The following is a 57,671-nucleotide window of genomic DNA, read 5'->3' as shown; positions in this document are numbered from 1 at the left end:
TGTTCCAGCAGGGCAAGTGCGGCATGTGGATTGACGCCACAGTGGCGGCATCTTTCGTGACCAACCCGAATGACTCCACCGTGGCCGACAGCGTTGGCTTCGCGCTTGCGCCTGACAACGGACTGGGCAAGCGTTCCAACTGGCTCTGGGCCTGGGCACTGGCGATCCCGGCAGGTACGGCCAAGGAAGCGGCCGCCAAGCAGTTCATCGAATGGGCGACCTCGAAGGATTACATCGAGCTTGTTGCCGAAAAGGAAGGCTGGGCCAATGTACCGCCCGGCGCACGGACGTCTCTGTATGAGAATCCGAACTACCAGGCTGTTCCCTTCGCCAAGATGACCCTCGAGTCCATCCTGTCGGCGGACCCGAACAACTCCACCGTCGAGCCGAGCCCCTATGTCGGGATCCAGTTCGCGGCCATTCCGGAGTTTGCCGGTATCGCGACCGAAGTCAGCCAGGAGTTCTCGGCAGTCTATGCAGGTCAGCAGACTGTCGAGGAGGCGCTTGAAAAGGCGCAAGCGATCACCAACGACGCCATGGAAGCAGCGGGCTACCGCTAAGTCTTCCTCCCGGGACCGGGAGGCGGCGCATGCCGTCGCCTCCCGGTTCTCATACACTCGTACACGGTTCCGCTAAAGTCGGTATGAAACAGGCCAATCCCCCTGGCATCAGGGGACCGGCCTCAGAGGATTTGTGTCATGGCGACCCAACATTCCCGATCCGCAGCCCGGTTCATGATGGCGCCGGCGGTCATTCTCCTTCTTGGATGGATGCTCGTCCCGCTTGTAATGACCCTCTGGTTTTCGTTCCGCCGATTCCTGCCCAACCGCCCCGATATCGTGCCCGGCTGGGTCGGTTTCGACAATTATGTGCGGTTCGTCACCTCGAGCGCTTTCTGGCCAAGTGTCCAGACCACGCTGATAATCGTTGGCGGCGCTCTGTTGATCACCATCGTGCTCGGTGTGCTTCTGGCGTTGCTTCTTGACCAGCCGATGTGGGGCCAGGGCGTTGTGCGTATCCTTGTGATCGCACCTTTCTTTGTCATGCCGACCGTTTCTGCGCTGGTCTGGAAGAACATCTTCATGGATCCTGTCAATGGCCTGTTTGCCCACCTCTGGCGAGCGTTTGGCGCGGAACCCGTGGTCTGGCTCAGCGATGCGCCCCTGTTCTCCATCATCCTGATCGTATCCTGGCAATGGCTGCCCTTTGCCACGCTGATCCTGCTGACGGCGATCCAGTCGCTCGACAGCGAGCAGTTGGAAGCATCGGAGATGGATGGCGCGCCGCCGCTGTCGCGTTTCTTCTACATCATTCTGCCGCACCTGAGCCGTGCCATAACGATCGTTATTCTGATCCAGACCATCTTCCTGCTGTCGGTCTTTGCCGAAATCTTCGTCACCACAGGCGGAGCCTTCGGGACACGCACGCTGACCTATCTGATTTTCCAACGGGTGCTGGAAAGCCAGAATGTCGGGCTCGGCAGTGCGGGCGGTGTCTACGCAATCATTCTCGCCAACATCATTGCCATCTTCCTGATGCGCATTGTCGGCAAGAACCTGGACGCGTGAGGAGATAGCGCCATGTCCCGAGCCGTTACCACCCGCCGCAAGACGATCAACACAGTGCTCGCCTGGAGCATTGGCTTCCTGATCTTCTTCCCGATCCTCTGGACGATCCTCACCAGTTTCAAGACCGAGGCGCAGGCGATCAATGATCCGCCGCTGTTTCTGTTCTTTGACTGGACGCTCGAAAATTATGCCGTCGTTCAGGAGCGCTCGGACTATATGCGTTTCCTGTGGAACTCAGTGATCATCGCAGGCGGATCAACGCTCATTGGCGTGATGATTGCGATCCCCGCGGCATGGTCGATGGCATTCGTGCCGTCGAAGCGGACCAAGGATATCCTGCTCTGGATGCTCTCGACCAAGATGCTTCCGGCAGTTGGCGTTCTCTACCCGATCTACCTGATTTTCATCGAGCTGGGGCTGCTTGATACGCGCATCGGGCTGGTGGTGGTGATCATGCTGATCAACCTTCCGATCATCGTCTGGATGCTCTACACCTACTTCAAGGAAATCCCCGGCGAAATCCTTGAAGCCGCCCGGATGGATGGCGCGTCGCTGCGCGAGGAAATCATCTATGTGCTGACCCCCATGGCGGTGCCGGGTATTGCCTCCACCATTCTGCTGAACTTCATTCTGGCCTGGAACGAGGCGTTCTGGACGCTCAATCTGACCGCCGCGCAAGCGGCGCCGCTGACCGCGTTCATTGCCAGCTACTCAAGCCCGGAAGGCCTCTTCTACGCCAAGCTCAGCGCGGCATCGACAATGGCGATCGCGCCGATTCTCATTCTGGGCTGGTTCAGCCAGAAGCAACTCGTCCGGGGCCTGACCTTCGGCGCCGTGAAATAGGGAACCAATTCAATGGGACGCATTGTACTCGACAAGGTGACCAAGCGCTTCGGCTCGGTTGAGGTCATTCCACCACTGGATCTGACCATCGAAGATGGAGAGTTCACGGTCTTTGTGGGACCCTCTGGCTGCGGAAAATCAACCCTGCTGCGGCTGATTGCCGGGTTGGAGGATCTCAGCTCCGGCAAGATCGAAATTGACGGCTCGGATGTCTCTGCTGTTCCGCCGGCGAAACGGGGCCTGGCGATGGTGTTCCAGTCCTATGCGCTCTATCCGCATATGTCGGTTCGCAAGAACATCGCCTTTCCGCTGCGCATGGCCAAGCTTGACCAGGCGGAGATTGATCGGCGCGTTTCCAACGCAGCACAGGTTCTCAATCTCACCGATTATCTGGATCGGCGGCCCGGCCAATTGTCGGGCGGCCAGCGCCAGCGGGTTGCGATCGGCCGCGCCATCGTGCGCGAACCATCAGCGTTCCTGTTTGATGAACCGCTCTCCAACCTTGACGCGGCGCTGCGTGTGGGAATGCGGCTCGAAATCTCCGAACTGCACAAGCGGCTCGAGACCACGATGATCTATGTGACCCATGATCAGGTCGAGGCAATGACAATGGCTGACAAGATCGTCGTCCTGCGGGCTGGCAACATCGAACAGGTGGGCAGCCCGCTTGACCTCTACAACCAGCCCCGCAACCGCTTCGTCGCCGGGTTCATCGGCTCACCCAGGATGAATTTTCTCGAGGGGGCCGTGGCGGCAAAACATGGGGCCCATGCGATCGGCTTCCGTCCAGAACACCTCGGACTCTCTCTCACCGAAGGCGAGTGGAAAGGCAAGGTGGGCGTGGCCGAACACCTTGGCTCCGACACATTCCTGCATGTGCATCCAGAGAATGGCGGCGAGACCATTACGGTTCGTGTCGACGGTGAATTCAGCGCCCGTCACGGTGATATTGTCTACCTGACACCGATAGCTGACAAGATCCACCGCTTTGCAGCAGACGGGTTGCGGATCCAATGATGCGGCTGGCTGATAAATCCGCCATGATCACGGGTGCCGCCCGCGGCATCGGACGGGCTTTTGCGGAAGCCTATATTCGCCAGGGTGCCCGCGTGGCGATTGCCGACATCGACCTCGCCAATGCCCGGGCGGCGGCGGCAGAACTGGGTGACGCCGCCATTGCGGTTCACATGGACGTGTCTCAACAAGAAAGCATCGACCGCGGCGTTGGCGATACAGTTGCAGCCTTCGGCGGCATCGACATACTCGTCAACAATGCGGCGATTTTCACCGCCGCGCCGATTGTCGAGATCGATCGGGCCGATTACCAGAGGACCTTCGACATCAACGTCTCCGGCACGCTGTTCACGCTTCAGGCGGTTGCGCGTCACATGGTTGAACGCGGCAACGGCGGCAAGATCATCAACATGGCCAGTCAAGCCGGTCGCCGGGGCGAACCGCTCGTCGCGGTCTATTGTGCAAGCAAGGCCGCGATCATCAGCCTGACCCAGTCAGCCGCTTTGAACCTCATCGCCCATGGCATCAACGTCAACGCGATATCGCCGGGCGTCGTTGATGGCGAGCATTGGGACGGTGTCGATGCCTTCTTTGCAAAATATGAGAACAAGGCCTCAGGCCAGAAGAAGAGGGAAGTCGGCGAGGCTGTTCCATACGGACGGATGGGCACCGCCGAGGATCTTTGCGGTATGGCCGTTTTTCTCGCGAGCGCCGATGCAGATTACATCGTCGGCCAGACCTACAATGTCGATGGCGGACAATGGCTGAGCTGATGGACACGCATGGAAGGGGGCAAAGCCCCCTGAAGCTCGCCAACGCGACACTGGCCAATCTGCCCGACCCGGTTCAACGTCCGCTTTACGATCGTTCGGCATTGTCGCCGGGCATCGTGCATGTGGGCCTGGGAAATTTCCATCGCGCCCACCAGGCATGGTACCTCCACCGTCTGATGCAGCAGGGGCATGCGCTGGACTGGGCAATCATAGGTGCAGGGGTACGCGCCTATGATGACGTCATGCGCGAGCGCCTTCTAGCCCAGGACTGCCTGACAACGCTCATCGAACTCGATCCCGGCGGCACCTCGGCGGAGGTGGTTGGTTCGATGATTGACTATCTGCCGATCGAGGACGGAAACGGACCGTTGATCGCCGCGATGGCGAAGCCGCGAATTCGCATAGTTGCCCTTACCATAACGGAAGGGGGCTATTTCATCGATCCCGGAACTGGCACCTTCGACAGCTCTCATCCCGACATTCGCCATGATGCAGACCATCCCGCGGCACCTCGCACAGCTTTCGGTGCGATCATCGCGGCGCTGAAACTGAGGCGCGACAATGGACACGGCCCATTCACGGTACAGAGCTGCGACAATCTTCAGGGCAACGGCACCATAACCAGACGAACCGTCCTGGGTCTCGCACGGCTTTCCGACCCCGGCCTTGCCGACTGGATCGACAGTCACTGCTCATTCCCGAATTCCATGGTTGATTGCATTGTACCCGCCACGGGCCCGAAAGAAATCAGCCTTGCCCGTCAACTTGGCATCGCTGACGCCGCTCCGGTAACTCATGAAAATTACCGGCAGTGGGTGATGGAAGATGAATTCTGCGCCGGCCGGCCGGATTGGGACCGTGTCGGCGCGATCTTCACCGCCGACGTGCACGATTTCGAGACAATGAAGATACGCATCCTCAATGCCGGGCATCAGGTGCTCGCCAATGCGGGCGAACTTCTCTCTGTCGAAACGATTGCGGATTGCATGGCGCATCCGGTCCTGTCGGCTTTCTTCACAAAGGTGCAGCGCCAGGAGATCGCACCCTATGTCCGGCCGGTTCCGGGCATGGATCCGGCCGGCTATGTCGAGCTGATCGAAAGACGCTTTTCCAATCCTGAAATCCATGACACCACGCGGCGCGTTGCCTTCGACGGCTCATCGCGACATAGCGGCTTTGTGCTGCCCATTCTGCGCGACGCTCTGGAGGCGGGCGGACCCATTGAAGGCCTCAGCCTCGTGGAGGCCTTGTGGGCCCGCATGTGCGCGGGAACACGGGACGACGGCTCCACCATCGAGCCGAACGATCCGCAATGGGAGAGGCTTGCAAAGGCAGCCCTGGAAGCACGCGGCAATCCGCAATCCTGGCTGGCCCAGCGGGAAATCTACGGAGATACGGCATCCGACCCGCGCTTCATGCAATCCTTTGCCGACTGGTTGAATTCGCTTTGGCGGAACGGAACCGATGCTACCCTTCAAGCCTACATCGGCTCTACCGCACCCAACCGCGACTGACGGACAAGGCCGCTCGAAGAAGGCTTGCCGGCAGCCTCACGCGCAATTCCGAAACAAATACGGGAACCGCTTGACCTTACAGTCGCTGGAAGCCCTAGAGTCCCATGAAGTCAGGAAGGATTGACATCATGGACCATCATCACAGCTGCAATCATGCGCATCCGGAAGAACACGGCGGGTCGCCGGCGGTCGACTCGGCAGCACTGTTCGAGGCTGCGACAGAGCCGGTAGACGGCAAGGTGAAGGATCCGGTTTGCGGAATGGATGTCGCGCTCGACAAGGGCAAACCGCAGCTTGAGTACAAGGGAAACACGTTTCATTTCTGCTCCACCGGCTGTCACGACAAGTTCGAGCGTGATCCCTATTTCTACCTTTCCGGCAACAAGGCCCGAAAGAAGGCTTCGGCTCCCAAGTCTGCGATGTACACCTGTCCGATGGACCCGGAGGTCGTGCAGGAAGGTCCGGGCACCTGCCCGATCTGCGGCATGGCCCTTGAACCCATGGATGGTATCGCCGAAGGCCCCAATCAGGAACTGGTCGATTTCACCCGCAGGCTTTGGGTCAGTGCGGGCGCGGCCATCCCGCTGCTGATCCTGACAATGGGGCCCATGCTGGGCCTTCCCATTCGCGAGTGGATCGGGGAAACAATCTCGCTCTATCTCGAGTTTGCCATGGCAACCCCTGTTGTCCTCTGGGCCGCGCACCCCTTCTTCCACCGCGGCTGGACGTCGATCAGGACCTGGAACCTGAACATGTGGACACTGATCATGATCGGTGTCGGTGCCGCTTACATCTACTCCACGGTCGCGACCTTCCTGCCCGGACTGTTTCCGTCAGGATTGCAGATGCCAGGCGGCCATATGCCGGTCTATTTCGAGGCAGCCGTGGTGATCATCGCGCTGGTCTTTGTCGGACAGGTGCTGGAACTCAGGGCGCGCGAACGCACCGGCGACGCCATCAGAACGCTGCTGGATCTTGCACCCAAGACAGCCCGCCGCATCACGCCGGACGGTGACGAGTATGACGCACCGCTCGAAAACATCGTCGGCGGCGACCGGCTCAGGGTACGTCCGGGCGAAGCCATACCAGTCGATGCCGTCGTCCTTGAAGGCCACACATCCGTTGATGAAAGCATGCTCACGGGCGAACCGCTTGCCGTCGAGAAAGCCGAAGGCGACCGAGTGACGGGAGGTACCCTGAACAGGAACGGATCGCTGATCATCGAAGCCGAGAAAGTTGGCGACGAAACCATGCTGGCGCGCATCGTGGCCATGGTGTCGTCCGCCCAACGCTCCCGCGCGCCCATCCAGGGACTGGCGGACCGCGTGGCTTCCTATTTCGTGCCCGCGGTGGTCATCACTGCCGTGCTCGCCTTCGCAATCTGGATGGCGGTCGGACCGCAACCCGCCTTCGTGTTCGCCATCGTGTCGGCTGTGTCGGTCTTGATCATCGCCTGCCCCTGCGCACTTGGATTGGCCACGCCGATGTCGATCATGACCGCCACCGGGCGCGGCGCGCAGGCCGGGGTCCTGATCAAGGACGCCGAGGCGCTGGAACGCATGGCTGGAGTGGACGTGCTCGTCGTCGACAAGACTGGCACCCTGACCGAAGGCAAGCCCAGCCTGACAGATGTGGTCACCATCGGAGAAACCGCCGAGACCGAAATGCTGGCACTTGTCCGCGGTCTTGAATCCGGATCGGAGCACCCCCTGGCTGAAGCCATCGTTGAAGGTATCGCCGCACGCGACATCGAGGCCGCCCCCGTTGCGGAGTTCGAAGCGGTGACAGGCAAGGGCGTGTCGGGCCGTTCCGGCGATATCAGACTCGCGCTCGGCAATGCCGCGATGATGCAATCCTCAGGTGTCGACTGCAGGGAAGCAGACGCGCGCGCCGATTCACTGCGCTCCGAGGGCAAGACAGCAATGTATGTCGCCATCGATGGAAAACTGGCTGGTCTGATAGCGGTTGCCGATCCGATCAAGCCAACAACCCGTGAAGCCATCAAGGCGCTGCATGAGGCCGGTCTCAAGATCATCATGGCAACCGGCGACAACGAGACCACGGCCCGTGCCGTGGCTGATCAACTCGGTATCGACGAGGTTCGCGCAGGCGTGCTGCCCGAGGACAAGAAGGCGCTGGTGGATGAACTGCACAAGGCCGGTCACAAGGTCGCCATGGCGGGAGACGGCATCAACGATGCGCCCGCACTCGCTGCCGCCGAAGTTGGAATCGCCATGGGAACCGGAGCTGATGTGGCCGTCGAAAGCGCCGGCATCACCCTCCTCAAAGGCGACCTCGGCGGCATCCTGCGTGCCCGCAAGCTCTCCGAAGCGACACTCCGCAACATCAAGCAGAACCTTTTCTTCGCCTTCGCCTACAACAGCCTTGGTGTGCCGGTTGCCGCCGGGCTGCTCTACCCGCTCACCGGCACCTTGTTGTCGCCGATGATTGCGGCGGCGGCCATGAGCCTTTCATCTGTCTCGGTGATTTCGAATGCGCTGCGGCTCCGATCGGTTAGTCTCGATACTTGACCTTCCAGCAGGTGGAAGCATTAGCTGTCTGTCAGGTTTGAACGAAGACGAGACAAGGGAGGTCAATGAATGAACATCGGTGAAGCGGCAGACATGACCGGCCTGCCCGCCAAGACAATCCGTTACTACGAGGATATCGGCCTCATCAGGCCTGCCCGTGCCGCCAATGGCTATCGCGATTATGACGACAAGGATGTCCACCGCCTGGCGTTCATCCAGCGCTCGCGCAGCCTTGGCTTCACCATCGATGAATGCCGTTCCCTTCTGTCGCTCTACGAAGACAAGGAGCGCGCCAGTTCGGATGTGAAGGCGTTGGCAATGGACAAGATTCGCGAGATCGACCGCAAGCTTCTGGAGCTCAAATCGCTGCGCGGCACTCTCAAGACGCTGGCAGATAACTGTCATGGCGACGACCGGCCCGATTGTCCGATCATCAACGAAATTGCAGGAGGAACACAGGCATGAAAGGGCGCTACATTCTGTTTGGCGCCGTCCTGCTGGCGGCCGCGGTGTTAGTCTACCGCAGCTTCGGCACACAGGATCAGCCTCCGACCGGTGCAGCCATGGCCAGTGTGATCGTGCCTGAATTGTCCGAACCGGCGCAGGCCGGAGAAGCCTATTTCAACCGGTCGTGCGCCACCTGTCACGGCAAGGACGCGGCCGGGCAGGACGGCATCGCCCCGCCTCTGGTCCACAAGATCTACGAACCCAACCATCACGGCGACGCATCCTTCCATCTGGCGGCGAGGAACGGCGTGCGTGCGCACCACTGGTCATTCGGTAACATGCCGGCGCTCGAAGACGTGACCGACACGGAAATCGAGAAGATCATTGTCTATGTGCGGGAACTCCAGCGCGCCAATGGGATCTTCTGACTTCACCTCGCGCCCGGAACCAGTCATTGCCTGAAAAGCCATCAGCTTTCCCGCACTGTGAGCAGTTGGATGGGCGCCGTAGATTGACGACCGCTAGAATGCAGCCCGGTAGATCGCGAGGGCATCGGCTTCGCTCACCGGGCGCGGGTTGTTCACCAGCAAACGTGTCTGGTTCATCGCGTCACTTGCAAGCTTGGGCAGCCAGTCCTCGGTGATCTTCATGTCGCGCAAGGTCTGTGGCAGACCGCAATCGGACGAGAGATCCACGAGCCTGTCACAGAAGGCCGCCACCCGCTCCTGACCCTGCAGCGAGACCAGATCTGGAAACAGGTGCGGCGCCAGGTCGACATAAGCCTGGTGGGCCGTGACCGCATTGAACCGCAACACATGCGGCAGCACCAGCGCGTTGGAGAGACCATGCGGAATGTGGAAATGCCCGCCCAGCGGATAGGCCAGCGCATGCACGGCCGCCACCGGCGAATTGGCGAAAGCCTGCCCCGCCAGCATCGAACCGAGCAGCATGTCGGCGCGCGCTTCAGCGTCGGTTCCGTTGCGCACCGCCTTGAGCAGCGACGGCCCCATCAGCGCAAGCGCCTGGGTGGCAAGCGTCCGCGACAGCGGATTGTTGTTGGCGCTGGCCGATGCATAGGCCTCGATCGCATGCACCATCGCATCGATCCCCGTTGCGGCGGTCACATGCGCGGGCAGCCCATAGGTCAACTCCGGATCAAGCAGCGCGATGTCGGGCAGCAGCACCGGCGAGACGACCCCCATTTTCTCCGAGCTTCCAGTGGTCACGATCGATATCGGGGTGACCTCGGAACCGGTTCCCGACGTCGTCGGCACAAGAATGAGCGGAAGCCGCGGCCCCTTCGCGTTGCCCACACCGTAGACCGCTTTCAGTTCCTCCTTGCCGACGGCCAGGAGCGCCACCAGCTTGGCGACATCCAGCGATGATCCGCCGCCAAGACCGATCACACCCTCGACGCCGGCGGAACGGGCTGTGTCCGCCGCAGCCAGGATCACGGCCTCCGGCGGGTCGGCCTGCACGTCTGAAAACAGCGTCACCTCCACGCCTGCGGACTTGATGTGCCCTATCGCCTGGTCGACAATACCGGTCGCCATCATCCCGGCATCGGTGACGAGAAAGATGCGTGACCCCATGCTGGCCTGCGCCAGTTCTCCGATCCGGGCCAACGCGCCGGCCCCGAACTGGATGCTCTTGGTGGTATTGAAGACAAACGGTGACATCGGCAAATTTCCTCCGGCAAACAAGGCGACTGACGAGTGGGTACGCGAGGAAGGGGACAATTGTCCACCTTCCCTCCCGGTCAGCCTATGTCGGACGCTTCGCGACCACGTGTGATCTGCGAAATCGTCACGGCGAGGATCAACGCTCCACCGTTGAAAACGTTGGTCACCCACAGCGGAATCCCGAGCATGGAAAGCCCCGTGATGCCGGTTGCGAGAAAATAGACCGCAACGATCGTTCCCCAAGGGTTGAAGCGCCCGGGCTGGATCGTGGTCGCACCGAGAAACGCCGCTGCAAAGGCAGGCAGGAGATAGTTGAGACCCGAATAGGGATCTGCCGACCCTAGCACGCCTGCATAGAGAATGCCTGCGGCGGACGCCAGGACGGCCGACATGCACAAAGCGCCGACACGAACCTTGTTGACCGAGATCCCGTTGAGTCTCGCCACCTCCCTGCCCCGCCCGACAAAAAGCAATTTTCGTCCAAGTGGCATGAAGTCGAAGATGTACCACATCACCAATGCTGCCGCCAAAGCGTAGTAGAAGGCATAGGGGATGCCGAACAGCCTGTAACCGACGGCGGCCATGATCAGGCTGTTGTCGATCCCGCCGATGGTGGAGGAATTGGTGATCAACTGGACGACACCGCTCATCAGCGATGTCGAGCCAAGCGTCACCACAAGCGACGGCACCCGGAAATAGATGATGAACAGCGAGTGGAACAACCCGATACCCAAGCCCATCAGCAGGACGATGACCAGAACCCAGCCGATCGGCATTTGCTGCCACACATTGAGCACGCCGATGGTGGAAGCCGAAAGGGTCAGGGTCGCTCCAACCGACAGATCATAGTCGCCCGCAGTCAGCGGAATGATGATCGCCAGCGCCAGCAATGCTGCGGGCGCGTATGAGGCGAACATGATCGAGAAATTGCCCCAGTTGAGAAAGTTGTTGGGGATGAGAAAGGTAAACAGCGCGATGGTCAACGCCCACACCAGAAGCAGCGCAACCCGTTCGAACTGCCGGGCATAATTGGTCGGGGTCTTGGTCATGTCGGCGGTTTTCACTATGTCGGTCATCAAGCAACTCGCGGCGTGGGATTCGATTGGGAAGCGGGACCGGCTGAGACGTAGCAGGCTTCGGATATGCCTTCCTTGGTCAGCCTTTCACCGGTGATTTCATCGCAGATCCGGCCTCTTGCGAAGACCAGAACGCGGTCGCAGATTTCAGCCAGCTGTTCCGCCTCGGAACTGGCGCAGATGATCGACATGCCTTCCGTTGCGGCTTTGCGCAGCGCTGCAAAGATCTGCTGGCGGGTTCCGACATCCACGCCTTGCGTCGGCTCATCAAGCAGAAGCAGGAGCGGTGACCGGTTCATCCAGCGTGCAATCAGCACCTTTTGCGCATTGCCGCCCGACAGCGCCGAAAGCTTCAGTGCCGGGTCGTTGGGGCGAACCTCGTAAGCCTTGCCGAGTTCCCGCGCCTCGCGCACCATGGCGCCGTTACGCATCAAGCCGCCTCTGAAGAACCGACCGATGTCGGGCAGGAACATGTTGTCGACGATGGAAAGACTGTCGACCCCGCTTTCACCATGCCGGTCTCCCGGCAACAGCGCAAAACCGCGCTCGATTGCCGCCGCCGGTGTCAGTGTCGACTGGTCAAAGGTGGGGCCGTCCTCGATAGTGATCCGTCCTGACGCGCCGCTGCGCGCGCCGAATGCAAGATAGGGCACTTCCTCGTAGCCCGACCCTATCAACCCGGTCAGTCCGAGAATTTCACCCTTTCCGACATGCAGATCTGACGGCTGCAGCATCTTGTCGGAAAGACCTTCAAATCGCGCATAGACCGGGAAGCTGTTGGTGCCGGACTTTCTGCCCTGCCCGCGCGAGATACTCTGACCGACAATCATCTCGACGATCTTCTCGTGTGTCGCGTCAGCCCGCGCCAGTTCGCCTGACTGTTCTCCGTCGCGCAGCACCGTGATCCGGTCGGTGATTTCCATGACTTCGTCGATATCGTGCGAAATGAAAATCACGCTCGACCCCAGACGCGTGATCGAACGCACCAGCTCGAACAGCTGGGCAACACCGCTCGCCGGCAGGAACGGGGTGGGCTCGTCAAGCAGGACCAGACCCGGCCTACCGGTGATTGCACGAGCCGCCTCGATCTCCTCGAATGCCCGCACGATGGCCAGCAGCGCCCGTTGCACAGGGGTCAGCCTGTCAACCCGCTCCTCCGGATCGATATTGAGTCCGAAGCGTTTCAATGCCTGTTGGGCCGCGGCTGTTTCTGCCCGCCAATTGATGAATGCCTTGCCGTTCCTGGTAAGCTCGACCAGCCTGAGGTTTTCGAGCACGGTCAGCGAAGGCACCAGCCCCAGGTTCTGGTGGACAAAGGCCATGCCGAGACGGCGGCCCTCCCCGGCCTTGAGTGGCAGGGAAACCCGCTCGCCGTTGAATGTAAGCGTTCCGCCGTCATCCGGCGCGTGGAAACCGGCAAGGATCTTCACCAGCGTCGATTTGCCAGACCCATTCTTGCCAAGCAATCCGTGAACTTCGCCGGGCATGACGTCGAAGGAGACATTGTGCAACGCTTTCGCGCCACCGAAAGACTTGGAGAGATTGGCAACAGACAGAACCGGGAGCGGGTTGCGCGCTCCCGGCCTGGTTGCCGGATCGGGTACAGTGTGATCCGGCGACAGAACCATTATTCGATGCCCCAGAGCTTGTGGAAACCTGCCTTGTAGGCATCACCATAGCCGGTATCGAACTGGGCCGGGGTACCGGCCTCTGCGACATTGGTCTTGTCAAAGATGTAGAACGGCACATTGAGCGCTTTCGGGCTCTCGAGTCCGCAAGCATCGCGCAGATGGCCATCGACGGTTGCATAGGCAATCCAGTCCAGGCTTTCACCGATATTCATGTCGGCAAGTCCCTGAGCAATGTAGTCAAGCACGAACGGAGTGCCATTGAAGGTACCCACCTTCACTTCGCCCGTCTTGCCGGCAAGCCGCAGGGCCGGAATGACGAACTGCGACATCGAATCGTAGATCGGGATCACGACGTTGATTTCCGGATTGGCCTGAACCGCGGACTGCACGGCAGTCTGGATCTTCGTGCCCCACTCGGTCACGCCGACGTTGATTTCCTGGATGATCTTGCAGTCCGGGCAATTGGCCGCGAGTTGCTTCTTGAAGTTCGCAACCAGAGGAATGGTTGGCGGAACCTCGTTGGAAACAACGATGGCGATGTTCGCCTTGCCTTCGGTCGCGACAGCGGCCCAGTCCGCCAGGATGGTGCCGACTTCACCGAAGCCGATAGTCAAAGAGCTCGAAACCACCGGATTCTGCTCGAAGCTCGGATCGTAGAAGTGCGAGGTCATCACTTTCACGCCCGCTTCCTTCGCGGCCCTGAGTTGCGGCTCGATGGTGCCGGGATCAATGCCCGAAATCAGGTCAATGATGTCGTACTTCTCCCGGGTGGCGAGCTCGACACCCTGAACCCACTGGCTCGGCTGACCCTGGTTTTCCCATTCACGCACTTCGAGGCCAACCAGCGCACCCGCGACCTTCATCCGGTCGATGATGCCCTTGAGGAACGGATTGCCGCTGCTGTTGGGGATCGACAGCATCTTCTTCCCGGCCGCACAGGCCTTGGCATCAAACGGCTCGCCCGGAGCGACGAATTCCGGCTTGGCCTTGTACTTCTCGATGTTTGCTGTTGCACGGGCCAGGCCTTCGGAAGCCTCGTCTGCGAAAGAGGCCCCTGTCATGCAGACGGTGGCGGCTATGGCTGTCAGTGATGCGAGTAGGACGCGCTTTGTCATTCTTGAACTCCCTGTCCTGTCGTGTGCAGCTCCGGCCCCTCAGCAGGAATTGCACGTGATGAATACGCATGCATTGTTCTCTCAAGTGCCCTACCGAGTCAATCGCCCGCACTGCGAAATCTTGAAAACGGGCAGGATCTCAAATCCGTCGAAGACAGGAGAACGAATGCACAGCGTCACCAAATTGGTTGAATCCCTCCCCGCCGGAGGCTATCGGTCTGACTGGGGCTTCAGTTGAATACGCAATCGAAGCGGGCGAAATGGAAAGAAGTCGGTCATGGCACGTCACAGCAACCGTTCCACCTCATTCGATGTTGCCGCATTGGCGGGCGTTTCACAGTCGGCTGTCTCCCGTGCTTTCACGCCCGGCTCGAGCATTGCCGAGGAAACCAGACAGAAGGTTTACGAGGCCGCCCGAAAGCTAAACTACGTCCCCAATTCGATTGCCAGCAGCCTTACGACCAAACGCACAAACATTGTTGCGCTGATCATCGGCAACATGGCCAACCCCTTCTATTCCCACGTTTTACACGCTTTCAGCCAGAAACTGCAGGAACAAGGCCGGCAGGTTCTGATCTTCACGGTAGACCCGGGTGCGGAAAGCGACGAAGCCATCCTTCACGTGCTGAAATATCAGGTTGATGGCGTGATCCTGACCGCGGCACAGCTCTCGACCCGCATGACAAGCATGTGCCATGACCGGGGCATCCCGATCGTGCTGTTCAACCGCTACATTCCGGGCAGCGACGCCTCGGGCGTGCGCTGTGACAACGCCGCCGGCGGTCGTTTGATTGCCGAGGCTTTCCTTGCTGCCGGGGCCAAAAACTTCGCCATGATCACCGGCGACCCCAAGGGAAGCACCAGCCAGGACCGTGTAAGAGGATTTGTCGAACGCTTGCAGGAAGAAGGTGTGAGGCGCAGCGACATAACCGAGGTCGGGGGACAATCGTCCTATGAAGGCGCATTCAACGCTGCGCTCGGTATCTTTCGTGACAAGGACCGTTCCCGGCCCGAGGCACTCTTCGCCATCAATGACATCATGGCCATGGGCGCCATAGACGCGCTGCGTTACCGCCTTGGTCTGCGCATTCCTGAAGACTTGATGGTGGCAGGCTTCGACGACATTCCCGAAGGACGTCGCGCTCCGTATCAGTTGACCACGGTACGCCAGCCAATCAACCAGATGATCGACGCCACCCTGTCAATTCTTAACCTTGACGACCCCTCATCCGGCATCGAACCCGGCATCGACCAGCCGATCAGCGGACGGCTGATCTGGCGCAACACCATTCCGGTTCCGGCCGGTCACCGCTGGGAGACGGGCAAGGAGGAAGCCGCCAGGGCCGACACTGGCTCCTCCAAATGAATCGACCCTGACCAATCCTGCCGGTTACATCCGGGAAGCGCTTGGGAAAAGGGGCTCGAAGGCCCCTTTTCCTGTCAGGAAGCCTGCCGGTCAGGCGGGGAGTAGCCGAAGTCGAACGCAGGTGGTTCTCCACGCTTCTCCTTCGCTTTTTTACGCAACGTCGCGGAGGCGGCTTCGTCAGGCAGGTTCTGCGCAGTCAGCACCACGCCATAGGCATTCTCCGCCTGATCCCGCGAGACCAGCCCATAGCGCACGTCGCGCGCGACGGTCGCGGCATCGCGGTCGAGCGGATCACCCCAGCCGCCCGATCCTGCTGTCTTGAAGACGACGCGGTCACCGGGTTCGACCTTGAGATTGTCGATCTTGGACGGAATCCGCTCCGGGGTCTCTTCCCCCGCCTTGATCACCCATTTGCTCGATGTACCGCCATGCAGGCCGCCATTGATGCCCCAGGGCGGAACCACTTCGCGGTCGTCATGAATCGAGACCTTGCCGGCGGCGAGCATGCGGTAGACCTTCTCGATCCCGGCGCCGCCGCGATGCAGTCCGGGTCCGCCGGAATCCTGGATCGGCATATAGCGCTCGACCAGAACCGGGTAGTAGTTTTCGATGTATTCGATCGGCGTTGCCGAAAACAGCGGCCACCAGGCATGGCCGTCGAATCCGTCGCCCTTAGGGCGTCCCGGCACGCCGCCGAACAACAGCTCCATAAGCTGGAAATACTTGTCGTCCTTGTCCGTACCCGAGAAGATGAAATGCGGGCTGGTACCGTAACCTGCTGCCATCGACAGCTGCGGCACGAACTTGCCGAGCGCGCCGGCCTGGCAATCGAAGAACCGCGTATGCGTATTGAGCCGGTTCGACAGCGCCGCAGGGAACCTCGGATTGAGCAGGCTTCCCTCCGGCAGCACGATCTCGAACAGGTCGTAGAAGCCCTCGTTGAACAGCACCGAAGGGTCGAATGACATGATCATGTAGACCCCGAAGAACAGCTTGCAGAGGCCCTCGTGGATATGGAAGTTGATCGGACCCTCCGCCTGGTCATCGGTCCCGGTCCAGTCAAAGACAGCTATGTCGCCGCGCCGCGAGATGGTCAGTGTCATCTTGAACGGGCCATTGCCCAGGCCGTCATCATCGACATAGTCAGTGAAGCTTACAGGCTCTTCCGGGATGTATTTCCGGATCACCTGGCGCATGGCTTCGCGGGTCCGGTCGAGCAGCATGTCGCACGCGGTCATGTAGGTCTCGCGGCCGAAGCGGTCGCAGAGTTCGCGCACGCGGGTCGCCGCTGTCTTGCAGCCGGCAATCAGCGCCATCAGGTCGGCCCGGTTCATGTCGGGCGTCCGCGAATTGTTGAGCATGATGTCGAGCACGCCCTGATTGAGCACACCCTTGTCGTAGATCTTGACCGGGGGAACCCGAAGCCCCTCCTCCCAGATCGTGCGGGCGTCGGCCGGCATTGAGCCCGGCACCGACCCGCCGACATCGACCATGTGGCCGAAGATCGAGGAGAAGCCGACCAGAACCTTCTCGTGGAAGATCGGCAGCATCACGCACCAGTCATTGTTGTGCGAGATCGAGCCCTTGGAAGCGTAGGGGTCATTCCAGACGAAGATATCGCCTTCATTGACGTTGCCGCCGAACTTCTCGACCACCGACGGAATGTAGGATCCGAACTGCCCGACGACCATCTGGCCGCGTTCGTTGCAGATCATCGGAAACTCGTCATGCTGTTCGCGGATCACCGGCGACAGCGAGATCCGGACGACGACGCCGTCCATCTCGAAACGGGCGTTCTTGAGTGCATTCTCGATGATATCGAGGGTGATTGGATCGACCTTGGTTGCCATCTTGATCACTTTCCCTTCGAAATTGGCCAGATGAGCACGTTGCCGTGCTCGTCGATTTCAGCGTAGTGGGCGGGCAGAAGCACAGTGGTGGTGTCGTATTGCCGAATGATGGCCGGCCCCTCGACACGGGAACCAACACCGAGCTTGTTGCGGTCATAATGGGGCGTGTCATGCCAGGCGCCGTCGAAATAGGCCGGTCGGGTTTCCATCACCGCGGCGGAAATCTCTCCGCCTTCGCCACCCGGCGCCTTTTCATTCACCGGAGGCGTTGCGCCGCGGGCCACCACCCGCAAGGCGACCAGTTCCACCGGAACCGTGAAGCGCACGCCGTAAAGGCGTTCATGCAATGCGTGGTAGTCAGCCAGGATCGGCTCCATTCCGCCTTTCTGGCGCACATGATGGGCACTCACATCCACCGAGACTTCGAAACCCTGCTGCTCGTAGCGCAGATCCAGCGTGTAGAGGATCGAGGCATCGTCCGCCGAGACCTCCTGCTCCTTGAGCCAGGTCTTGGCCTTGCCTTCAAGCTCCTCGAAGCGAGTCCATACTTCGGCCGGGTCAAGTCCAACCGTGGAGCGGATATAGGTCTGGACGAACTCGTTCTTGAAATCCGCTTCGAGAAAGCCGAGCGCCGAAAGCACGCCCGGATTGGGCGGCACCATTACCGGATAGCATCCGAGCAGCTCCGCGATGGCGTTGGCATGCAGAGGACCCGCACCTCCAAAGGCAACAATGCCGAACTCGCGCGGATCGAGCCCGCGCTGCACGGTGATCACCCGCAACGCACCGAGCATGACTTCATTGGCGATGTCGATGATGCCCTTGGCTGCATCTTCCGGCGACAGACCGAGCGTCTCACCGATGCCGGCGACTGCCTTGCGGGCACCTTCGACATCGAGCGACATGTCGCCACCCAGAAGCACCGGCGGGAGATAGCCGAGAACCACGTTGGCGTCACTGACGGCTGGTTCCGTCCCGCCGCGCCCATAAGACACCGGCCCAGGGTTGGCTCCGGCACTGCGCGGACCGACACGCAGCGAACCGGTGAGTTCCGATACGTCGGCAATGGAGCCACCGCCCGCGCCGACGCTGCGCACATCCAGTGTCGGCACCTTGGCCGGGAACATGCCGACTTCGGTGGAACGCGAGATCGTCGCTTCGCCGTCGATAATCACCGACACATCGGTTGATGTGCCGCCCATGTCGAAGGCCAGAAGCTTGGAAATGCCTGAGCGCCGCGACAGCATCACCGTGCTGGTCACGCCACCGGCCGGCCCTGAAAGCACTGTGTGCACCGGCCGTTCCGACGCCGCAGCCGCACTCATCAATCCGCCGTCCGAACGCACGATATGCAGCCGCGCGCTGACGCCTTCCTGCTTGAGCCGGTCTTCGATCCGCGACAGGTAACGCTTCATGATCGGCCGCACATAGTCGTTCATCACCGTGGTGATGGCCCGGTCATATTCGCGGAATTCGGGCAGGATGTCGGAGGAGAGCGACACCGGAATATCCGGGAAGCGTTCCGCCACGATGGCTCCCAGCGCTCTCTCATGCTCGGCATTGGCGTAGGAATGCATCAGGGAAATCGTCAGCGCCTCTATCCCGGAGCTGCAGAGATCGTCGATCAACGCGGTTGCCTTGTCGATATCGAGTTCGCGGACGACTTCGCCGCGCGCATTCATCCGTTCGGGAATGCCGCGCGTATCGGCAAGTGACGCCAGCGGATCAGGCTTCTCCATGTTGATCCAGCCGAACAGCGGACCGGGCGTCCAGGCTTTGGCCAGGTGCAGCGTGTACTCGAATCCTTCGGTCACGAGCAGGCCAACCCGCGCACCCTTGCCTTCAAGCACAGCATTGGTCGCGACTGTCGTGCCATGCAGGATCAACTCGATGTCGGACGGCGAAATCCCGGCCTTCTCACAGATCAACTTGACGCCTGCGGCGACGCCGATGGACTGGTCTTCGGGAGTTGAAGGCGTTTTGGCCTCAAAGGTCCGCTGCGTCTTTTCATCATGCAGCAGAAGATCGGTGAACGTGCCACCAACGTCGACGCCTAGTCTCATATCAATTCCTCTATGCGCTTTGTGATCCCCGTGTCGCACACACTCCAAAAGGTTATTGCATGCGTATTCATTTCAACATAGATTGCCTTTCCGTTCATTCGCAACAGGAAAATGCGGTGGACGCAGACATTTTTTCTCACCGATCCGGGTCGTCCGCATCATCGCCACAATGCCTCGGGACTTGAAAAACGCCAATGACAGTGAAAACCCTCTACGAGAAAGTCTGGCAGAGCCACGTCGTCAAGGATTACGACGACGGAACGTCGCTGCTCTACATCGATCGCCATCTGGTGCAGGAGATCTCCAGCCCTCAGGCTTTCTCCGGATTAACCGCACAAAACCGCCAATTGGTGCGTCCCGCGGCCCATATTGCGGTGGCGGACCACGCCGTTCCAACGCGGAACAGGAACATGCCGCTGGCCGAAGGCCTGGCATCCCGCCTGGTCGGAAGGCTGATCGAGAACTGCGAGCAATTCGGTATCGACTACATATCCATGACCGATGACCGGCACGGCATTGTCCATGTCATCGGCCCGGAACTCGGCTTCACGCTGCCCGGCGCCACGCTTGTCTGCGGTGACAGCCACACCTCCACTCACGGCGCTTTCGGCACCATCTCCTTCGGCATCGGCGCGAGTGAATGTGAATGCGTATTCGCGACACAGACCCTCAGACAGCGCAAGCAGAAGACCATGCGCGTCACGCTCAATGGCGCTCTGCAACCCGGCGTCTCTGTCAAGGACATCATCCTGGCGCTGATCGCCAGGATCGGCACCAACGGCGGCGTCGGCTACGCCATCGAGTATACGGGACCAGCCATGGCGACGCTGTCCATGGAAGCCCGCATGACCTTGTGCAACATGTCGATCGAGGCTGGCAGCCGCGTCGGCATGGTTGCGCCCGACGAGACGACCTTCGCCTACCTGGAGGGACGTCCGCTTTCACCTGAAGGCGAAGCCTGGGACGCGGCGGTCGCCCACTGGCGAGATCTTGGGAGCGACCCGGACGCGGTGTTCGATGCCGAGGTGGAACTCGATGTATCCGGCCTTGCGCCCCACGTATCCTGGGGGACCAATCCCGGCGAGACCAGCCCCGTCTCCGACCGGGTCCCCGATCCGGCCACCGAAACCGATTCGGCAAAGCGCGCCAAGATCGAGCGCAGCCTCGCCTATATGGATCTCAAACCGGGCATGCCGCTCGAAGATATCGCCATCGACCACGTCTTCATCGGCTCCTGCACCAATGGCCGGCTGGAGGACATGCGGTCCGCAGCGGAAGTGATAAAAGGCCGGAGGATTGCCCCGACGGTCACGGCGATTGCTGTTCCCGGATCAGCCGGCGTGCGTCTGCAGGCCGAAGCCGAAGGCCTCGATCGGGTCTTTACCGACGCCGGTTTCGAATGGCGCGGCTCAGGCTGCTCGATGTGTGTTGCGGTCAATGATGATCGCCTCAAGCCCGGGGAACGCTGCGCATCCACTTCCAACCGCAATTTCGAGGGCCGCCAGGGCCAGGGCGGACGCACCCACCTGATGAGCCCGGCAATGGCAGCCGCGGCGGCGATTGCCGGCCACCTCATTGATGTGCGCAAATTGGGATCGAGCAACTGATGCAGAAATTCACCAAGATCACCAGCGTGGCCGCTGCGCTGCGCGAGGCCCATGTCGATACCGATGTCATTTTTCCCGCCCGCTTCCTGCTGCTGCTCGACAAGGCCGGCCTCGGCAAGCATCTGTTCCACGAGCGCCGGCAGGGTCCGGATGGCATCAAGACAGATTTCGTGCTCAACAGCCCGCCTTTCGACAAAGCCGAAATCCTGGTCGCGGGCGCCAATTTCGGATCGGGATCCAGCCGTGAACAGGCGGTCTGGGCACTGACGGATTTTGGCATCCGCTGCGTTATCGCGCCGAGCTTCGGCGAGATCTTCCAGTCCAACTGCTTCAAGAACGGCGCCCTGCCGCTTGTCATTCAGGGCGAAACCCATGAACGGATCATGCGGGCGGCCGAAGGCGGAAATCCTTTGACGGTCGATCTCGAAGCCCAAACCGTTGAGTTGCCGGACGGTGAAACGATCGGTTTCGAAATTGATCCCTACCGGCGTCACACACTTATGCTCGGCCTCGATGAAATAGGCAGCATCCTTGCCGATGACGCGGACGACATTGCAACCTTCGAGGCGCGCCATCGCTCGAGCCAGCCATGGCTGTTTCTCGATGACGGGCGGCTCGAGCGCCTGTTTGCCGACACACGCTCAAGCTGAGCGACCCATTCCACTCTTCACAGTGTGAAGTCCCGGGTTCGCCTCTCACAAAACAGGACACGACAATGAACAAACCGAGCCTGAAGACTGCCCTTGAAAACGGACAGTTCGTGCTGGCGCCCGGCATTCATGACATGATCACCGCAGTCGTCAGCAACAAGATCGGTTTCGATTTCGTCTATGCTTCCGGCTACTGGATGGGAGCATCCGCGCTAGGCCTGCCGGACGCCGGGATTGCCAGCTACACCCAGATGCTGGACCGCGTGGCCACGCTTTGCCGCGTATCGAACGCCGGCGTCATTGCCGATGCCGACACCGGTTATGGCGGCTTGTTGAACGTGCATCATACCGTACGTGGCTACGAGGAAGCCGGGGTTGTGGCAGTCCAGATCGAAGATCAGGAATTTCCGAAAAAATGCGGTCACACGCCATTCAAGCGCGTCGTGCCGGCAATTGACATGATCGAGAAGATCAAGGTCGCAACCGAAGCCCGTCGCAATCCCGAAACGCTGATCATTGCACGCACTGACGCCCGGCAGATTGAAGGCTTCGAGGGAGCCCTAAAACGTGGCCTTGCCTATGGCGAGGCGGGAGCCGATGTCGTTTTTCTGGAAGCGCTGGAAAGCGAGGAGGAAATGCGAGAGGCCTGCCGTAGCGTATCCAGGCCGATGATGGCCAACATGGCCGACGGTGGCAAAACGCCGATACGCTCGCGGGCGGAGATGCAGGACATCGGCTACAGCATGGCGATTTTCCCGGCCGCCACCGGCCTTGCCGCGGCAGCTGCGGCCGAAGCCGTCCTCAATCTCTTGAAGCATGAGGGCACCTCGCTTTCACCGGATGTGCCGCTGTTTGATTTTACCGAGTTCAACTCGTTGATAGGCTTCGATGAGGTCTGGGATTTTGAACGGCGCTGGGCGCGCGAGCCAAAGGACGAGCCACGATGAAAACCGCAGCTTGCATTGGCGCCGGAACAGTCGGGCGGGCATGGGCCGTCGTCTTCGCCCGTGCAGGCCACGAGGTCAGGCTTTACGATGTACTGGAGGGCGAGGCTGCAGGTCGCGCCTTGTCCGCCGCGAGGCAAACACTGACGCTCTTTGCCGACAACGGCATGCTCGATGAAGCGGTCGAGACAGTGCTCGATCGGATCACTCCAGTCGGTTCGATTGCGGAAGCTGTCAAGGATGCGGTCTATGTGCAGGAGAGCGTGCGCGAAGATGCCGACACCAAGCGGCAGGTCTTCACCGAGGTGGCCACTCATGCCCCAGCCGACGCCATCCTCGCCTCCTCCACCTCCGCCATTCCCGGCTCCGAGTTTCTGGGCCATATCGCCAACCCGGAACGGGCGCTGGTGGTTCACCCGGTCAATCCGCCGTCGCTGATCCCGCTGGTTGAACTCTGCGGCACCGGCAGCACCAGCCGCGAGACGATCGAACGTACCCGGCTGCTGATGACCGAGGCCGGGATGCGGCCGATCGTGCTCAACAAGGAGATCGACGGCTTCATCCTCAACCGCCTGCAGTTCACTCTGGTGGCGGAAGCCCTTCACCTGGTCGGCGAGGGCTTCTGCACGCCGGAAGACATCGATGCGGTTCTCACCGATGGCCTGGCCCTGCGATGGGCCTCCCTGGGGCCCTTCGAAGTCGCTCACCTCAATGCACCGGATGGCTTGCAGGGCTTTGTCGACCGGCTCGGCCCGATGATGAAACATCTCGGCAATTCAGCCCGCACGGACTACGACTGGACGCAGCAACAGATTGCCGAAGCCCACTCACGGCTGGAGAGCCGTATCCCCGCTGAAATGATCGCCGAGCGTCAGGCCTGGCGTGACAGCCGCATTCTCGCGCTTCGACGGATGAAGCAGGATACAGCCGATCCGTTGGCCTGAACCCACCCGTTTTTGAATGGAGATTTGACGATGAGATACCTCAAGCAAGGCAAGCAGGCCGAAGCAATCGCCGATGAGGACAACAGGGTCAGGGCAACGGTGGAAAGCGCGCTTGCGGACATCGCCAGCCGCGGCCAGGCAGCCGTGCGAGAGATGTCGGTCAAGTTCGATGGCCTCGATCGCGATGACTACCGGTTGAGCGACAGCGAGATCCAGGAGTGCCTGGGCCAACTTTCGCAGCGCAACATCGATGACATCAAGTTTGCCCAGGAACAGGTGCGCAATTTTGCCGAACATCAGCGTGCCGCCCTTCGCGACATCGAGGTCGAAACCCTCCCCGGTGTTGTGCTCGGCCACAAGAACATTCCGATGAATTCGGTCGGCTGCTACGTACCGGGCGGCAAGTACCCGCTGCTGGCATCCGCCCATATGTCTGTTGTCACGGCCAAGGTCGCCGGCGTACCCCGGATCGTCACCTGCGCACCACCCTTCAACGGCAAGCCTGCACCGGCGATCGTGGCCGCCCAGCACCTTGCCGGAGCCGACGAAATCCATTGCCTCGGTGGCATTCAGGCCGTTGGCGCCATGGCGCTGGGAACCGAACAGGTTGCGCCGGTGGATATGCTGGTCGGCCCTGGCAACGCCTTCGTGGCGGAGGCCAAGCGCCAACTCTACGGACGTGTCGGCATCGATCTCTTTGCAGGACCGACGGAAACTCTGGTGATAGCCGACGAGACGGTGGACGGTGAGATCTGTGCTACCGATCTTCTTGGCCAGGCCGAGCATGGTCCGAACTCGCCGGCAATGCTTCTGACCACTTCGGAAAAGCTGGCCCGGGACACGATGGCGGAAGTCGAACGGCTGCTCGGCATTCTTCCGACGGCGGATATCGCCCGTCGGGCATGGGACGAATACGGCGCCGTCATCGTCTGCGAGGACGATGCGGAAATGGTCAGGATCGCCGACGAGATCGCCTCCGAACATGTCCAGGTGATGACCAGGGATCCGGATTACTTCCTCGACAACATGACCAATTATGGCGCGCTCTTCCTTGGCGCCAGAACCAACGTGGCTTTCGGCGACAAGGTCATCGGCACCAATCACACGCTTCCGACCAAGAAGACGGCGCGCTACACTGGCGGCCTCTGGGTCGGGAAATTCCTCAAGACGGTTACCTATCAGCGCGTTCTGACCGATGAGGCATCGGCGATGATCGGCGAATACTGCTCACGGCTTTGCATGCTCGAAGGGTTTGCCGGCCATGCAGAGCAGGCCAATATCCGCGTCCGCCGCTACGGCGGCAAGAACGTTCCCTATGCAACTGCCGCGGAGTGAACCGTGGATACTCTGGCCGGACTGTTCAGACTTGACGGAAAACGGGCGCTGGTCACAGGGGCCGGACGCGGCATAGGCCTTCTCGCCGCCCGCGCGCTGGCTGCCTATGGTGCGCATGTCACGCTTGTGGCGCGCAGCAGAGGCGAAATCGAGAACGCTGCCCAGACCATCATCGAGGACGGTGGGCAGGCCGAGCCCCTCGTTCTCGACGTCATGGACGTGGAGGCAGTACGGCGGGCAGTCGGTGACGCGCCCGCTTTTGACATTCTCGTCAACAACGCAGGCACCAACAGCCCCGGGCCCTTTGTCGAGGTGGAACCAGAGAGGTTCGACCGCGTCAACGATCTCAACGTCAAGGCCGCGTTTTTCGTCGCACAGGCCGTTGTCCGCCGTCTCATCGCCTTGGAGCGTCGAGGCTCGATCATCAACATCTCTTCCCAGATGGGGCACGTCGGCGCAGCAAACCGGACCATCTACTGCACCACCAAGTTTGCGCTTGAGGGCATGACCAGATCGATGGCCGTTGAGCTGGCTCCACTTGGCATCCGGGTCAACGCAATCGCACCGACCTTCATCGAGACACCAATGACGGCTCCTTTTCTGGAAGACGAGAATTTCAGGTCATCGGTGCTCTCCAAGATCAAGCTCAGGCGGCTGGGGAAGGTCGAAGATCTGGCCGGTGCATTGATCCTGCTTGCAAGCGATGCCTCCGGCCTCATGACCGGCTCTTCCATTCTCGTCGATGGTGGCTGGACCGCCGAATAGGTCAGACTGTGTCGGACGACTAGGCTTTCACCGGATCAGGCTTCGGGCTCAGGACCAGCGACAGCACCAGCAACACCGCCCCCAATGCGCTGACTGCATATTCCAGCGTGTGTCCGCCAAACTCGGCCAGGGGCATGATCACCAGCAGTCCCACCACGGCCCAGAGCAGCCGCACGAGAGGGTTCAGCGGACGCAGCGCATGCCCGACCAGCCCGCCGGTCACCAGCACCAGCGCCATCAGCGAACTGGCGAACACGTAGCTGATATGGAACCAGGACCCGACAAGCAGCAGTCCCGGCTTGTAGATGAACAGGAACGGCAGGAAATAGGCGATCCAGCCAAACCGGAAGGCTTCAAGCTCGGTGGCACTCTTGGTAGCCCCGGACAGGCTTGCTGCAGCAAAACTCGCCAGCGCGATCGGCGGCGTGATCATCGACAAAATGCCGTAGTAAAGCACGAACATGTGCGCGGCGATGGGCTCGATACCGAGTTCCACCAGGGACGGTGCGGCTAGGGAGGCGAGCAAAAGGTAAACCCCGGTGGTGGGTAGCCCCAGCCCGAGAACAATGCTGATCGCGGCGGTCAGCAGCAAGAGCCCAAACATGCTGCGGCCACCGAAATCAAGCAGGTAGAGCGACAGCGCAAAACCGAAGCCCGTGGTCGAAAGCAAGCCGATGATCATCCCGGCAACAGCGGTGATCAGCAGCACATCGCAGGTGTTTCGACCTGTATCGATCACCGCCGTGAGGACCTGGCGTGGCGTCATGCCCTGCGTGCTTCGACGGGTGAGACCGAGAACAAGCCCGCCAGCCACCAGGGCCGCGATCGCCCAGACTGCCGCCACTTCGGCCCGCATGTTCCAGTAGAAGATGCAGCTCAGCAGCACGGTAAAGGCGACGATGGCCAACCAGCCATCCTTGACCACCGTCGCAAAGGTGTTGCGCTGAATATCCTTGAGCGAAGCGATGTTATCCCTGCGCGAGATGAAATCGATCTGACAATACAGCGAGATGTAATAGAGTACTGCCGGCAGCAGGGCGGCCAGCGCAACGGTCTTGTAGGGGACCTGCAGGATTTCGGCCATCAGGAAGGCTGCCGCTCCCATCACCGGCGGCATCAGCTGACCTCCGGTGGACGAAACCGCCTCGATACCGCCTGCCTGGGCGCCACGGAATCCGGCACGCTTCATCAGGGGAATGGTCATGATGCCCGTCGACATGACGTTCGAGACGGCGCTGCCGGAAACCGTGCCGAACAGCGCAGATGCGGTCACCGCCACCTTGGCAGAGTTTCCCGGTCCGTTGCCTGCGACACGCATGGCAAGCTGGGTAAAGAAATCGCCGCCGCCGCTGGCCATCAGGAGACCACCGAACAGAACGAAGATCACCACGACAAAGGCTGCAATCTGCAGAGCCTGCCCCCAGACCGCGGAGGAGTCCGCACCGATGAACCGCAAAACGTCCGCTGCAGCCATCGGCCGCCCCTGCAGTGCGCCCGGCACCCAGTCGCCGAAAACGGCATAGAGGAAAAGGATCGCAAAGATGAAGACGAGCGTCCAGCCGACCACACGACGCAAGGCTTCCAGTGTCAGCAGCGTGACGCCAATACCGATCAGCAGCGTCTCGGTGGGGAAGCGATGGGTAGCCTCAGAAAGCACCGGAAAGCGGATATAGACATAAACGCTCAACATCGCGGCAATGCAGGCAAGCACGGTATTGAGAAGCCGCCAAGCCGCGGAATCCGAAGCGCTCGAGCGGCAAAACACCACGACCAGCGCCGCACCGAGCATCAGCACCACCACTTGCTCGGGATAGATCAACAGGCCAAGCCGCTGTGGCACTGCCATGACCCACAACACGGCCACCACCGGCACGAACAATGAAAAGGCCGCAGAGACAGCCCTCATCGCCTTGGTCTGCACGTCTGCCATTCCAGTCTCCAATTACCCGGCACCCCTTGCGCCTCGCCTCCGTCCTCACTGTCTTTCAGTACAGACGGCAGGCGCGGGCCTCAGCAGCAGCAGCGGGACTGGTGGACACCCCGCTGCTGCATGCCTGGTTCTAGTTGCCGTTCCAGATACCGACGCTCTTGTAGAACTCGATGGCTCCCGGGTGAAACTCGAGCGAGATGTTGTTCGCAAGCCGTGCGGGATCGAATTCGCTCCAGATCGGGCCGGACGCCATGAGACCTTCCTTGCCCTCGTAGAGTGCCTTGGCCACCTTGGCGACGGTCTCGTCGGCCACATCGACATTGGCAAAGAGCGTGTAGTCATAGGACATGATCACGGTATCGTCGGTGATACCCGCAGACTCCGGCAGGTCCGTTCCCTTCTTCAGCGAGACGCCAGGCAGGCTCTTCTCGAGAATCTTCTCATCGCCATCCTTGAAATCGAGAAACCGGGCACCGCCCGTCGAGGCATCGATATCCAGCGCTGACTGCGAACCCGCGGTCGCGATACTGACATCCGTGGTACCGTCCTTGATCCCCTGGAACATGGCCGGGAAATTGGCGATCGGTACGCTGGTGACATCGTCATAAGTCAGCCCGGCTGTTTCCAGTGCGGCCTTCATGATGATATCGCCGAGAGAACCTTCGGGGAATCGTGGAAGCCGCTTGCCCTTCATGTCCGCCATGGTTGCCATTCCGGATTCGTTGGTGACCATCAGCCCTGCATTGAAGGGAATGAGCGTCCCCACCATCCGCAGGTTGGGATGAGGCTGTCCTTCGGACATGCCGGTGCCCGAAATGGCATTGGAGGTCTGGGGAAAGTTGGCAATGCCGAACTCAACACGGCCGGTATCCACCAGAGGCAGGTATTGCGCGGTATTTGCCATGATTTGCGGCCTGACCATGAGATCGGAATTTTCCGAAATGGTTTTTGCCAGAGCATTGGCAATCTGGTTGGTAGCGCCGCCCTTCGTCGTTGCCAGGCCGACCGTCTGCGCAGCGGCCACGCCACAAAGCATCCCGGTCAAAGCGACCGCCATCATCAAACGTTTCAACATTTCAAGTTTCCCTTGTCTGGTCCAGGCAGACTGCCTCTCTTGCTGTCCGCACGAAAGGCCTGCGCACTATAAAAATGCGCAGGCTGATTGATTCACTCACACTTGTCGGCAGGTGCGGAATCGAACTTGGTCCATTCACCGTTCTTGATCTCGATGATGTAGCCCGGAAGCTCCGCGTCGTGGCCGTTGAAACAGATGTCATTGCCAAGGATTCCGGAGAACCGGACGCCTTCCATTCCGGCTACGATCGCTTCACGCTCTTCTTCGAGCTTTGCAGGATCACCTGTCGTGCCAACTTTTTCCATGACCTGCTTGAGCAGGAAGAGCGTATCATAGGCTTGGGCGTCGGAATGGTGTGCGCCTGCCTTCTTGATACCGCGCTTTGCGGTTTCGGCGACGAACTTCTCGTTGAAGGCCTCCGAAGCCGGGCTGAAGCCTCTCCAGAACCCGGCGACAACCATGGTTCCTTCTCCCTCGGGGCCGAACAGTTCGACCACGTTGGGGTCGGCAAAGATCTGCGAACCGATGATGCGGCCCTCATAGCCTTGCCGGCGCAATTCACCGATGACCTTGGAGGCCGATTCCGGCAGAGCGGCAATGGCGACCAGATCCGGATTGGAAGCCAGGATCTGCGCCGCCTGGGCCGACATGTCGAAGCTCTTGTACTGAACCGGGATCGGATCACCGTGCGTGATGCCGTTTTCCTTCAGCAGCGCCGGATACAGCTTGGTTCCGGCAGCGTTGGAAACGACTTCTTCCGAGATGTAGACGATCTCCGCAGTATCCGACTTGATGCCGTTGGCCTTAAGCGATTTGAGAAGTCGTCCGAACTGCTTGAACTCGTCCTCGGTCAGGCGCCAGCCATACTTTCGGCCATCGGTGAGGCCGGGGGCAGACGCGGAGGTCGGCATCATCAGCACTTTCAAGCGCTCGGCGTCATTCAGAGCCACCGCGGATTCGCCTGACGAGAACGGCCCGACGATCGCCAGCACCTCGTCGTCTTGTGCCAGCTTGCGCGCACCGACGGAGGCCTGTTTCGGATCAGAGCCGGTATCGAAACGGATAAGCTCGATCGGCTTGCCATTGATACCGCCGGCAGCATTGATTTCGTCCACGGCGATGTCGACCGCCGTAAGCGTCGGCTCGCCGACGCTCTTGAGAAAGCCGGCCGTGACAACGATGTTGCCGATCTTGATGGTATCGGCCGCCCAGGCAGTGCTCGCGAGAAGCGCCAGCGCCCCCGCTGCCAGGATTGATTTGACGTTCATGAAAAGTCTCCCTTTGTTAAAAGTTCCATTACTGTTTCAGTACCGTCCGGCGTCACGCCTGTGCTCCCGTGGTAGTGAGCGCCGAAGTCTCGTTTCCGCCGCCGAGATAGGCCTCGGTGAGAGCGGTGTTGGTCGACAGCGCCGCAGCACTGTCCTCGATGACCACCCTGCCCAGTTCGAGGACATACCCCCGGGTGGCAACGTCGAGTGCCATCGTCGTGTTCTGCTCGACCAGCAGAATGCTGATACCGCTCTTGTTGAGCTCGACGATCAGGTCGAACAGTCGTGACACGAACAGCGGCGACAACCCGAGCGATGGTTCATCGAGCATGATCAGGCGTGGCCTGCCGACCAGCGCCCGACCGATGGCAAGCATCTGCTGCTCACCGCCCGACAACACGCTGGCTTTCATGTCCCTGCGTTCCGCGAGATTGGGAAACCGGTCGTAGACAGCCTCGAGATCGCGGGCGACGTCTCCGTCCGAGCGCAGATAGACGCCCATCTGCAGGTTTTCGTGCACGGTCATGGAGACGAAGATCTGGCGGCCTTCGGGCACCAGCATCATGCCCGAAGCGACCCGCGCGGCTGGACTGGCGGCCGACAGCTCCTTTCCATCAAGACTGATGGTACCGGATGCCGGACGAACAGCGCCCTGCAATGCCCGCAACAGTGAAGTCTTGCCGGCGCCATTGGCGCCCAGAACGGTGACGATTTCGCCCTCGGCAACATTCAGATCGACACCCTTGACCGCATGTGTACGGCCGTAGCGGACATCCAGTCCCTTCACGTCAAGCAACATCGGTCGTCTCCTTGCCTGCGTGCCGGGTCCCGAGATAGGCTTCAAGCACATCCGGATCCTTCTGAACCTCGGCAGTGGGGCCGTCGTAGATCTTCTCTCCGAAATTGAGCACCACCGCATGGTCGCAGAGACTGCGGACAAGGCTCATGTCATGCTCGACAACAAGCAGCGTGACCCCGGTTGCCGCAATCTGCATGAGGAAATCCTTGAGATTGGCGGTCTCGGTGTTGTTCAGCCCGGCCGCCGGCTCATCGAGCATGAGAAGCTTCGGCTTGGCCACGAGGGCGCGCACCACCTCGATCTTCTTGCGGATGCCGTAGGGCAAAGTCGCCACCACTTCGCCGGGATAGGTGTCGAGCCCCATCTGTTCGAGCAGCTCCTCGGCTTCCCGGCGCCATCTTGATCGTCTCAGGGGCGACAGCATGTTGCCGAGGTTACCGGCGCGCGCCTGCTGGCCGAGCATCACATTTTCGAGGACCGACAGGTGCGGCATCAGCCGGATGTTCTGAAACGAGCGAGCGATCCCCAATCCGATACGCTCGCGCGAGGGTATGGCCGAGATCTCCTGGCCCTCCAGCCGTATTTCACCGGCCGATGGCTGGTAAACGCCGGATATCAGATTGAAGATTGTCGTTTTCCCGGCCCCGTTCGGACCGATCAGCGCCATCCTTGCTCCCGCCGGCACATCGAAGCTGACATCGGTGATAACAGCCAATCCACCGAAATTTTTCGACACATTGGTGAGTGACATCAAGGCGGTCATGCCGGCGCCCCCTTGCCTGCCCTGGACCGGTGGAAACCGAAACGTTCGATCATGGTGCGGGTAATCAGCCCTTCCGGACGGAAAACCATCATGGCAATCGTCAACGCTCCGAGAATGACAAACCGCCAGGAATCGTCCGGCGCCGGTACCGCGCCCTCAACCCCGGCCAGCGAATAGATCCCACTTTTAAGCGCCGGCAGGACCGTCCGGAGCGCTTCGGGCAGCATGGTGAAGAACGTGGCGCCCGCCAACGGGCCCCATGCGGTCTGGGTCCCGCCAAGCAGCACGTAAAGCAGCACATAAATCGAGACCAGCGCGTTGAAGCTCTGGATCTCGACGAAATTGAACGAATGCGCGTACAGCCCACCGGCAAGTCCGGCCAATGCGCCGCCGATGGCAAAGGCGGCAACCTGAATACTGCGGACATTCACGCCCATCAGGTCGGTGACAACCTCGTCATCATGCGCCGCGCGCATGGTCAGGCCAAAACGGGTCGACATCAGGTAGAAGACGAACAGCGTGACCACGACAGCCGCGGTCACCGGGACATGCCAGTCAATGAATGCCGGAACCGACAGTCCCATTGCCCCGCCGAATGTATCGGAATTGAGAATGAGCCCGCCGACGACCTCTGCAAAGGCAAATGTTGCCAGAACCAGGTAGACCCCGCGGGTTCTCAACAGCGGAAATGCGATCACGAAGCCTGTTATTCCGGCAATCGCCATTCCGACGCCGATTGTCACCGGCACCGGCAGCCCGAAGGAGGCCGACAGAAAGGCCGCACCATAGGCGCCGATTGCTTGAAAGCCCGCACCGCCCAGGTTGAGTTGGCCTGTCGCGACCGGAAGAAAGATGCCGTAGGCGAAGATGATGTTGATCGCCAGGATCGTAAGTATGCCTGCCCAGTAACCGCTCATCTTCAGAGCTTCCCCTTTCCGATGGAATTATGGCCAAACAGGCCTTGCGGGCGCACGAACAGCGTCAGCAGCAGCAGCCCCCAGACAGCAACCTGAACCGTGTCGGCGCCAAAGAAGTGAATTGTCAGCATCTCGATCAATCCGACGATGAGACCGCCGAGAACCGCGCCCCAGATCGAGCCGAGGCCGCCGACAACCATGCCGGCAATGGCCTTGGTGCCGATATCTTCGCCCATCTGCGGTGAAACCTCGCCGTAATTAACCGCAAAAAGCGCACCGGCGAGCCCGCACAGCAGCCCGGTGAGCATGAAGACGATGGGGACCACACGCTTGGTATCGACTCCGAGAATATTGGCCGCATCCGGGTTTTCCGCGATGGCGCGCAAGCCACGCCCGATCCGGCTGTGCTTGAGAAGCCAAGTCAACCCGATCACGATCAGGATCACGAGAAACAGGCTGACCACTTGCGGGATCCGAACGAAAATGCCGCCTATGTTCATGGTCAAGTCAGCGCCGGGCCCGGGGAAGCGTTGCGCGTCGGTGCCGTAGCCGATCCGGACGAGGTTCTCGAGCACCAGCAGGAAGCCCAGTGACGAAACCAGCGGAATGGCATGCTCGGTTGAATCACCATACCGGGTCTTCAGGTACCGGAAGGTAAACCGCTCGACGATCAGCGACGCCACGATTGACACCACGATCCCGACAGCCAGCGCCATAGGCCAGGGCAACGGACCCGACATTTCGAAGGGAAGACCCCAATAGGCAAGCGCCCATCCGATCATTCCAGCCAACATGAACAGGGTGGGGATGGTGAAATTCAGAAAATTCAGCACGCCGATGGTCAACGTGAAGGCCACGGCCACCGTGACATAGACGCTTCCGAGCATGACCCCGTTCAGCAATTGCTGCAATAACAACATGAGCTTTTCTCTCGTTTTTGTATACAAACGGGATCAAGGCACTCGGTCTCCCGAACCAAACCAACAGCCCATCGAATGACGGCCTGTCGCCTTGAGCCCACCGGATTCAGATGATGAGAAAAGCGGGATCACACCCCAATTCAAAAAGCTTAAACACGCCAGTTCCCTCTTTTTTTGCGCCTTTGGCGCTTGCTTATTATCGATTTTGCGCAATCCCTGCGCATCCGCTCGCAATCATCGAATCCCGCACTGCACCATGCGGAACAGAAATACCTCGCGGCGGATAATCATGGCATTTCGCTTTTTCTGCTTTAAATGTCGTGACATGTTGTACACAATGATTTAGCACTTGAGCCTTGTCAAGCGGAACATTGACGGAGAAAAACTGACAATGAAGGCGGAAAAAGACCGTGTATTGATCGTTGGAGCGGGCCCGGTGGGCCTTGTCTCGGCATGTTGTCTGTCTCAAGCCGGAATTCCGGTTACAGTTGTAGAGACAAGTCGGGAGCTGCCTCGCGATCTTCGCGCCTCCACCTTCCATCCGCCCACGCTCGACATGCTCGACCGCTTCGACGTCAGCCGCAAACTGGTCGAGAGGGGTCTGGTCTGCCCGACATGGCAGTTTCGGGACCGGGCTGAAGGGGTGATCGCCACATTCGACCTTGGGCTGCTCGCAGGAGAGACCAATCACCCCTATCGCCTGCAATGCGAACAGTGGAAGCTGTCAGAGGAACTGCGTGACCTGATCGAGGCTGACAGCCAGATAGAGCTGATCTACGGCGCGAGCGCGAAAGGTGTTCGGCAGGATGACGACAGTGTCACGCTGACCGTCGAGCATGCCGATGCAAGCCGGCAGGATTTGTCAGGCTCCTTTCTGATTGCCTGCGATGGGGCCCACAGCGCCATCCGCAAGACGCTGGGGATCTCCTTTGACGGTCTGACCATCCCGGAAATTTTCCTGTCAATGTCGACCACGTTCGACTTTGTTGAAGCCATCCCGGATCTGGCGCCCATCGCCTATCTGACAGACCCCAGCGAATGGGCCGTGCTGCTGCGCACGCCTTCGCTCTGGCGCGTCTTGCTGCCGACCGATCCGAACCAGACCGAAGAGCAGATCAAGGCGCCCGAAGCCATGGAACGCCGGCTGCAGGCGCTTTGCCCCAAATCCGGACCTTACGACCTCGTCCACTCCACCGCCTACCGCGTGCACCAGCGCGTTGCCTCCGACTATGTTGCAGGACGAGTCTTCCTGGCGGGTGATTCCGCACATCTGAACAACCCGCTCGGCGGCATGGGCATGAATGGCGGCATTCATGATGCCGTCAATCTCTGTGACAAGCTTGTAGATGTCTGGAATGGAAGAGAGCCGATCGAGATTACCGCCCGTTACAACCGCCAACGCCGCAAGGTGGCGATCGAGACAGTGCAGGAACAGTCGCTGCGCAACCGCAAGATGATGGCGGAAAACGATCCGGCCGCAAGGGCTGCCTACCACGACGAACTGCGCCGCATCGTCGATGACCCCGTCGCCCACAAGGATTACCTGATGCGCTCCTCGATGATCCAGTCGCTCCGCGATCTGGAGGAGGTCGCCTGAGGCGCGCCGCAAACACTCTCTTGTTTTGGAAAGGACATTCAAGAATGGTCGACAGTCTCGGTTACCGGCGCAAATTTGGCGTCATCGCACCGTCCACAAACACCTCCGTGCAGCCGGAATTCGACTCCATGCGACCGGTCGGCGTGACCAATCATTTTTCGCGCATCACCATTCCGGATGATCCGGTCAAGAGTGACGACGATTTCCTGGCGCTCATCGACAACATTCGGGCCGCGATCATGGACTCCATCGATTCGGTGATGACCTGCAGTCCCGAACATCTGGTCATGGGCATGTCGGCCGAGACCTTCTGGGACGGGCTTGACGGCTCCGCCCAGTTGCAGAAACGTGTCGAGGACCGCGCCGGCGTCAAGGTGACCATGGGTTCCGACGCCTGCCAGGCGGCGCTGGCGAAGTACGGCGACATCAAGCGCATCGGCGTGGTCACGCCCTATATGCCGGTGGGCGACAAGCAGGTGATCAAGTTCTTCACTGACTGCGGCTACGAGGTGGTGCATCTCAAGGGGCTCAAATGCCCGAGCCCGATGCAGATCGCACATGTCAGCGAGAAGGAACTGCGCGACAGCATCAACGAGGTCAACGACGACAGCGTCGAGGCAATCGTCCAGGTCGGAACCAATCTGGCCATGGCTCGGGTAGCCGGGATTGCCGAGTTTTGGCTCGACAAGCCGGTCATTGCCATCAACACAGCGACCTACTGGTACGCACTGCGCCAGAACGGCATTGACGACAAGGTCCATGGCTGGGGCTCGCTCCTGTCGCATCACTGAAACCTGCAGGGGGGATTTCATGCACTACGATTTTGTGCCGATCAGCGAACGCAAGCCTCTGAAGTGGCCGAACGGCAAACGGCTGGCCATCATTCTGACCACCAATTTCGAGTACTGGGATCCGGTGCGTGACACGCCGAAGCCCTATTACCCGGGTGGACCCAGCATCGTCGGTGGCGACCTGCCGGGCAATGTCTACGACAATGCCAACTACACCTGGCGCGAATACGGGCAGCGCGTCGGCGTCTGGCGCATGTTCGACATCTTCGACGCCGAGGGCGTGCCTTCGAGTTGCACCATCAATGCCAAGATGGCGCTCGAGCGGCCGCAGGTTGTGCAGGCGGCTCTGGACCGGAACTGGGAAATCGTCGCGCACAACTACGTCCAGAGCGAACTCCTCACCGACAACATGTTCGACGAAGACGCCGAGCGTGAAGTCATACGCGCCACGCTGAAGGTCTATGAGGAGTTCTGCGGCTACAAGGCCAAGGGATGGCTGTCCAGCTCGCTGCGCTCCACCCTCAACACCATCGACATCCTGGCGGAAGAAGGCCTTTTCTTCATCTGCGACCTGCTCAACGATGACCAGCCCTACATGGTCAAGACGCGCAGCGGCAAGCCCATGGTCTCGGTCTCCTACACCTCGGAGGTCAACGACTTCAGCTTCCTCAGGCAGGGTCTCGGGGCCGAAGGCGGGCTGCAGATGTTCAAGGAGCAGTTCGACTGGCTCTATGCGGAAAGCGAAACCACCGGCAAGTTCATGAATGTCGGCCTGCACCCCCACGTTATCGGCCAGCCTTACCGGATTCGCGCATTGCGCGATTTTATCCGCTACGCCAAGCAATTTGACGATGTATGGTTTGCCACGCGTGAGGAAATTGCCGCCTGGTACATGCAGAACCATGCGAGCCATATCGAGGTTGACTGACGATGACGGACTTTGCCGGTGAGGACATCCCGAACAGCATGGAGCAGGTCACACTGCTGACTGACGATCTGGACACCCAACGTCCCGCAGAAAAAGCCTACAAGGGTATCCGCCACGCGATACTCAGTGGCAAGCTGAAGCCGGGTGACCACCTTCCCGAGGAGATGCTGGCGTCAATGACCGGCACCAGCAGGACTCCGGTGCGCGAAGCCTTGCGCCGCCTGGTCAGTGAAGGTCTCGCGACCGTCAACAACCGCCATCGCTTTGTCACCGACTTCTCGCCCGAGGAAGTGTCGATCATCTTCGACATTCGTGCCCAGCACGAGAGCTACGCGGCCTCCATCGCGGCGCAGAAGATCACCGCCGCGGAACTCGGCCGGTTGCAACATCTCATTGACGCGATGGCGGAACTCGAGACGGATCCGGGCGGCAGCGGCGTGGTCGAGCGCTTTCTGGCGCTTAACACCGAGTTCCATTCCGTCATCGTTGATGCCGCCCGCTCGGCACAGCTCAAACGGCTGACCGCTCCGGCCGCCGCATTGCCGCTCATCCTGGTCAAGCAGTTCGTCATGGACCAGCGTGTCGATGTCGTGCGGTCCAACTGGCAGCACCGGGATATCCTTGCGGCCCTGACCGCCCGCAACAGCGAATGGGCGGCAGCAACCCTGTCCGGCCATATCCTCTCCACCAAACCCAGGCTGCGCGACGCGTCTCGCGCGCCGAAATGACCGTTTCGAGGATCACCCAATGTCGAGCCTTCGCGAAGAACTGAACCAACAACCCAAACGCTTGAGTGGTTATGTGTCGGGCGGGTTTACCAGCCCCGCCGGCGCGGAAGAGATAGCCGTCATCGATCCGACAACGGAAATCAGGGTCGCAACCCTGCTCGAATCCTCCGCAGATGAAGTCGACGCGGCTGTCGAGGCCGCAAGACACGCCTTTGACAAGGGACCATGGGGAGCAGCCACCGTCGCTGAACGTCAGGCAGCCCTTACCAGGATCCATGACGCAATCCTCGCCAATGCCGACGAACTCGCCATGCTCGAGACCATCAACACGGGCATACCGCTTTCCCAGACGCGCAACATGCATATCCCGCGCGCGGCCTATAATTTCCGCTTCTTTGGCGAGTACATCAACCAGTCCGGCGGCGAGGTGTTCACACAGGAGCCGGGACTGATGAGCCTGGTTACTTACGAGCCAATCGGGGTCTGCGCACTGATAGGTCCCTGGAACATGCCACTGGGGCTGACGGCCATGAAGATCGCCGGGGCTCTGGCCTTCGGCAACACATGCGTGGTCAAGCCCTCCGAATTGACGCCGCTGACCGTTACCCGGCTGTTCGAGATCATTGAAGGCGTGCTGCCCGAAGGGGTCATGAACCTCGTCAACGGCCGCGGTCACGTGACCGGCACCTCGCTGGTCTCCCATCCCGGAATCGACATGGTCTCCTTCACCGGCGGCACCGTCACCGGTGCCGCAATCCTCGGATCGCTGGCCAAGGGCATCAAGGGCTCCGCCATGGAACTCGGCGGCAAGTCGGCCAATATTGTTTTCGCGGATGCCGATTTTGACAAGGCGGTAGATGCCGCCCTGCTCAGCTCATTCATGAACAATGGCCAGATGTGTCTCGCCGGCAGCCGCATCTTCATTGACCGCAAGATCTCGGATCGGTTCATCGACAGCTTCACGCGCCGCATCAAGGCGCTGAAGATCGATGATCCGGCGGCCGATGGAACCGAGATCGGCCCGATGATCAACCAGGCCCAGCGCGAGCGGATGGAACGCTATGCGGGAAGCGGCCTCGGCGAAGGCGCAACTTTGCTTGCGGGCGGTCACCGCTGCGCCAGCCTCAACACCGGTTACTTTTTCGAACCGACCGCGATGCTGGCTCCCACCAACGAACTGGCCATCTGCCAGGAAGAGATCTTCGGCCCCTTCGCCGCTTTGCAGATATTTGACGAGGAAGACGAGGTGGTCGCCAGGGCCAATGACAGCGAATTCGGTCTCGTCGGCTATGTCTGGACCGAAGACCTCAACCGCTCGATGCGCGTCGCATCGGCTTTGCGGACCGGAACGGTTCTCGTCAACACGCCGATCGTGCGCGATCTGCGAACCGGTTTTGGCGGCTACAAGCAATCCGGCCTTGGACGCGAGGGCGCCAAGGGCTCACAGGCAATGTTCACCGAGATGAAAACCACCATCATCGCCCGCGAGCCGCGCAAGATGCCGCGCATGGGCATGGCAGGAGAATGAGTGCCTTGTCCGCGGCCTATCCCTCGATTACCGGACGAACTGTCATGGTCACCGGCGGCTCCCGCGGCCTGGGGCGGGAAATGGTTCTGGCTCTGGCCGGCGTGGGCGCCGCGGTCGCGGTGGTCGGTTCACGCCCCGGGGGAGCACTTGACGACACGGTGGCAGAAGCCAACCGTCTGGGCGCTGGACGGGCCGTCGCCATTGCAGCCGATGTGGCCGACTACGCCCAATGCGAGGCTGCAGCCACTGCTGCACTCGACGCCATTGGCCCCATCGATGTGCTCATCAACAATGCTGGCCTTGGAATGCGGCGTGTCAGCGAAACTTTCAACACAAAGCCCACCCGCTTCTGGGAAACCGAACCTGAGGCCTGGAAGGAGATCATCGACACCAATGTCAACGGCGTCTTCAACATGGCCCGCGTCCTGGTACCGGGCATGGTTTCACGCGGCTTCGGCAAGGTGATCAACATCTCCACCAGCGACCAGACCATGGTCCGTCAGGGCTACTCGCCCTACGGGCCGAGCAAGGCTGCGGTTGAGGCCATGTCCCGCGTCTGGGCGCAGGATCTCGCCGGCACCGGCGTCGATGTCAACGTCTACCTTCCCGGCGGGGCCGCAGACACCGATCTGCTTCCACCCAGCCCCGACAAGAAAGGTGCCGACGGCAATCTTCTGCCGGCAGACATCATGCGCCGCGCAATCCTGTGGCTGGTGGACGACCAGTCCAACGGCATGACCGGCGGACGCTACATCGCACGTCTGTGGGACGAAAGCCTGGCACCGAGCGAGGCAGCCGGTGCCAGCCGCGTGCCGTCCGTGCCCAAGCCCGCGATCATGTGAACGGCCCCTGCCATGATGAACTTCGGCACTGCCACCATCGAAACCATCTCGGACCTTGACCCGTTCGCGTTGCCGATCGACCTTCTGTTTCCTGATCGCGCGGTCGAAAGCCTTGAGCCGCACCGCCAGGCGCTTGCGCCTCATCATGTTGACTTCGATAACGGGCAGATCCTGCTCGGAGTGCACAGCCATCTGCTCCGCATCGGCGGCCGGACAATTCTGATCGACACCTGCATCGGCGAACACAAACCAAGACCGCGGCGGCCTGACTGGCATCAGCGGGCCTCGACCCGCTATCTCGAGCGTCTGGCAAGGGCCGGGCTTCGTCCCGAAGACATCGATATCGTGATGTGCACACATCTGCACACCGACCATGTCGGCTGGAACACCAAGCTGGTCGATGGCCGCTGGGTGCCGACTTTCCCCAATGCCCGCTACCTGATCGGCCGTACCGAGTTCGCCCATTGGCAAGCCGAGGAAGAGGCCTCACCCGGCGTTCACAATCACGGATGCTTCAGCGACAGCGTCATGCCGGTCATCGAGGCGGGCCTGGCTGAATTAGTCAATGACGGCTTCGAAATCGCCACCGGACTGTCCCTCATGGCGCTGCCCGGCCACACGCCCGGCCAACTTGGACTGTGCATGTGCCATGGATCGCGAAAGGCCTTCTTCTGCGCCGACGCTGTTCACAGCCCGGTCCAGGTTTTCCATCCCGATTGGGTCAGCCGCTTCTGCAGTGATCCGGCAACGGCAATCACCACCAGGCAAGATCTGTTCGACCGGGTGGCCGGAACCGGCGATCTGCTCATCCCGGCGCATCTTCGCCATTTCTCCGCCATGCGCATCGAGGCAATGAACGCTGGCTATGTTCCTGGCTTCGTTCAGTGATGGCGATGGCTCTCGGCACTTCAGTCCGCCGGTTGCTCCCGGCTGCGATGGATGCGCATGACATAGGTCATCTGGTCCGCCGGATGCCAGTTGAACGAGGCTATCAGCACACCGCCCTCGCTGACATAGCGCCGCAGCAGCTGCATCGACCAGGAACCTGGCTTCAGACCCAGCTGGCGGCTGAAATCCTGAGGCATCGGAAGCGCCCGGATTTCCTGAACAACCTCCTGGATCGAACCTTCGGCATGGCGCTCAAGAAGTTCGAAAAACGGGCCCTGATGCCCCGGAAACTGTTCGACCACATGTTCGAAGCGCTTGGGAACGTAGCTTTGCACATAGCAGATCGGCTTGCCGCCCGCCTCGGTCCAGCGCACGCCGTTGATCAGGATCCATTCCTCGCCGGCGAGCCCGCCAACCATCTCGGCAAGCTCCTGTTCGAGCACGACCGTCTCGACACCCAACACCACGTAATAGGTCTCGATCGCCACCTGGAACAGTTCGTCGAGCGAGCTGAACGACTGGAAGAATGTCGAACGGGTGGTGTCGGATATCACCCTGGTGCCCACACCCTGCCGCCGCTCGACATAGCCGCGTTCCCGCAGGTAGCGCAACGCCTCGCGGATCGTTGTGCGGCTGCTGTTGAACTCCTGGGACAGCTCCTGCTCCGACGGCATAAGGCTGCCGATCGGGTAAATCCCGTCAATCAGCCGCTGCTCAAGGCTCTTCTGGATCTGCGCATAGCGCGGCAGGCCCTCGTTCAACAGACTGTCCTCTCTTGCCGCCATAAGGGTCGTCCCGGTTTCTCTGTCATGCAAAGCAGTCGCTCGACTGACCAGTTACAACAATTAGGGCCGGCGGGACACCGCTCCAAAAGCATGAAGGTGGGGACAGAAGCGCGATTACGTCATATTGTATGGACAATTAAGCCGATTGAAGTGCTATTGGTACACACAAGAGGATCCATCCATGCTTGAACGGCACAAGTCGGCCTACAGTTCCAGGGCAAAGCTCGGCCTGATCACACCGCCGACCAACACGGTCAACGAGGCTGAGTGGTCGCAAATGATGCCGCCAGGCGTGACCTTCCACACCCATCGCATGCCGCTTCATCCCGACACCACGAGTGCGGAAGGCAAGGCAGGTCTGATGCGCGATCTCGAAAGCGTCTTCGGCATGCTCAAACCCGCCCGGGTTGATGCCGTCGCTTATGCCTGTACCGCTGGATCGATGATCAATCCGGTGGAGTCACTGCCTGAAACACTGACAGACAACATGGGCGTCACCGCAGTTACGACATCCGCGGCCATCATCCATGCCTTGAAGGTCTTGGGCGCGGTTCGGCTTTCGGTCGCCACGCCTTATCACGACAGGCTCAACGAGCATGAAACCGCGTTCCTGGAGGAAAACGGCTTTACGGTCCAAAGGCTCATCGGCCTCGGCATCGGCGCCGGCGGACCGTCAGAATATGTCCGAATTGCCGAAACCCCGCTTGAGAAGGTGGCGGACCATGTTCGCGCAGCCTTCGTGCCGGGCAGCGATGCAATCCTGATCACCTGCACCGACTTCCCCACCCTGCCGCTGATAGCGCAGCTCGAACGCGAGTTCGGGGTCCCTGTTGTCACCTCAAACCAGGCGACCTTCTGGGCCATGCTCAGGGCTGCCGGAGTTGACGATCGTTTCACGGAATTTGGCAAACTGCTTGCCGAATTCTGATCACATCAAAACAAAAGACCACTTCACAAGGAAGGAAAACTCATGGCAGACCCCCGCCTCCGTCAGGCTATCGAGGCCAAGGACTTCATCCTCGCCCCCGGCGTCTTCGATCTGATCTCTGCGCTGATTGCAGACCGCGCGGGCTTCAAGGCCCTCTATGTGACCGGCTACGGCACCGTCGCCTCATATCTGGGCCTTCCCGATGCCGGGATCGCCACCTACCGGGACATGATCGAGCGCATCGGCCAGATCGTCAAGATGACCAACACTCCCGTCATAGCCGACGCGGATACAGGCTATGGCGGCCTGCTCAATGTCCAGCATACCATTCGCGGCTATGAAGCCGCCGGCGTCACCGCGATACAGATCGAAGACCAAGAGTTTCCGAAGAAGTGCGGCCACACGCCAAATCGCCGCGTCATCCCGATCGAGGATATGGTGCGCAAGATCCGCGTCGCCAGCGACAGCCGTTCAAGCCGCGACTTCCTGATCATCGCGCGTACGGATTCGCGCACCGGACTGGGCCTTGATGAAGCCATTCGGCGCGGAGAGGCCTACCGCAAAGCCGGCGCTGACGTTGTTTTCATCGAGTCCCCCGAATCGGAAGCCGAGATGCAGACAGTGTCCGAGCGCATTGATGCGCCGCTCTTTGCGAACATGGTCAATGGCGGCCGCACGCCGCTCCTGTCCGCCGACCGGCTGAAGGAACTTGGCTACGCCATTGCCATCCACCCGGCCCTGGGCTTCCTCAGCGTCGGCGCGGCACTCGACAAGGCCTACAAGGATCTCGCCGCCAACGGCATCACCTCACCCGACATCGACCTCTATTCCTTCGCCGAATTCAACAAGCTTCTGGGCTTCGAGGACGTCTGGGACTTCGAGAAGCGCTACGCCGAAATCTGAGAGAGGCACTCATGACCGAAAATCTCGATGACAACTACAAGATCGCCTATGACAACAAGGCTGGCTTCGGGAAGTCGCCGGCACTTGTCATGGTCGATTTCGCCCAGGGCTACTTCGATCCCGACTGTGTGCTCTACGCCGGTGTCGACGACGCTCTTGCCTCGGCATTGCGGATCCGCGAGATAGCTCACCAGGTGGGGATTCCGGTGATACTCACCGAGGTTACCTATCAGAAGGGGGGGCTCAACGGCGGTCGTTTTTTCGAGAAGGCCAAACCGCTTGCCTGCTTCGTCAAGGGTGAGAGAACCGCCGAGTTCGCCGATGGTCTTGTGCCGCGTGAGGATGAGATCATTGTTTCCAAACAATATCCATCCGCGTTTTTTGGAACATCCCTCGCCTCGACACTGACGGCGATGGGCATCGACAATGTGGTGCTGACGGGCCTGACGACCAGCGGCTGCGTCCGCGCGTCCTGCGTCGATTCCATGTCGCATGGCTTCATCACCAGCGTTGTCGCCGATGCCTGTGGCGACCGCCACCCGGCACCGCACGAAGCCAACCTTTTCGACATGAACGCCAAATATGCCGACGTCGTCTCCGAAGCCGAAATCATCGCCTTCTTCCGCTCTCTCGATGCAGGGAAATCCGATGCCTGATCAGCAAAAACCCGGCCGCGTGGCAGTCCTCGGCGGCGCAGGCGGCATTGGCCGTGTTCTGGTGGCGTCGCTTCAGGCAAAAGGCAACGAAGTCATCGTGCTCGATCTTGCGGCCTCGCTTGATCGTCATGCCATTGCGGCCACTGGTATTGCCATCGATGTCTGCGATGAGCAATCGGTGACGGCTGCCTTCGCGGAGCTGGGGGAGCAATGGGACAGCATCGATGGTTTCGTCAACCTGGCAGGCTACAACAGCGCCCTGAAGCCCATCGGTGACACGACGGCCGGCTATTTCGACGAAATCACCGGCGGCAATCTGCGCGGCGCCTTTCTCGCGGCCAAGGCAGCACTGCCCTTGATGGCGCACGGAAGTTCGGTGGTGATGATCTCCTCCGGTCTGGCCTCAAATGTCAGGCCGGGCTACGGCGCCTACTCGGTCTCCAAGGCCGGCGTCATCGCCATGACCAAGGTTTTCGCGCTCGAGAACGCACCCCGCGTTCGCTTCAACGCGGTTGCTCCGGGGCTGGTTGACACCGCCTTCCTGCGTGGCGGCACCGGCCGCTCACAGGAAGACCACGAAGCCATTGTCAACCTCGAAGCCTACCGGGCGGCAACCCCGATGCAACGCCTGGCGCTGCCCGAGGATGTGGTTGGTCCGGTCGAGTTCCTGCTGTCCCCCGCAAGCAGCTTCATGACCGGCCAGGTTCTCTGGGTCAACGGCGGCGGCTACATGCCCTGATCCGGCAGAAGCTGACTTTCCGGCAAAGTCTTCAAGACGCTCGACTGCGCTACCGGAGAGGATAGCAACCAAACAGCGTTTGAGACGTTTTCTCCTGATTGAAGACACCCGAAAGGAGGATGCGTCCAATGACCGATCACCCCGAACAGCCAAGGGTTGGCACGCTTGGCGATCCCGTTGCCGCCCGGCAGCCTGACGGCCCGCTGCACATCTACCGTCTGGAACCGAACACAAGACCGGACGATCCACGCTGGGACAACGCACCCAACCATGGCGTGGTCCGGGTCAGAGCGCTCTCGCCCGCCGACGCCCGTATCGTTGCTGCGGAAGCTGAAGTCGACTTTCTCGATATCGGTGCAAAGCCCGGTGATGGAACCACAACCGATTTTGCCAGCGCCTTTCGCGACGACAAGCTCTATCATGTCTTCCTCGAGGACGACGACAAGGTGGCTGGTCCGCGGGGTCTTCTCAACGACACCTGACTCCAAACCGGCCCTGACTACTTTTGCCCCGCCTCGAAACACAAAAACCCGCCCGCGGCGGGTTTTTTCTGTAACTGGGCGCAATCACCACCCGGGCAGAAATACTCCTGACAATCGCGATAGCGCAGCACACGCCACCTTTGAACAAGGGCCTTGCACTGGTCATGGTAAGCCTTGCGGCGTCCATGATCGGCGACCGGCTTTCCAACCGTAACCAAGCTCGGCTATGCTCCGAACCTGTTCGGCATCACCATCACCGCCATTTGAGTGATTGCCGCCAGCAGAAGATGCCTGCAGAAACCGGAAAACCTGATCTCATGAGCTATCCACCCATTCCCGTTCTTGACCCTGTCTGCACCTTGCAGGTGGACCTCGGTCCGATCCGGGAGATGGGCCAGGGGCGCGGCGGCCTGCGGCGCCTGGTGCCCATCATCGGCGGCACTGTCGAGGGACCATTGCTGAACGGCCGGATTCTTGATCTCGGTGCAGACTGGCAAACGGTGTTTTCAGATGGACTTGCAGAACTCGATACCCGCTATGCCGTGCAGACCCATGATGGCGCCACGATCGACATCCGCAACTTCGGTTTTCGCCATGGTCCGGCGGAAGTGATGCAGGCCATGGCGCGCGGCGAGCAGGTGAGTTCCGATGCCTACTACATGAGAACCCAGGCGCGGTTGGAAACCGGCGATAGCCGTTATGACTGGGTCAACAGAACCCTGTTTGTCGGAAGCGGCAGTCGCCAGGCTGGTGCCGTGACGGTTGCGCTGTTCGCCATCCGTTAGTCTGCAAGGCTGGCTGTCTAGGAACGGAACGTCTCCTCATCCTGAAAGGCATCACACTCTCATCGTGATTAGCATCCCGGTGACTTCGGCAATCACGTTCCAAGCCTTGGTTGAGCCGTCCCACGGCATGAAACGCCAATTCGTCCGCTCGCCGGTTCAATAAACCGGGAACCAAAATCATGCCCGGCACTTGATATGCATGACCATTGCTTCACCAGGCCTAACAGAAGACAAGATTGCAATTGAACGGGAACGGGCCCGGTTGGACCATCTGGCCGGAATCCTGGACAGCAGTTTCCGTCTTCCCGGAACATCGATCCGGTTCGGGCTCGATTCAATTGTCGGACTGGTTCCGGGTATCGGGGATACACTTGTAGCTGCACCGTCCATCTGGATGATCTGGCGCGGCCATGTGATGGGCGTCGGCAAATTGCCTCTTGCCAGAATGGCTGCAAATGTGGGGGTCGACTACGTTGTCGGGGCAATCCCTCTCTTGGGCGATGTTTTCGATGTCGGTTTCAAGGCCAATCTTCGCAACATGGCAATTCTGCGCAAGGCAATGGAGGCCAATACCATAACGTCGGTTCAACCTGCAGACCCGCCCGATTAGGCGGCGCTGAACCGAAGGATCACATTGCTATTGATGTAAGAAAATAACCGGGACCCGCTGGTCCACCATTTCATTGCGTATCACACGCGGAGCGGATTTGGGTTTATGGTCCGAAGGACGCCGAGGTGTTTCGGCGGGGAAGCGGAGCTTTGCCGAATCGATAGGTTTTATTCGAATGGAAGATTTGGTTGCGGGGGCCTGATTGCACAGGGACTTGCCAAAAGCAGGGACAATGTCGAAGTGGCTGATGATATCGTAGAGAACTTTTTTCGTCTGGTGACGCCACACCTCCAGCGCAAGCGAGGGCATCATGACGTCGGCCCCCAGGAATTTCAAGGCGACAATCCGGGGTCAATGCCTAACCTCTTGGCGCTTCAAAGGCGGAGCTTCGCTGTAGCGCCCTGATCCTGCTAATCCATCGGTTTTCTGCCACGGATCAGTTGTGAGATCGAGACCGCGATCACCAGGCCTCCACCGTAGAACAGGTTCTGCACGAAACTGTCGACGCCAAGGAAATTCAATCCCATGATGCCGGTCGAGAGGAAGAAAACAGCGACGAAAGCGCCGGGTGCATTGAACCGGCCGGGATAGATGGCGGTTGACCCGAGGAACGCGGCAGCGAAGGCCGGGAGCAGGAAGGCCAGCGCCGATGACGGGTCAGACGCCCCGCGCATACCGGTATAGAGAACGCCCGCAAACGCCGCGATGACACCCGACGCCACCAGTGCTCCGGTGCGCACACGGTTGACGTTGACGCCCGACAGGCGCGCCACCTCGCGCCCCCGCCCGACGAACAGCAGACGTCGGCCAAGGCTCGTGTGCTGGAACACGTACCAGACCAGAACCGACAGTGCCAAGGCGTAGTAAAACCCGATCGGAATCCCGAACAGGCGAGTGAGGATGACTGCCTTGACCAGATCCATCGATACACCGGCGATGGTGTTGGAGTTCGACACCCACAGGATCACGCCATTGATGAAATAGCCCGTGCCCAGTGTCACGATCAACGAGTGCACTCCGAAATAGAGAATGAAGAAGGAGTTGATCAATCCGACAATCGCGCCCGCCGCGAGAACAAAGACAATGGCGCCGCCGATCGGCATGCCCATCTTGACGTTGAGCACCGCCAGCAGCATCGAGCTCAGCCCCATGACGCTGGCGACCGAAAGGTCGAAATCGCCGGTCGTCAACGGGATCATCAGCGCCAGGGTCAACACCACGACCATGGCATTGGAGCCGAACATGCTCGCATAGGAGTTCCAGGCAAACATCTGGTCCGGCTTGAAGGCACCGAGAATGAGGATCATCACACCCCATGCGATGAGCAGTCCGAACCGCTCCGCCCATGTTTTCCAGTCGAATGTCTCGGATTCACGCACAGTCCGCGAAATCACGCTCTCTTCGAGAGTGTTCAGTTTCGCTTCGAGCGCCGCTATGCGCTTCTCGTAGGCCGCAATTGGATCGGATGTCTGGCCTGTGCTCATGAAAGTTGAAATCCCTTATGCAAGCTGAGGCATCGAACGGTAGCAATGTTCGGCAATCAGGTCCTTGGTCAGGTCAGCGCCTGACAGTTCGGCCACGATCTGCCCACGCGCGAAAATAAGCACACGATGGCAGAGCTGCGCCAATTGCTCGTAGTCGGTAGACGAGACCAGGATCGCCGCCCCGCTCTGTGCAGTCCTGTCGAGGGCATCCCAGATCTGCTGCCGCGCACCGACATCGACACCCTGGGTCGGCTCATCGAGCAACAGAAGCCGTGGCCCGATCTGCAACCATTTGGCCATCAGGGCTTTCTGCGCGTTTCCGCCGGAGAGTGCGGCAAGCGACATTGAGGGAACGTTGGGCTTCACGCCCGCCCCCTGGCCGAGTTTTCGCGCATGACGGCCGATTTGCCGGTCCGTCAGTCCCAGAGCGCTGCGCAACTGGCCATAGACCGGCATGGACACATTGTCGCCAACAGAAAGCGAGCCTATTCCGGCCTCGCCCAGGCGATCGGCAGGCAGATAGGCAATTCCAGCCTCCAGCGCCTTGATGGGATTGAACGCAGCAAGGTCAAAGCTCTGGTTGTCGATTGTCATCTGGCCGGTGGTTCCCTTTCGGGCGCCGTAGAGGAGGGCCGGAACATTGTCGAAACCAGATCCGATCAAGCCGGTCAAACCCAGGATTTCGCCTTCCGCAAGATCGAATCCCAGGGGGCCGACGCCAGCGACGGAAAGGTTGCTCACGGCCACCGAAGGCGTTGAGGTCCGCGGCTGTTTGTTGCTGCCGGCATAAACGTCCATGGTCCTGCCGATGATACGCTCGACGAAGGCCTCGTGACTGGTATCTGCGGTGACCACCGTGTCGATCAGGTGACCGTCGCGCAGCACTGTTGCACGATCGGTAATCTCGCGCACCTCGTCCACGTCATGACTGACGAAAATGACGCTCGCCCCCAACTCCGTGCATTGCCGCACCAGCCCGAAAAGCTGTTCGACCCCCGCCCTTGGCAGAAACGGTGTCGGTTCGTCGAGCACGAGGACACCCGGCCGGTCGACATGGTTCTCGGTCGCTTTGCGAATATCCTCATAGGCGCGCACGATCGCAAGCAGCGCCTGCTGAACAGCAGATAGCGTGCCGACAGGCGCCTTGGGATCGAGAGCGAGGCCGAAACGGGCAAAGATGGCGGCCGCCTCGCGATGGGCGGCACCCCAATTGATCGCCCAGTCCTGGCCGGTGGAAAGCGAACCGATTTGAAGATTTTCCGTGACGCTGAGCGACGGAATGAGGCCCAGATGCTGATGCACGAAGGCCAGTCCCAGCTCCCTGACCTTTGCGCCGGGAATGGGAAGCGGCACGCTCTTTCCGTAGAGGCTGATCTTGGCCCCCGGTTCGGGCGTATGAAACCCGGCAAGGACCTTGATGAGCGTGGATTTGCCCGACCCGTTGGAGCCGAGCAGTCCATGCACCTCCCCGCGCCGGACAGTCAGCGACACGTCGTCAAGCGCAACCGCACCGCCGAAATACTTGGAAAGATGCCGGATGTCGAGCGCGTCGGTTTCCCCGACGCGCCCTGCAGTTTCTGATCTCACTCAACGCCCCAGAGCTTGGCGAACCCGGCCCTGTGGACATCGCCGTATCCATCATTGAATGTGGCAGGGTTGCCGGCTGTGGCCACATTCTCGTCCGAGAAGATATAGGCAGGCGTGTTCAGCTTGGTGACCGGATCAAGGCCGCACAGAAGACGCATATTCGCGTCTGTTCCGGCCATGCCGACCCAGCCAAGGCTCTCGCCGACATTCATCTCTACAATATCGCCGTCGCGCATCATGTCGAGCACGAAGGGTGTGCCGTTGTAGGAGACAATCTTTGCCGACGAACCCGCGATCTGGATGGCAGGGACGATGAACTGCGACATCGAATCGTAGACCGGCAGCACATAGTTGATGGTCGGATCAGCGAGCAGCGCATTCTGCACGGCCGGCTGGGTCTTGGTTGCCCAGTCGTTTACAGGAACGTTGATGTACTGCGTCTTGCAGTCAGGGCAGTTGTCTTTCAGATAACCGATGATCGCATCGCGCAACGGGGCTGTCGGCGTGATCTCGTCTGGACCGAGCACGATGGCATTCACCTTGCCGCCGGTTTTCACCATGGCCCATGCGGCAATGATTTCGCCGACTGTCACATAGTCGGTGTTGGCGGCACCATCCATGAAGTCGGGCACCGTCTGGGTCGTCGCATCCCAGTTGTGGGTCGCTGTGACTTTCACACCGGCGGTACGGGCCTCGGTGATCTGAGGAACCAGAAACTCGGGCGGCAGACCGCCCTGCAGGTCGATCAGGTCAAAGCCTTCTGCCGTTGCCGTGTTGATGCCCTGAATCCAGCCGGCCGGATCCATCTGGGTTTCCCAGTCGCGCAATTCGAAACCCACCATGGCCGCTGCATCGACAAAGCCCTGGCTGATCGCGGCGTTGAAGGGATTGGCGTTGGTCAAGGGTATGACAAACATCTTCTTGTCCTTCATGCACGCCTTGGCGTCGAAGGCAGGCCCGGGCGCTTCGAACGTGGGCAGCTGGCTGTGTTTTGCGATCAGGGCCTCGGCAGCGGCCATGTCAGCCTTCGCGGGAACCGCGAGCATGAGCAATCCGCCCAAGGTCGGAAGTATCAGGTTCTTCATTGGTCAGTTCTCCTTGTTAAAAATGACGTCTTGTATGCCTTTATGTGACTGCATCTTCGGTAGAGACTTGCCAGACGTGGTGCCCGAACCGCCCATTGTTCGGGTCTAGACCGGCCACCTGTCCTTCCTATTCCGCTGCCTGGGCAAAGCGACGAAACACCGGCGCCACAGGAGGCTCGAAACCGGTCTCCTTCTTGCACCGCCCCTTCAACTCCTCGATCGACTCGAAACCGCGATTGAACAGCGGCTTGACCTGGTCGGCTGCCATTTTCTCCCGCAGCTTTCTGGTGGCCCGCGTATCGACCTCGCCGTCTTCGATCACGACGCCGTAGCGCCTGGCGCCTTCCGGCGTCACAAGCCCGCGTTTGACGTCCATCGCCACCAGCTCGGCATCACGCGCCAGCGGGTCGCCCCAGCCGCCGCCCCCCCATGTGTTGAAGTAAAGCATGTCACCTGGTTCGACCGCGACACGATCGCATTTCGACGGAATGTTCTCCTCCTCGCCGGTCTTGCGGACCAGCCGCTTGGTCGAGCGCATTCCCGGCTCGCCACCATTTACACCCCACGGATAGGTCAGCCAGCGATCGTCGTGGATTGAAATTTCGCCCTTCTCCATCATTTCGTAGGCAATCACGATCCCGTTGCCGCCGCGATGCAAGCCGGCTCCGCCACTGTCGGGGATGGTTGCGTATTCACGGATGCGCAAAGGAAAATAGGCCTCAAGAAATTCGTTGGGAACATTGGTGAAGGCGGGCCACATGGAATGCCCGTCAGGGCCGTCGCCGGCCGGACGGCCCGGCACGCCACCGAAGCCGATCTGGAAAAGCTGGTACCATTCGCCCTGGGTGTTGAAGCCGGAATACATGAAGTGCGGGCTGTCGGAGAAGCCGGCAGCGTTGAGCGCATCTGGCGCTCCCTGCCCCAGCAATCCGCCCATCAGGTCGAAGATCCGGCCCAGCATGTGGGTCCGGCAGGAGAGCGCCGCAGGCTTCTTCGGTTTGAGAATGCAACCTTCCGGGATGTGAACCTCGATCAGGTCGTAAAAGCCGTCATTGAACAGGATCTGCGGATCGAACAGATTGATGGTGAATGCCCCGAAGAACATCTTGAACATTTCTTCGTTCAGCAGGAAATTGATCGACGAAAAACTCTGCGGATCGCTTTCGGAGAAATCGAAATAGGCGATCTCGCCCTCGCGGTGCAGCGAGCAGGCAATCTTGTAGGGACCGTTGCCCATGCCATCATCATCTATCCAGTCCTCGAAAGAGGCCTTCTTTCCATCGACGGCTTCGGGAATGATCATCTGGATAATCGCGCTCATCGCCGCCCTGTTGCGGTCGAGCATGTCCCACATGGCGGAAATGTAATAGTCGGCGCCGAAGCGGTCGATGTTCTCGCGAACCCGTCGCTCCGCCAGCCGCAACGCGGCAATGATGGCGAAAAAGTCGGACTTGTTCCATTCCGGCATGCGGGTGTTGTGCAGAAGAATGTTGAGGATCTCGTCAGCGAGCTGTCCCTTCCGGTAGATCTTGGTCGGAGGGATGATGATGCCCTCCTCGAAGATCATCTTGGCGTCGGTCGGCAGCGAACCGGGAACCTTGCCGCCGACATCCGTCATGTGACCGAACATAGCGGCCCAGCTGACCAGCTTGCCTTCATGAAAGATTGGCATCATCAACAGCCAGTCATTGAGATGACTGACGGCGCCGTTGCAGGAATAAGGGTCGTTTGTGATGAAGATGTCGCCATCCTCGATTGTGCCGTCATAGCCGTTGATGAAGCCGTAGAGGAAGGAGCCGAACTGGCCGACCACCATCTTGCCTTCCTGGTTGGCGATCATCGGAAAGGCGTCGTGCTGCTCGCGGATGCCGGGTGACATCGCGGTTCTAAACAGCACGGCGTCCATTTCGGTTCGCGCATTTCTCAAGGCGTTTTCGACGATGTCCAGGGTGATCGGATCGACCTGAACCCGGTTGAACGGCTTGGTGTTTGTCTCGACAATTGTGGCGGCCATGGTGGACTTTCCTCAGCGAGCGTTTTTGTGATTTGCGGGCCAGATCAGCACATTGCCGACCGGGTCGACGATGCCGACATGATCGTGCAGGATCAGCGACGTTGAATCCATTTCCGTCAGCACCGCAGGTCCGTCGATCCGGTTTCCGGGATTGAGCTTGCCGCGATCGTAGATATGCGCGTCGCGCCATTTGCCATCGGTGTAAAGCTTGGTGGATTGGACACGGGCGCCCGATGCATCTGTGCCTGCCTTGCCTCGGCCAGGTGCAATGAAGCTCTTTTCAGCACCCTGAACCACGGTTCGCAGGCCGACCAGTTCGTGGTCGGCGTCAAGCGCGAAGGTGAAGAGCTGTTCGTGCTCCTTGTCGAAGCGCTCTGCAACGCCGGCGAGCCCATCACGCGCGAAGTCTTCCGGCGATATGTTTATCGTCAGCTTCATGCCCTGCCCGCGATAGCGGATGTCGATCTGGTAGAAGGCGTCCTGCTCCTCGGGTGCAACGCCCTCCTCGCTCAGGGCTTCCGCCGCACTTTTCTGCAAAGCCTCGAGCATGTCGCCGATTTTCCGGTCCGAGGTGTCGGAGATCCTGGTTACAAAGGTCTGGCTTGCCTCGTTGCGCAACCGCGTGGTCGCGTCGCCATAGGCGCAGAGAACGCCGGGACCGGGCGGAATGATCGCCGGCCATGAATTGATCAGCTTGGCCAGCGCATTGACATGCAGCGGGCCGGCTCCGCCAAAGCCCATCAGCGCAAATTCGCGCGGATCATAGCCTTGTTCGACTGAGACCAGGCGGAGCGCGCCGCACATGTTCTCGTTGACGATCTTGATGATGCCTTCGGCGGCTTCCTCGACGGATATCGACAATGCATCGGCGATCCCGCTCACCGACTTGACCGCGAGGTCGCGGCTGATCTCCATGTCGCCGCCCAGCTTGGCGTCGGAGGGAAGATATCCGAGCACCACGTTGGCGTCCGTCACGGTGGGCTGTTCGCCGCCCTTGTTGTAAGCCGAGGGGCCGGGAACCGCTCCCGCCGACTGCGGCCCGACACGCAGTGCCTTTGTCAGCTCCGGGACATAGGCAATGGAGCCGCCGCCGGCGCCGACAGTTCGCACGTCGATCGACGGCGCCCGGACCGTGACATCGGCGACACGGGTCTCGCGCCTTGTCCGGGCGATCGAATTCTCGATCAGCGCCACATCGGTCGACGTCCCACCCATGTCGAATGTGAGCAGGTTCTTGACGTCTGCCTGCTTGGCAATCCAGAGCGCGCCAGAAACGCCGCCAGCGGGACCCGACATTAGAAGGTTCACCGGCTGGTCCATCGCCAGCTGTGCCGATGATAGTCCGCCATCCGAGCGCAGGATCTGCAACATGACGTCTCCCATGCGCTGCTGCAGTTCCTTTTGCAGGTTGGAGACATACTTCGACACCACCGGCCGGACATAGGAATTGACGACCGTGGTTTCGGTCCGCTCGTACTCGTACATTTCCGGCATGATCGATGCCGATGTCGAAACCGGAATATCAGGCGCGATCTCCCGCGCGATCTCTGCAATCCGCAGTTCATGGGCGTCATTGGCATAGGAGTTGAAGAGAGCAATCGTAAGCGCCTCAATGCCGCTGTTGAGCAGCGACTTCAGGCTTTTGCGGATCGCCTTCTCATCCAGCGGAACGATTGCCGTTCCGTTGGCATCCATGCGTTCTTCGGCCTCGATTGTATATTCCAGCGGCGCCAGAGGCGCGGACTTGTTCCAGATCACCCAACCACCCAGGCCGCCCGGAACGTAAGACCGCGCGATCTGAAGCACGTCCCGGTAGCCCTTGGTCGTCACCAGTCCGACCAGAGCGCCAGAACTCGTAAGCACCGTGTTCGTTGCAACGGTCGTGCCGTGCATCACTTCGGTGATCTCTCTGGGCTCGATCCCAGCCTCGCGGCAGATCTTCTCAATGCCGTTGAGAACACCGATCGAACTGTCGGACGGCGTCGAGGGCACCTTGGCGGTAAAGGTGCGGCCATTCTTTTCATCAAGCAACAGCAGGTCCGTGAAGGTGCCGCCGACATCGACACCCAGGCGCAGTCCGCCGCCTGCACGGGCTTGGGAGCGCAGTTGCGGCACAGGGCCGGTGCCTGCTTCCATGCGGCGCAAGCGCGCCTCGAATGCGGCAAGTCGGTCTTCATAACGTTTGATCAAATCGTCGGTGCTGTTCATGCTGCTCTGTACCCCGTCAATGTCGATCGCCCGTCTGGTCCGATCAATTGCCTGAATTCATCCGTCTTCCTGTAAACCAGTTCAGCCATCGCCATGGGCGCTGCTGTGCACTGCCGGCAAGACCGACCGCCCGCTCGGAAATGCCAAGCAGTTTTCCCACCGTCTCTTCCTGACGACTGATCACTTCAACCTTGTTCTGGACCTGCTGTTCCAGCTGCTGGCTTGTGGTCAGCGCGCGGTCCAGCAACTCGGTCAATCGTGTGGCTGCCTCGCTTTTGGTTTCACCTTCCTGCAACGAGCGGTCCAACAGGTTCAGCGCTCGCTCCACAGCTCCGGACAGCTCTTCGATCTTGTCACCGGAACCCGATGCGGCACGTTCCGACAGGTCGAGTGCCCGCTCTACCAGATGGCGGAACTTGTCGTTTTGAGCCATTGCGGTTTCGAGACGGTCGGCAACATCGTCGAGCAACACAAATGCGCGCTCCGAGACATCAGCCAGAGCGCTGGCGCTGCCGTCTTTTGCGATGTGGTTTGGAGACGTGGCTACCGCGCCGCGTTCGTTGAGCTCCAGCGATCGCTCGAGCGTCGCGTCCTGGCGTTCAAGAAGCGAGGTCAGCCGCTCGATATCAGCATCGCGGCCAGCCACATGAAATTGTAGCTCTTCGATTTCGTCAAAAAGGGTTTCAAGCAGCTCGCCGGGTTGAGCCTTTTCTCTTGTCAGCCGGGCGTCGAAATCTTTCGGCAAAGTGCTCAGGTCCACCCGAAGGTGGCCTTCGTTGTCTCGGCGGGCGGACAGCAATCCTTTCGTGATTGCTTCGCGTAAGCGGATCCGGCTCAACCCGAGAAGCTGTGCAGCCTCTCCGATTGGTAAGAACTGGTGACCGGATTCGGTGCGCTCGATCCCCATGCCTCCGTAGCTCGTTCCCATCAGTTTATTGACTTGGTGGAGAGAGACTGGTGCATCTTTTCTGGAAGTTCAAGGAGATAATCACAAACACTCTGAGACCGGTAATTTCATTTACCAATATTTTGGCTTTACGGCGTGTCATGAAAAACCGGCATACCAAGCCGGGCTGGCGAGACTTAGTTCCCTGCCCAGGGGAAGGGCACCTACAGCGGGCTGGACGCGGCCCCCAGGGTTAACCAGATCGCTATAGGTGTCTGCCGCGGTTCCGATCCAACTTGTTCGCTGTTTTTTTGTGACCTGAGACCCAACTTCCAACCAGTTTTCGGGAGAGTCTTCGGTTTTCAATCTGACCTTATGCGGCCTGTTTTTCCATAGCCATTCTCCCTGCGAACTCGCTGGGCGTAATATTGCCCAGCGATGAGTGCGGTCTATTTCGGTTGTAATCCTCCTTCAATGCGGTAATGGCGGCGCGGGCTTGGGCGAGCGACGAGAACAGGGCTCGTTGAGGCACTCATCGCGAAAGCTGTCGTTGAAGCTTTCGACGAAGCCGTTCTGCATCGGCTTACCGGGGGCGATGTAGTGCTATTCGACCTTGGTCTCTTGGCGCCATTTGAGGATGGCCATGCTGGTCATCTCCGCGCCATTGTGGGAGACGATCGTCTTGGGCTTACCCGCCTGGCGATCAGACTGTCCAGCTCGTGGGCAACCCAAGCGCTCGACAGGGATGTATCGGTGACAAGGCACAGGCATTCGCGGGTAAAGTCGTCGACGACGACCAGAACACGGAAGCCTCGGCCGTCCGTGAAGGCATCGCTGACGAAGTCCAGGCTCCAGCGCTCATTGCGGCGCGAGGGCAGAGCTAGGGGACACCTCGTTCCCAAGGCCCGCTTGCGGGCGCCGCGTTTGCGCAAGGTCAGCTTCTCATTCCAATAGAAATGCCTGAGCTTCTTCAGGTTCATGACGATCCCCTGCCGATCGCTCAAGACGTGGATGCGGCGATAGCCGAAGCGGCGGCGCTCAGCAGCCACCTTCTTCATCGCCTCACGAATGGATGCATCGTCAGACCGAACGCTATGATATCGCATGCTCGACCGATCAACCGACAACACCTCGCACGCCCGACGCTGGCTCACCCCATGCTGCGCACAGACATGAGCCACCGCATCCAGCTTCACATCCATTGCCGGCAGACAAGCGGAGCGCCGCTGAGAGGGGCGTCACCATTTCTTTTAGGCTCCATCCTTCAGGATCGCATTGTCCAACATGGTCACAGCGAGAAGCTTCTTGCGCTTGGCATTCCCGTCCTCATGCGCATTCAGCTTGCGGGCATCGGACACCTCCATGCCGCCATAACTTCGCCTTATTTGTAGAGGGTTGCGTCCGAGATGCCGTGCTTGCGGCAGACATCGGCTGTCTTCGCGCCCGCCTCCTGCTCCTTCAGTATCTCGATTATCTGTTCTTCCGTGAACCGTTAACGCTTCATTCGTCCGTCTCCTGATCTGTGATGGACTCTACCAAAATGAGGAGGAAGTTCAGGGGCTCGGGTTAAGGCAGATCTGATTTCGTGTTTTGGCGCTTTACGCGAGAAGTCGTTTCGGCGGTGAATCGGAGCTTTGCGCCAGTCATAGATTTCCATTGTGAAGGATTGATTTGGTTTCGGGGGCAGGATTTGAACCTGCGACCCGCTGATCTGGCAGGCGATTGCGCAGCAACCGCCGAGAGGATTTCAGGTTATGGTCCGAAGGACGACGAGCTACTTCGCCAGCAAAGACTACGTCTTTGCGCCAGCGCAGTGATCCTATATTG

General features: G+C 60.2%; 51 protein-coding genes and 1 pseudogene (1 of these 52 running past the window's edge). 30 read left to right on the top strand and 22 right to left on the bottom strand.

The window, feature by feature from the left end:
• The 9 genes from GTW23_RS22965 to GTW23_RS22925 all read left to right on the top strand — a co-directional run.
• A protein-coding gene (locus GTW23_RS22965) for an ABC transporter substrate-binding protein (protein ID WP_252917674.1) crosses the window boundary here: on the top strand, nt 1-560 show its end. 742 nt of this gene lie to the left of the window's left edge; the window shows 560 of its 1,302 coding nt (coding positions 743-1,302); the start codon falls outside the window, past its left edge; it ends in the stop codon at nt 558-560.
• Between the two features lie 138 nt (nt 561-698).
• Nucleotides 699-1,568 carry a carbohydrate ABC transporter permease gene (locus GTW23_RS22960; protein WP_252917673.1) on the top strand — a complete coding sequence of 290 codons (870 nt, stop codon included), beginning with the start codon at nt 699-701 and terminating at the stop codon, nt 1,566-1,568.
• 12 nt (nt 1,569-1,580) lie between these two features.
• Nucleotides 1,581-2,411 (top strand): carbohydrate ABC transporter permease, encoded by an 831-nt coding sequence (locus tag GTW23_RS22955; protein ID WP_252917672.1) that lies wholly within the window; start codon nt 1,581-1,583, stop codon nt 2,409-2,411.
• A 12-nt stretch (nt 2,412-2,423) separates the two neighbouring features.
• Entirely contained in the window at nt 2,424-3,428 is a 1,005-nt protein-coding gene (locus GTW23_RS22950; RefSeq protein ID WP_252917671.1) for an ABC transporter ATP-binding protein, read from the top strand.
• Nucleotides 3,425-4,198, top strand: coding sequence for an L-iditol 2-dehydrogenase (locus GTW23_RS22945; protein ID WP_290129089.1), 774 nt, complete (start codon nt 3,425-3,427; stop codon nt 4,196-4,198). Before GTW23_RS22950 ends, GTW23_RS22945 begins: the two co-directional genes overlap by 4 nt.
• Complete coding sequence (locus GTW23_RS22940) at nt 4,186-5,712, top strand: mannitol dehydrogenase family protein (protein WP_252917669.1); 1,527 nt, start codon at nt 4,186-4,188, stop codon at nt 5,710-5,712. Before GTW23_RS22945 ends, GTW23_RS22940 begins: the two co-directional genes overlap by 13 nt.
• A gap of 128 nt (nt 5,713-5,840) precedes the next feature.
• Nucleotides 5,841-8,243, top strand: coding sequence for a heavy metal translocating P-type ATPase (locus GTW23_RS22935; protein ID WP_252917668.1), 2,403 nt, complete (start codon nt 5,841-5,843; stop codon nt 8,241-8,243).
• 69 nt (nt 8,244-8,312) lie between these two features.
• Nucleotides 8,313-8,708, top strand: a complete 396-nt coding sequence (cueR, locus tag GTW23_RS22930) for a Cu(I)-responsive transcriptional regulator (protein ID WP_252917667.1) — start codon at nt 8,313-8,315, stop codon at nt 8,706-8,708.
• The gene (locus GTW23_RS22925) at nt 8,705-9,118 is read left to right on the top strand and encodes a c-type cytochrome (RefSeq protein ID WP_252917666.1); all 414 of its coding nucleotides are present in this window, start codon (nt 8,705-8,707) and stop codon (nt 9,116-9,118) included. Before cueR ends, GTW23_RS22925 begins: the two co-directional genes overlap by 4 nt.
• Before the next feature lie 93 nt (nt 9,119-9,211).
• On the opposite strand, the gene GTW23_RS22920 is transcribed toward GTW23_RS22925, so the two are convergent.
• From GTW23_RS22920 to GTW23_RS22905, 4 genes are all read right to left on the bottom strand, one after another.
• On the bottom strand, nt 9,212-10,369 hold the full coding sequence (locus GTW23_RS22920; RefSeq protein ID WP_252917665.1) for an iron-containing alcohol dehydrogenase: 1,158 nt from the start codon (nt 10,367-10,369) through the stop codon (nt 9,212-9,214).
• Between the two features lie 80 nt (nt 10,370-10,449).
• Nucleotides 10,450-11,448, bottom strand: coding sequence for an ABC transporter permease (locus GTW23_RS22915; RefSeq protein ID WP_252917664.1), 999 nt, complete (start codon nt 11,446-11,448; stop codon nt 10,450-10,452).
• A complete protein-coding gene (locus GTW23_RS22910) occupies nt 11,448-13,076 on the bottom strand; it encodes a sugar ABC transporter ATP-binding protein (RefSeq protein WP_252917663.1) in 1,629 nt (542 codons plus the stop codon). Before GTW23_RS22910 ends, GTW23_RS22915 begins: the two co-directional genes overlap by 1 nt.
• Nucleotides 13,076-14,194: a sugar ABC transporter substrate-binding protein gene (locus GTW23_RS22905; RefSeq protein WP_252917662.1), complete on the bottom strand. Its 1,119-nt coding sequence runs from the start codon at nt 14,192-14,194 to the stop codon at nt 13,076-13,078. Before GTW23_RS22905 ends, GTW23_RS22910 begins: the two co-directional genes overlap by 1 nt.
• 277 nt (nt 14,195-14,471) lie before the next feature.
• On the opposite strand from GTW23_RS22905, the gene GTW23_RS22900 reads away from it, so the two are divergent.
• Nucleotides 14,472-15,560 (top strand): LacI family DNA-binding transcriptional regulator, encoded by a 1,089-nt coding sequence (locus GTW23_RS22900; protein WP_252917661.1) that lies wholly within the window; start codon nt 14,472-14,474, stop codon nt 15,558-15,560.
• A 74-nt stretch (nt 15,561-15,634) separates the two neighbouring features.
• Here GTW23_RS22900 and GTW23_RS22895 read toward each other — a convergent pair whose 3' ends face one another.
• Together GTW23_RS22895 and GTW23_RS22890 are read right to left on the bottom strand one after the other, a co-directional pair.
• Nucleotides 15,635-17,410 carry a hydantoinase B/oxoprolinase family protein gene (locus GTW23_RS22895; protein WP_252917660.1) on the bottom strand — a complete coding sequence of 592 codons (1,776 nt, stop codon included), beginning with the start codon at nt 17,408-17,410 and terminating at the stop codon, nt 15,635-15,637.
• A gap of 5 nt (nt 17,411-17,415) precedes the next feature.
• Complete coding sequence (locus GTW23_RS22890) at nt 17,416-19,473, bottom strand: hydantoinase/oxoprolinase family protein (protein WP_252917659.1); 2,058 nt, start codon at nt 19,471-19,473, stop codon at nt 17,416-17,418.
• Nucleotides 19,474-19,667: 194 nt separating this feature from the next.
• Between GTW23_RS22890 and leuC the strand changes: the two genes are divergently transcribed.
• The 6 genes from leuC (at nt 19,668) to GTW23_RS22860 (ending at nt 25,718) form a co-directional block, all read left to right on the top strand.
• Nucleotides 19,668-21,080 (top strand): 3-isopropylmalate dehydratase large subunit, encoded by a 1,413-nt coding sequence (gene leuC, locus GTW23_RS22885; RefSeq protein ID WP_252917658.1) that lies wholly within the window; start codon nt 19,668-19,670, stop codon nt 21,078-21,080.
• Nucleotides 21,080-21,730 (top strand): 3-isopropylmalate dehydratase small subunit, encoded by a 651-nt coding sequence (leuD, locus tag GTW23_RS22880; protein WP_252917657.1) that lies wholly within the window; start codon nt 21,080-21,082, stop codon nt 21,728-21,730. The genes leuC and leuD overlap by 1 nt, the downstream gene beginning before the upstream one ends.
• A 65-nt stretch (nt 21,731-21,795) precedes the next feature.
• Nucleotides 21,796-22,677, top strand: coding sequence for an isocitrate lyase/PEP mutase family protein (locus tag GTW23_RS22875; RefSeq protein ID WP_252917656.1), 882 nt, complete (start codon nt 21,796-21,798; stop codon nt 22,675-22,677).
• Nucleotides 22,674-23,618: a 3-hydroxyacyl-CoA dehydrogenase gene (locus tag GTW23_RS22870; protein WP_252917655.1), complete on the top strand. Its 945-nt coding sequence runs from the start codon at nt 22,674-22,676 to the stop codon at nt 23,616-23,618. The genes GTW23_RS22875 and GTW23_RS22870 overlap by 4 nt, the downstream gene beginning before the upstream one ends.
• Nucleotides 23,619-23,648: 30 nt before the next feature.
• Nucleotides 23,649-24,953, top strand: coding sequence for a histidinol dehydrogenase (gene hisD, locus GTW23_RS22865; RefSeq protein ID WP_252917654.1), 1,305 nt, complete (start codon nt 23,649-23,651; stop codon nt 24,951-24,953).
• Nucleotides 24,954-24,956: 3 nt separating this feature from the next.
• Nucleotides 24,957-25,718 carry an SDR family NAD(P)-dependent oxidoreductase gene (locus GTW23_RS22860; RefSeq protein ID WP_252917653.1) on the top strand — a complete coding sequence of 254 codons (762 nt, stop codon included), beginning with the start codon at nt 24,957-24,959 and terminating at the stop codon, nt 25,716-25,718.
• Nucleotides 25,719-25,737: 19 nt separating this feature from the next.
• Here GTW23_RS22860 and GTW23_RS22855 read toward each other — a convergent pair whose 3' ends face one another.
• The 7 genes from GTW23_RS22855 to GTW23_RS22825 all read right to left on the bottom strand — a co-directional run bounded on the left by GTW23_RS22855 (nt 25,738) and on the right by GTW23_RS22825 (nt 33,390).
• The gene (locus GTW23_RS22855) at nt 25,738-27,648 is read right to left on the bottom strand and encodes a TRAP transporter permease (protein ID WP_252917652.1); all 1,911 of its coding nucleotides are present in this window, start codon (nt 27,646-27,648) and stop codon (nt 25,738-25,740) included.
• Nucleotides 27,649-27,778: 130 nt separating this feature from the next.
• Nucleotides 27,779-28,723: a TAXI family TRAP transporter solute-binding subunit gene (locus GTW23_RS22850; protein ID WP_252917651.1), complete on the bottom strand. Its 945-nt coding sequence runs from the start codon at nt 28,721-28,723 to the stop codon at nt 27,779-27,781.
• Nucleotides 28,724-28,815: 92 nt separating this feature from the next.
• Nucleotides 28,816-29,991, bottom strand: a complete 1,176-nt coding sequence (locus GTW23_RS22845; RefSeq protein WP_252917650.1) for an ABC transporter substrate-binding protein — start codon at nt 29,989-29,991, stop codon at nt 28,816-28,818.
• A gap of 52 nt (nt 29,992-30,043) precedes the next feature.
• Nucleotides 30,044-30,790, bottom strand: a complete 747-nt coding sequence (locus GTW23_RS22840; RefSeq protein ID WP_324288338.1) for an ABC transporter ATP-binding protein — start codon at nt 30,788-30,790, stop codon at nt 30,044-30,046.
• Nucleotides 30,780-31,553, bottom strand: coding sequence for an ABC transporter ATP-binding protein (locus tag GTW23_RS22835; protein WP_252917649.1), 774 nt, complete (start codon nt 31,551-31,553; stop codon nt 30,780-30,782). The genes GTW23_RS22840 and GTW23_RS22835 overlap by 11 nt, the downstream gene beginning before the upstream one ends.
• Nucleotides 31,550-32,470 (bottom strand): branched-chain amino acid ABC transporter permease, encoded by a 921-nt coding sequence (locus tag GTW23_RS22830; RefSeq protein WP_252917648.1) that lies wholly within the window; start codon nt 32,468-32,470, stop codon nt 31,550-31,552. Before GTW23_RS22830 ends, GTW23_RS22835 begins: the two co-directional genes overlap by 4 nt.
• Nucleotides 32,471-32,472: 2 nt before the next feature.
• Complete coding sequence (locus tag GTW23_RS22825) at nt 32,473-33,390, bottom strand: branched-chain amino acid ABC transporter permease (RefSeq protein WP_252917647.1); 918 nt, start codon at nt 33,388-33,390, stop codon at nt 32,473-32,475.
• 391 nt (nt 33,391-33,781) lie between these two features.
• Here GTW23_RS22825 and GTW23_RS22820 point away from each other — a divergent pair, with 391 nt between their 5' ends.
• The 7 genes from GTW23_RS22820 to GTW23_RS22790 are packed head-to-tail and all read left to right on the top strand — an operon-like array spanning nt 33,782 to nt 40,692.
• Nucleotides 33,782-34,987 carry an FAD-dependent oxidoreductase gene (locus GTW23_RS22820; RefSeq protein ID WP_252917646.1) on the top strand — a complete coding sequence of 402 codons (1,206 nt, stop codon included), beginning with the start codon at nt 33,782-33,784 and terminating at the stop codon, nt 34,985-34,987.
• A gap of 44 nt (nt 34,988-35,031) precedes the next feature.
• Complete coding sequence (locus GTW23_RS22815) at nt 35,032-35,778, top strand: maleate cis-trans isomerase family protein (RefSeq protein WP_252917645.1); 747 nt, start codon at nt 35,032-35,034, stop codon at nt 35,776-35,778.
• 19 nt (nt 35,779-35,797) lie between these two features.
• The gene (locus GTW23_RS22810; RefSeq protein ID WP_252917644.1) at nt 35,798-36,706 is read left to right on the top strand and encodes a polysaccharide deacetylase family protein; all 909 of its coding nucleotides are present in this window, start codon (nt 35,798-35,800) and stop codon (nt 36,704-36,706) included.
• Nucleotides 36,707-36,708: 2 nt separating this feature from the next.
• Entirely contained in the window at nt 36,709-37,434 is a 726-nt protein-coding gene (locus tag GTW23_RS22805) for a GntR family transcriptional regulator (RefSeq protein WP_252917643.1), read from the top strand.
• Nucleotides 37,435-37,453: 19 nt separating this feature from the next.
• Entirely contained in the window at nt 37,454-38,962 is a 1,509-nt protein-coding gene (locus GTW23_RS22800; RefSeq protein WP_252917642.1) for an aldehyde dehydrogenase, read from the top strand.
• Nucleotides 38,959-39,804 carry an SDR family NAD(P)-dependent oxidoreductase gene (locus GTW23_RS22795; protein WP_252917641.1) on the top strand — a complete coding sequence of 282 codons (846 nt, stop codon included), beginning with the start codon at nt 38,959-38,961 and terminating at the stop codon, nt 39,802-39,804. The genes GTW23_RS22800 and GTW23_RS22795 overlap by 4 nt, the downstream gene beginning before the upstream one ends.
• 12 nt (nt 39,805-39,816) lie before the next feature.
• The gene (locus GTW23_RS22790; RefSeq protein WP_252917640.1) at nt 39,817-40,692 is read left to right on the top strand and encodes an MBL fold metallo-hydrolase; all 876 of its coding nucleotides are present in this window, start codon (nt 39,817-39,819) and stop codon (nt 40,690-40,692) included.
• 20 nt (nt 40,693-40,712) lie between these two features.
• Here GTW23_RS22790 and GTW23_RS22785 read toward each other — a convergent pair whose 3' ends face one another.
• Complete coding sequence (locus tag GTW23_RS22785) at nt 40,713-41,477, bottom strand: GntR family transcriptional regulator (RefSeq protein ID WP_252917639.1); 765 nt, start codon at nt 41,475-41,477, stop codon at nt 40,713-40,715.
• A 181-nt stretch (nt 41,478-41,658) separates the two neighbouring features.
• Here GTW23_RS22785 and GTW23_RS22780 point away from each other — a divergent pair, with 181 nt between their 5' ends.
• The 7 genes from GTW23_RS22780 to GTW23_RS22750 all read left to right on the top strand — a co-directional run bounded on the left by GTW23_RS22780 (nt 41,659) and on the right by GTW23_RS22750 (nt 46,580).
• Nucleotides 41,659-42,405 (top strand): maleate cis-trans isomerase family protein, encoded by a 747-nt coding sequence (locus GTW23_RS22780; protein ID WP_252917638.1) that lies wholly within the window; start codon nt 41,659-41,661, stop codon nt 42,403-42,405.
• 42 nt (nt 42,406-42,447) lie between these two features.
• Entirely contained in the window at nt 42,448-43,308 is an 861-nt protein-coding gene (locus tag GTW23_RS22775) for an isocitrate lyase/PEP mutase family protein (RefSeq protein WP_252917637.1), read from the top strand.
• 11 nt (nt 43,309-43,319) lie between these two features.
• Nucleotides 43,320-43,964, top strand: coding sequence for an isochorismatase family protein (locus GTW23_RS22770; protein WP_252917636.1), 645 nt, complete (start codon nt 43,320-43,322; stop codon nt 43,962-43,964).
• Nucleotides 43,957-44,703, top strand: coding sequence for an SDR family NAD(P)-dependent oxidoreductase (locus GTW23_RS22765; RefSeq protein ID WP_252917635.1), 747 nt, complete (start codon nt 43,957-43,959; stop codon nt 44,701-44,703). The genes GTW23_RS22770 and GTW23_RS22765 overlap by 8 nt, the downstream gene beginning before the upstream one ends.
• Nucleotides 44,704-44,831: 128 nt before the next feature.
• Nucleotides 44,832-45,185: a hypothetical protein gene (locus GTW23_RS22760; RefSeq protein WP_252917634.1), complete on the top strand. Its 354-nt coding sequence runs from the start codon at nt 44,832-44,834 to the stop codon at nt 45,183-45,185.
• Between the two features lie 317 nt (nt 45,186-45,502).
• Nucleotides 45,503-45,970, top strand: a complete 468-nt coding sequence (locus GTW23_RS22755; protein ID WP_252917633.1) for a DUF3237 domain-containing protein — start codon at nt 45,503-45,505, stop codon at nt 45,968-45,970.
• A gap of 262 nt (nt 45,971-46,232) precedes the next feature.
• On the top strand, nt 46,233-46,580 hold the full coding sequence (locus tag GTW23_RS22750; RefSeq protein WP_252917632.1) for a DUF4112 domain-containing protein: 348 nt from the start codon (nt 46,233-46,235) through the stop codon (nt 46,578-46,580).
• Between the two features lie 410 nt (nt 46,581-46,990).
• On the opposite strand, the gene GTW23_RS22745 is transcribed toward GTW23_RS22750, so the two are convergent.
• The 8 genes and pseudogenes from GTW23_RS22745 to GTW23_RS22710 all read right to left on the bottom strand — a co-directional run.
• Nucleotides 46,991-48,064, bottom strand: coding sequence for an ABC transporter permease (locus GTW23_RS22745; RefSeq protein WP_252917631.1), 1,074 nt, complete (start codon nt 48,062-48,064; stop codon nt 46,991-46,993).
• A 15-nt stretch (nt 48,065-48,079) separates the two neighbouring features.
• Nucleotides 48,080-49,651: a sugar ABC transporter ATP-binding protein gene (locus tag GTW23_RS23535; protein WP_252917630.1), complete on the bottom strand. Its 1,572-nt coding sequence runs from the start codon at nt 49,649-49,651 to the stop codon at nt 48,080-48,082.
• Nucleotides 49,648-50,736: a sugar ABC transporter substrate-binding protein gene (locus GTW23_RS22735; protein WP_252917629.1), complete on the bottom strand. Its 1,089-nt coding sequence runs from the start codon at nt 50,734-50,736 to the stop codon at nt 49,648-49,650. Before GTW23_RS22735 ends, GTW23_RS23535 begins: the two co-directional genes overlap by 4 nt.
• 127 nt (nt 50,737-50,863) lie before the next feature.
• Nucleotides 50,864-52,750 (bottom strand): hydantoinase B/oxoprolinase family protein, encoded by a 1,887-nt coding sequence (locus tag GTW23_RS22730; RefSeq protein ID WP_252917628.1) that lies wholly within the window; start codon nt 52,748-52,750, stop codon nt 50,864-50,866.
• 12 nt (nt 52,751-52,762) lie between these two features.
• Nucleotides 52,763-54,958: a hydantoinase/oxoprolinase family protein gene (locus tag GTW23_RS22725; RefSeq protein ID WP_252917627.1), complete on the bottom strand. Its 2,196-nt coding sequence runs from the start codon at nt 54,956-54,958 to the stop codon at nt 52,763-52,765.
• 43 nt (nt 54,959-55,001) lie between these two features.
• Nucleotides 55,002-55,886: a hypothetical protein gene (locus GTW23_RS22720; RefSeq protein ID WP_252917626.1), complete on the bottom strand. Its 885-nt coding sequence runs from the start codon at nt 55,884-55,886 to the stop codon at nt 55,002-55,004.
• Nucleotides 55,887-56,217: 331 nt separating this feature from the next.
• Nucleotides 56,218-57,336, bottom strand: a pseudogene (locus GTW23_RS22715) (IS3 family transposase); the annotation flags it as partial.
• 151 nt (nt 57,337-57,487) lie between these two features.
• Nucleotides 57,488-57,671 (bottom strand): hypothetical protein (locus GTW23_RS22710; RefSeq protein ID WP_252917625.1); only part of this gene is annotated, 184 nt, incomplete at its 5' end.

Source organism: Parahoeflea alexandrii (assembly GCF_024105735.1).
Taxonomy (GTDB): Bacteria; Pseudomonadota; Alphaproteobacteria; order Rhizobiales; family Rhizobiaceae; genus Hoeflea; species Hoeflea alexandrii.
Note: the sequence above shows the minus strand (reverse complement) of the source record. Positions and strands in the feature narration are given on the sequence as shown.

Coding starts and splice junctions, on each gene's coding strand:
- GTW23_RS22910 (WP_252917663.1), bottom strand. CDS start 13,076: ATGGTTCTGTCGCCGGATCACACTGTACCCGATCCGGCAACCAGGCCG.
- GTW23_RS22720 (WP_252917626.1), bottom strand. CDS start 55,886: ATGGGAACGAGCTACGGAGGCATGGGGATCGAGCGCACCGAATCCGGT.
- GTW23_RS22900 (WP_252917661.1), top strand. CDS start 14,472: ATGGCACGTCACAGCAACCGTTCCACCTCATTCGATGTTGCCGCATTG.
- GTW23_RS22815 (WP_252917645.1), top strand. CDS start 35,032: ATGGTCGACAGTCTCGGTTACCGGCGCAAATTTGGCGTCATCGCACCG.
- leuC (WP_252917658.1), top strand. CDS start 19,668: ATGACAGTGAAAACCCTCTACGAGAAAGTCTGGCAGAGCCACGTCGTC.
- GTW23_RS22820 (WP_252917646.1), top strand. CDS start 33,782: ATGAAGGCGGAAAAAGACCGTGTATTGATCGTTGGAGCGGGCCCGGTG.
- GTW23_RS22760 (WP_252917634.1), top strand. CDS start 44,832: ATGACCGATCACCCCGAACAGCCAAGGGTTGGCACGCTTGGCGATCCC.
- GTW23_RS22915 (WP_252917664.1), bottom strand. CDS start 11,448: ATGACCGACATAGTGAAAACCGCCGACATGACCAAGACCCCGACCAAT.
- GTW23_RS22790 (WP_252917640.1), top strand. CDS start 39,817: ATGATGAACTTCGGCACTGCCACCATCGAAACCATCTCGGACCTTGAC.
- GTW23_RS22770 (WP_252917636.1), top strand. CDS start 43,320: ATGACCGAAAATCTCGATGACAACTACAAGATCGCCTATGACAACAAG.
- GTW23_RS22795 (WP_252917641.1), top strand. CDS start 38,959: ATGAGTGCCTTGTCCGCGGCCTATCCCTCGATTACCGGACGAACTGTC.
- GTW23_RS22875 (WP_252917656.1), top strand. CDS start 21,796: ATGAACAAACCGAGCCTGAAGACTGCCCTTGAAAACGGACAGTTCGTG.
- GTW23_RS22895 (WP_252917660.1), bottom strand. CDS start 17,410: ATGGCAACCAAGGTCGATCCAATCACCCTCGATATCATCGAGAATGCA.
- GTW23_RS22955 (WP_252917672.1), top strand. CDS start 1,581: ATGTCCCGAGCCGTTACCACCCGCCGCAAGACGATCAACACAGTGCTC.
- GTW23_RS22855 (WP_252917652.1), bottom strand. CDS start 27,648: ATGGCAGACGTGCAGACCAAGGCGATGAGGGCTGTCTCTGCGGCCTTT.
- GTW23_RS22870 (WP_252917655.1), top strand. CDS start 22,674: ATGAAAACCGCAGCTTGCATTGGCGCCGGAACAGTCGGGCGGGCATGG.
- GTW23_RS22810 (WP_252917644.1), top strand. CDS start 35,798: ATGCACTACGATTTTGTGCCGATCAGCGAACGCAAGCCTCTGAAGTGG.
- GTW23_RS22835 (WP_252917649.1), bottom strand. CDS start 31,553: ATGACCGCCTTGATGTCACTCACCAATGTGTCGAAAAATTTCGGTGGA.
- GTW23_RS22925 (WP_252917666.1), top strand. CDS start 8,705: ATGAAAGGGCGCTACATTCTGTTTGGCGCCGTCCTGCTGGCGGCCGCG.
- GTW23_RS22950 (WP_252917671.1), top strand. CDS start 2,424: ATGGGACGCATTGTACTCGACAAGGTGACCAAGCGCTTCGGCTCGGTT.
- GTW23_RS22905 (WP_252917662.1), bottom strand. CDS start 14,194: ATGACAAAGCGCGTCCTACTCGCATCACTGACAGCCATAGCCGCCACC.
- GTW23_RS22800 (WP_252917642.1), top strand. CDS start 37,454: ATGTCGAGCCTTCGCGAAGAACTGAACCAACAACCCAAACGCTTGAGT.
- leuD (WP_252917657.1), top strand. CDS start 21,080: ATGCAGAAATTCACCAAGATCACCAGCGTGGCCGCTGCGCTGCGCGAG.
- GTW23_RS22920 (WP_252917665.1), bottom strand. CDS start 10,369: ATGTCACCGTTTGTCTTCAATACCACCAAGAGCATCCAGTTCGGGGCC.
- hisD (WP_252917654.1), top strand. CDS start 23,649: ATGAGATACCTCAAGCAAGGCAAGCAGGCCGAAGCAATCGCCGATGAG.
- GTW23_RS22745 (WP_252917631.1), bottom strand. CDS start 48,064: ATGAGCACAGGCCAGACATCCGATCCAATTGCGGCCTACGAGAAGCGC.
- GTW23_RS22765 (WP_252917635.1), top strand. CDS start 43,957: ATGCCTGATCAGCAAAAACCCGGCCGCGTGGCAGTCCTCGGCGGCGCA.
- GTW23_RS22935 (WP_252917668.1), top strand. CDS start 5,841: ATGGACCATCATCACAGCTGCAATCATGCGCATCCGGAAGAACACGGC.
- GTW23_RS22945 (WP_290129089.1), top strand. CDS start 3,425: ATGATGCGGCTGGCTGATAAATCCGCCATGATCACGGGTGCCGCCCGC.
- GTW23_RS22755 (WP_252917633.1), top strand. CDS start 45,503: ATGAGCTATCCACCCATTCCCGTTCTTGACCCTGTCTGCACCTTGCAG.
- GTW23_RS22775 (WP_252917637.1), top strand. CDS start 42,448: ATGGCAGACCCCCGCCTCCGTCAGGCTATCGAGGCCAAGGACTTCATC.
- GTW23_RS22960 (WP_252917673.1), top strand. CDS start 699: ATGGCGACCCAACATTCCCGATCCGCAGCCCGGTTCATGATGGCGCCG.
- GTW23_RS22780 (WP_252917638.1), top strand. CDS start 41,659: ATGCTTGAACGGCACAAGTCGGCCTACAGTTCCAGGGCAAAGCTCGGC.
- GTW23_RS22840 (WP_324288338.1), bottom strand. CDS start 30,790: ATGTTGCTTGACGTGAAGGGACTGGATGTCCGCTACGGCCGTACACAT.
- GTW23_RS22785 (WP_252917639.1), bottom strand. CDS start 41,477: ATGGCGGCAAGAGAGGACAGTCTGTTGAACGAGGGCCTGCCGCGCTAT.
- cueR (WP_252917667.1), top strand. CDS start 8,313: ATGAACATCGGTGAAGCGGCAGACATGACCGGCCTGCCCGCCAAGACA.
- GTW23_RS22845 (WP_252917650.1), bottom strand. CDS start 29,991: ATGAACGTCAAATCAATCCTGGCAGCGGGGGCGCTGGCGCTTCTCGCG.
- GTW23_RS22850 (WP_252917651.1), bottom strand. CDS start 28,723: ATGTTGAAACGTTTGATGATGGCGGTCGCTTTGACCGGGATGCTTTGT.
- GTW23_RS22825 (WP_252917647.1), bottom strand. CDS start 33,390: ATGTTGTTATTGCAGCAATTGCTGAACGGGGTCATGCTCGGAAGCGTC.
- GTW23_RS22940 (WP_252917669.1), top strand. CDS start 4,186: ATGGCTGAGCTGATGGACACGCATGGAAGGGGGCAAAGCCCCCTGAAG.
- GTW23_RS22890 (WP_252917659.1), bottom strand. CDS start 19,473: ATGAGACTAGGCGTCGACGTTGGTGGCACGTTCACCGATCTTCTGCTG.
- GTW23_RS22735 (WP_252917629.1), bottom strand. CDS start 50,736: ATGAAGAACCTGATACTTCCGACCTTGGGCGGATTGCTCATGCTCGCG.
- GTW23_RS22725 (WP_252917627.1), bottom strand. CDS start 54,958: ATGAACAGCACCGACGATTTGATCAAACGTTATGAAGACCGACTTGCC.
- GTW23_RS22830 (WP_252917648.1), bottom strand. CDS start 32,470: ATGAGCGGTTACTGGGCAGGCATACTTACGATCCTGGCGATCAACATC.
- GTW23_RS22730 (WP_252917628.1), bottom strand. CDS start 52,750: ATGGCCGCCACAATTGTCGAGACAAACACCAAGCCGTTCAACCGGGTT.
- GTW23_RS22805 (WP_252917643.1), top strand. CDS start 36,709: ATGACGGACTTTGCCGGTGAGGACATCCCGAACAGCATGGAGCAGGTC.